This window comes from Pedobacter sp. L105 (assembly GCF_009765875.1).
Lineage (GTDB): Bacteria > Bacteroidota > Bacteroidia > Sphingobacteriales > Sphingobacteriaceae > Pedobacter.
In genome coordinates, this window is sequence record NZ_LMUP01000017.1 from 1 (window position 1) to 45,066 (window position 45,066).

Here is a 45,066-nt window from a genome sequence, read left to right on the forward strand (position 1 = left end):
TAAAGCCAGACGAACATACGCAGGATAAAGTTTTTTATAGCTGCCAATGCACATTGCCCCCTCCAGGGATGGAACGAGCTTTGGTAGTGGAGAGGATTGAGCGGCTCTTTGTATCCCTGAGAGGTTGGGCGGGAGCACTGCCCCGGTTTCAAAGGATGAACACAGTTTCCCCGACCAGTCTTGCACTGCCACTATCAATTAACAATACCATGCTGCCGCAGGCTTTGCCGCTGACCGACTGGAAGGAGACGGCAGAGCGTCGGCCAGGGTCGGCCGGAGCGGCTATTTAACATAATACTATTATCATACCAGCTTTGGTACCGTGGGGGCCTTCGAGCGGCTGTGCTGATAATTCGTATTATGTTATTTAGCATGGGGCCGGCTCTTCACCGGCAGCAAAGGCCGGGCGGAAGGGTAGAAAAACACAGAGGGAAGCCCGTTTCGGGGTGGCTGGTTTTTTCTACCCTGTGGACTGTGCGGGGAGATCATAACCTTAAAAGTATTGATGCATTTCTATTTCTCATGGATTCCAATACCAGGAAAGCTTAAGAGCAATAACATAAAGCCCGATTCAATTGAATCAGGCTTTTGTTGATAATCAAGTTAACAAAGGTGGCAATTCTTCATAATAGTTCTTTTGATAATTCTGGGCATCAACACTACTTAAAGAGACACTATATTCAAATAAACCGAAGTCAAAAGCAAAAGGAATTTCCTTATCAAAGAATTCCTTGTGCTTAATATATAATTCCTCATCTATGAAATATGATAAAGAATCATCAAATAGGAACTTTTCATTTACAACCTGGTCTTTAAATAACTCCATAAACTTAAAATAGGGTATGTGTGAAATATTTATATATCCGAAAACAAACTCAGACGTTGTAAGAGCAACTGTTAAATCAACTTGATAATAATATTTTTTTTCTATATTCATAAACTTTGTTTATTCTAAAGTGAATCATTACTAAATTATGGTATTGGAATAAGGTTTCGTGCAGGGAATAATCTGGATCCTTCTGAAAAAATAACATATATAATTAATGCAGTTCCAGTCAACCCTGTTGCCTTAGAGATCTTTGACATAATTTCATTATTATAAACAGGATTCCCTTGCCCCCCTGAAGGTGAATCAGGTTCTTCTGAACTAAACCGGTCATACGTAGGTCTTCTTGATGTACGCTGTTTACCTTCTATTTCATCACCAGACTCTGGATCCCAGGCGCCTTGATGTTGTCCTTGTTTATTATAGACTTCTATTTCTCCATGTTGAGAATCCCATTCACCCCAAGACCCTTTAGGAAGATTTTTACCTAAATCCCAGCTATCTCTTGCACCGCGTTTTGGTTTTAATCTACTAGACCCAGGAAAACCTGGTAATCCGTTTTTCTTGTAATCTGATGGTACTGGAATATAGTTGCCGTCATGATTATTTTGTCCACCTGATCCATTTTGTCCATTTTGATCAGCTGCTTCACTACTATTATTACCTTCATTTCCGGCATTGCTTTGCCCTATCCCATATTGCTGTTGAACTTGATCCCAAGATATAGTCTTACCTCCATCCTCATAACCACCAGTAGACCAATTATAAGTGGCTTGCATTCCATCAGGATCAATGAAACGTATTGGGTTATTATTTCCATAAGCATAAGGACTGAAACGCCTGCTTTTCTCAGCAAGTGGATCTATCGTATTAAAACGCCCGATTATCGGATCATAGAACCTTGCCCCGTAATCATACTGCCCTAACTCATCCTGCAGTTCCTTTCCATTGTACAAGTATTTATTGGTTAAAGATACGGGACTTCCTGATTTCCGCAAACCAAATGGATAATAATCATCACTTTGCAAACGCTCAGCTAAACCACTTATAGGATTCTGATGAAAACTGTACCTTACATTTCCTAATTGATCCGTCAGATTATACTCATAACTATAACTGCCACCATTATTTCTGGCTAGGCCTGCTTCCGTCTGAATAATATCTATCGCCCCATTGGAATATTGGATACCATCAATATAATCTGTTATATTAGTCCCATTTGTAGTTACTACAGTCTTTTTCAGTTTATCTCCTGTAGCATCATAAACAAATGTATCAGAGAAATTAGCTCCGCTTACACCCATTGGAAGATTCAATAAATTGTAGGTAATAGTGCTTAAAGTTCTTCCATCATAAGTCGTATTCCCGTTTCCGTCGTATTTATAAGTACCAGTACCGGTACTTGAAGTTAATTGGTTGCCGTTATAAGCATTGCTTTTCTTTACGCCATCCCGGGTTAGTGCAAGGATATTTCCCTGATAATTATCATATTGGATCACCTCGCTCATTCCGGTTCCTACCCCACTTACAAGTTTGTTCTGCTGATCATAGGCATATACAAATTTACTTCCTAAACCCGAACCTGCTCCCCAGACCTGCCCAGAGATATTACCATTGTACTGCGGAATACTGTCATCCTGATAGTGCAATTGAAAGCTAAACTGAGGGGATGTACTGGTGCGAAGCCAGCCACGTTCATTATAGGTGTAGGCAGTACTCTGTAATCCATTGTGCAATGTTTTAGCTTTCATTTGCCCGATTTCGTTGTAACTATTTGCAACCAATAAGACTTCTGCATCTGCATTGATCTTTTCATAAGTTGCTATCTTACGATCCACCTGGTCATAGGCATAACGGTTAGCTATAGTCGTAGTTGCACCTGCTACATTATGGTGGATCCGCGTCATCGCTGTATCCAGGTTTTCAAAATTATAACTGTAAGTGATCTCATCATAATTACCTGTATTGACCGCTCCAGACTGGTAATGCTGCTTGTATACTTTTGACAACCTGCCTTTATCATCATAATAATTGATACTCAACAGCATATCACTAGTACCTAAAACAAGAGTTTTAGTTCCGGTAAGAAGGCCCTTGGTATTGACACTCCCGGCAGGATAAGCATAGGTCTTTCCTCCCGGAAAACTATAATCATCGTAATAATTAATTGTATTAACACTATTTAGATAAGGCGCTGCTTCTGGTATTGTACGGGAGGTATAACCCGTGGCCGAACTACTCAACGGCTCTTCCCACTGATAGGGTTCCGCATCTAATAACGCCTGAATATTAGGACGGGTGTAATCACTAACGTCCCCACTCGGGTAAGCATATGTACCAGTCATTATTGTTCTTCCAAATGCATCATACCTGACAAATGAAGCCGCATTTACCGTTGAATTCACTTGATTCGAATCACGTGTCAAAACCACCTGATCCAGTTTGTTATATACCAGATATTCCCAGCCTTTACCAGGTATTTTTTTCTCAATCAATCTATTGCGGCCGTCATAACGGTACTGATAACAGTACAGGTCCAGGTTAAGCTGGTTGATTGATGACGTCGTTAACTGGCTGGCGGCAGGTGGGATCACAAAACTCAGGTTACCTAAATTATCATATACATAATAAGTGCTCTGGGTCGAAACCCCATTAAAAGGACCATTAAAGGTACGCTTCAACACTACATGGCCTTCTTTGTCGGTATACTCTTCTGACGTCCCCGTCTTAAGCTTGCTATTATTAGGATCTACCCAGTTCTCATCTTTAATTGTTTTCACATAGAGCTGACCGGCAGCATAATAACCACTGTAAACCAATGTTTTTTTATATGTAGAGCCACTTGCTGCCATTACATTCCACAGAACAGCATTTAAACCGGTCGTAGTAGAAACGGTGAGTATGTTGTTGGCGCCATAATCCTGCAAAACAGTCCTCCCTGAAGTGATGCTGCGTGAGCTGGCTGGTTGCCATAGCGTACCAGGAGCCCCTTGTTCCAGCACCCGGTTTAAAGGTGAGGCTTCAAATAAAGTCTGGCTGTATGGGGCCGCTGTTTGCACTACCGCCGGATCCCATCCTGAACTACCATAAAATTGTGCCTGCGTAGTTAAAGCTGTTGATTTGTAAGTACCACTTCCACTTTGTTCTGCATAAGGCAGATATTTAACAGCCTCACGCCCATAAGCATCATAAACAAAAGGCTGCACTATATCATTTAATAGTGGAGAACCCTTCACCTGAACGGATTGCGACGGACGTCCGATACCATCGATATATTGTATCGTTTCCTGAATATCGCAGGGCCCATAGTTAGTACCACCGGGAATATAAGCAGGCGCTTTTGGCACAGTGGTCATGATATAATTCTGATCTGCACTTGGAACAGTAGCAAAAGGCTGACAATTCGAAACATTAATCACACTGGGATTACTAGTGACCGTAACGCCATTACTCGTTACAATCAATTGAAAATAAGTTGTTGCCGTAATATTTGAAACCTGGTAACTGATACTGGTACCTGCTGTCGCCACATTGGTATAAGTCTTCCCATCCGGAGAGCTTTGCCACTGGTAAGTATAAGTACCATTACCACCTGATGGAGGCGTAGAAGTCAGCAAAACACTACTACCTGAAACTACGCTTGTTACCGCAGGGCTTACTACACCCGAAACTAAGGGAGTTACTATTTTAATCATCGCTGCATTACTAGTTACAGTAACTCCATTACTAGTGATAATCACGTGGTAGCTGGTGGTTGCAGTAACAATTCCAGGGGTATATGTAAGGGTTGAATCACTGGTGCCAGGTATATTTGTCATCGCTGTTCCTGCAATTGAGCTTTGCCACTGATAAGTATAACTTCCATTACCTCCGGTTGGTGCAGCCAGAGTCATTTGACCGCCTTTACTACCGCTATTAATAGTTTGATTAGGAGTCAACAGGCCGCTTACCAGTTTCGGATAAATGATAACTGTTACAGGGGTACTGGTTACACTTAGACCATTACTGGTTGTAATCAGATGATAGCTACTGTTAGCCGATGAAGTGCCCGGTAGATAAGTTAATCCGGTGGCACCCGAAATATCTGTCCATATACCATTTGAGAGACTTTGCCATTGATAAGTATAGGTTCCATTTCCGCCTGTAGCCGACGTTGCGGTGAGGGTTGTAGGTGCTACACCATTATTAATGTTTTGACTAACCGGGCTCACGCTGCCTGAAACAAGCTGTGCATAAACCTGAATGGAAGCTGAACTGGTTGAGTTGATCCCATTACTGGTGGATATCAATCGGTAATAGGTTGTCAAAGTAAGCGGACCACTGCTATAAGTCAGGCCGGTTGCGCCAACTGTATTATCAAATTTGATCCCATCAGTTGAGCTGGTCCATTGATAGGTATAGATACCATTCCCTCCTGTGGCGGCAGCGGCGGTTAAAATAGCTGGCGTAGTATTGTAATTGATACTCTGTCCGCCAGGAGTAATTGCGCCACTGATTACGTTGTTATACACATTAATCGTTGCCGTATAACTAGTTGCGGTTAGACCATTACTTTGCGCCACTACATGATAATAAAGCGTAGCATTTTGTACGCCTGGGGTATAACTTAAGCCAGTCGCACCGGCTATATTACTCCATGTTGCTTGATCGGGAGAACTTTGCCACTGGTAAGTATATACTCCGTTTCCACCCGTTGTAGCCGCAGCAGTAAGAGTTGTACCACTCGTGTTTGGATTGATATTTTGGAGAGAAGGTGTAATAGTGCTCATTAGCAGTGGCGGATAAATACCAACAGTTGCCACATTACTGGTCACGCTAACTCCATTACTCATTGATATTAACTGATATGAAGTCGTAGCAGCTGGCGCACCCGGCGCATAACTCAAACCATTAGCCCCGGCGATATTCACCCATCCGGCGCCTCCGGTAGAACTTTGCCACTGGTAACTATAACTACCATTTCCTCCTGTAGGGGAAGAAGCAGTTAGCGCGCCTGCTGTTGCACCATTATTGATGCTTTGGCTAACAGGACTTATCCCGCCAGAAATCAATTGTGGGTAAACTTGTACAGATGCAGAAGTAATGTTACTCAATCCATTACTACCAGATACTAAACGATAATAGGTTGTCGCAGTTAAAGGGCCACTTGTATAACTCAGTCCCGTTGCGCCTGCAATATTATTAAAATTAATCCCATCAGTTGAGCTGGTCCATTGATAGGTATAAGTACCATTTCCACCAGTAGCCGCTGCAGCAGTAAGGGTAGCAGGCGCAGTATTGTAATTAATACTCTGTCCATTAGGGCTAATTGCTCCACCTGTTACATATGAATATACAATTATTGTGGCCGTGTAACTCACAGCAGTCAGACCATTACTACTCACAAATACACGATAGTATTGGGTAGAATTTTGAATACTGGGGGTATAACTTAAGCCAGTTGCACCGGATATATTACTCCATGTTGCTTGATCGGGAGAACTCTGCCACTGATAAGCATATACTCCGTTTCCACCCGTTGCAGCCGCGGCAGTAAGGGGTGTACCACTTGTGTTTGGATTGATATTTTGGAGAGAAGGTGTAATAGTGCTCATTAAAAGCGGCGAATAAATAGCAACTGTTACAACATTACTGGTCACGCTAACTCCGCTACTCACCGATATTAATTGATAAGAAGTAGTAACAGATGGTGCACCCGGCGCATAACTTAAACCTGTTGCCCCCGGGATATTTACCCAACCACTTCCCTGAGCAGAACTCTGCCATTGGTAGCTGTAACTTCCGTTTCCGCCTGTAGGAGAAGAAGCCGTTAGCGTGCCCGCAGTTGCACCATTATTGATGCTTTGGCTTACTGGGCTTACACTACCTGAAACCAGGGGAGAAAAAACCTGCACATATGCAGAACTGGTTGTACTAACACCATTACTACTGGACACTAAACGATAGTAAGTTGTCGCAGTTAAAGGGCCACTTGTATAACTCAATCCGGTTGCCCCTGAAATATTCACATAATTAATATCGTCTAAAGAACTGGTCCATTGATAAGTATAAATCCCGCTACCACCTGTTGCAGAAGTTGCCGTAAGGGTTACGGGAGAAGTATTATAATTGATTGCCTGCGCAGCTGGACTAATTGTACCGCCAGCTATATGAGACAATACATTAATCGTTGCTAAGTAGCTGTATACGCTTTCACCATTACAAGTGGTGACCAGGCGATAATACATTGTTGCACTAAGGGGCCCTGCACTGTAGCTTAATCCCGTGGCTCCCGAAATACTGCTCCAATTTGCGTTGTCAGGTGAGCTTTGCCATTGGTAACTGTAGGCGCCGCTACTACCACTAGCAACAGTTGAAACCAGGGTAGTGCTTACTGTATTTTGATTGATGCTTTGATAAGAGGGAGTAATCGTCCCGGGTTCTAATCGTGCATAAATTGTGACCGTAACCGTATTACTCGTTACACTTGTCCCATTACTGGTTGACATTAAACGATAAGAAGTGGTAGCTGCAAGACTTCCCGGCGCATAACTTAAACTGGTAGCACCTGAAATATTAGCCCAGGCTGATCCTCCCGTTGAACTTTGCCATTGATAGCTATAAGTGCTATTACCACCTGTTGCAGAAGCTGCAGACAGCACTCCAGCAGTAGCTCCTAAATTTATATATTGATTGGCTGGACTAATACTTCCAGATACCAATGGTGGTGTTGCGGGGCTCACCACTATAGGCGGACTAAGTGAAGGTGAAGAGGGGCCAAAAGAATTATTTGCAAAACAGCTGATCGTAAAATTGCCGGTAAAAGCGGGGTTCAATGTGACCGTTGCAGTTAATTTTGTGTAGTCAATTCGACCGGCGTTAGTATTAGATATGCTCCAGCTATAATTAATAAGAGTACTGGTTGACGGTTCTGCTGTATATGTATAAGTTCCTGATCCTTGAGTCAACGTAAATGGCCCGGTAACTTCACCGGGTGGATTTGGAGGGCCAGTCGGCGGAGCTACAGCCGGTGCCGGAAGAATAACGGTTTTGTTGGTGTTTGTTGAACTTGAAATCACTGAGGTTGCAGTTCCGTTAGACGCAGGAACTATCACAGAATTCTTTTTAACAGGAATCTGCGTTACAGGAGCCACAGGCTTTACAGTTGCACTATCAGAAGTCTGCGCTTTTAGTGAAATGGTAAATAACATTAAACTAAAGATCATCAGGAAAATACTTCTGAAAAATGAAGTGGTGTTATGCTGTCTGCTTAACGATATTAATAGAGTAGGGCTCATAAAAAGAGTATATAAGAGTGTATTTATTTGATCAGTTTTACTGACCCTGATAATGGTAATCCGTGTGTTTCACAATATTTCTATTATTATCACGGATATTGATCAGTCGCTGAAATGCATCATATTCATAATAAGTGATCTGATTTTTATCATCCGTAGAACTAGTTATGCCAATCAATGGATCATAAGTATAAGATTTCATATGGGCGCCAATTGGATATAATTGTAATTCATCCATCAGGATTCCATTGGTACCACTCACCGTAACCATTCCCTGTGCACTCAACGTTAGTTGATGCTCAAAGTAATGCCAGCCATTACTATCTGTATTTCCGGTAAGCGTTGGACCACCACCATTGACCGTAAGTGCACCACTAGCCCAATAAGAAACAATGTAAGTTCCTGCAGCCATACTGGAGGTAACCGCTCCTGAACCTATGCTATAAAGAGCATTGCCAGCATGTACTTTCAAACCTGAAGTAATAGTTGTATTGTTTACACCGGCACTGGAGAAATTCCAGTTTCCCATGTTTGCAACCCCTTCTTCAAACCCCGTATAGGCAACCTGAGTAGAGGAAGCATTTTTTACTTCTGCAATTGGATATTGCTGATTATAACCCCAAATAAAAGCTCCTTGTGGCTGATCAGTTTGGTGATAAGAAATCAGGCTTCCAGCACTATTGTAACTGTCATAATTCATCTCCCTGCGCAAGTATACATTCGGCTGGCTGGTATAGGTTCCGTATGGTACAACACCGTTAAAAACCCCGGATAATGTTTCTCCAATTTGAGTGGTATTTCCAGCTGTTTTAAAAGCAGCTTTGTTAACAGATGCCATGTACTCAATCCCCGAAGTATGATCAGCCCAGGTGCCATCCAGCTCTACAGGCGTAACCTGATTATTCTGCTGCATAATCATCAATGCCTTTACTGAATCGACTGCGGAGGAAAGCTGCGTATTGTAACAGCTTACATAAGATGATAACCCCTGATTATAAATATTTACTGCATCCCTGACTGAAGCCCGGTAAGCAGTTTTTAATGCGCCATATTGATTGTATAAATTGACAATAGCCGGATCATTTTTGTTATAATTATTTGCCACAAAACAGGCAGTAGCATCACCACCAGTTACACTACCAGCTTTAACTGAACAACCTCCAATGATTCCCCATCTGTTAAATACATAACCAATCCACTGAGTATAAACAGGCAAAGATTGTGTATCAAAATTTGATTTTAAGTTAGCGAGAGTGGACTGTAAGTTTGCCAGATAACTCGCAGGATTGCAATTATTTAAAGCATAATCAGTAGTATATATCGTTCTTTTGATTGCCTTATCAAGATTACTTTTTAATATTTCAGTCCGGGTAGGCATTAAATGATCAGGGTTATCGTAGAAGTAATTCTCCTGTAAACTAACTGCGTTTGTGCCATTTAAATCATAATCCGTCGTTACTGTACCAGTCAAAGCGTTACGGTAATTTATCTGATTGATAAGAGAAACATTATAGGTATTGCCATTGAAAATTTCCTGTCCGTTGATTGTTCCATCAAACTCTCTTCCTGAAAATGCTACGGAACTATAAAGAGGCGTCCCTCCAGCTGTAGGCCGGAAATCATCTATACTGTACAGGCGGTTAACCGTTAAGGTTTGCGTAGTATCCTGTAAAGTTGGAAAGAGATCTGAATACGTATTTTGAACGTCTTTAATCAGCGTGAAAGTACTGCCAGAACCTTTATACATTCTTTGCTCCAGCAACTGATTCCGTCGCCAGGAATTATTGATCCTCACGTAGGAAAACGTGCTGGTAGAATCGTCTTTAACCGGGTTAAAATCATATACCGTTTTTCCGAGAGAATTACCACTCTGATCATCCTGATATTCCTCTACCTCCTGATAAGCAAGGGAGCCGTCGGATGCACCTGCCATAGAAACTGTAAAATTTTCTGTATAATTTTGCAGGTAAGGAATCAAATTAGGAGTATAGTTGGATTGATAATCCGTGTACGCCATTTGTTTTTTCAAAAAGGTATACCCTGTTCCGACAGTTGTAAAATCGCCGGTAAAAATTCCTGATATATAGTATGGTAATTTATAATTATATCGTTTTGTAGTTAAAACAACATTGTTCATATCCCGGTTAATTACCCGCTTTACCCTTAATCCGCCAGTCAGCACGGGATCAGTATGTGAAGTGCTGACTATATTCGAAAAGCCTGCTTTAAGAAGGACTGCTTCCAAATGATAAAGTGGATCTCCGGTGCTATTGCCCCCCGGGAAACTACCAGGGAAATAAAAGTGATAAATGTGGCCTGCAATAAGATTAACTACTGCACTACCTGAATAAGGCAATGTAGGTGTACCAGCAAAACCCAGGAAAGCCAATTGTGTTCCTGTTCCTCCATTAGTAACATCATTAATAAACACTTGCGCCTGGTTTGACAAACATCCATTACCAGCGCATCCACTTGTGACTGAAAACTGAAGCGTAGCCTGAATAGTTTGTCCGGCTGTAAAAGTTTGATCAGTTGAAGTGGTATTGTAGGTTCCTATAGTTGACAAGTGATAGGTTTGAAAAGTAGTATCAAGAGTTGTATAGGTTCGAGTGGTCTGATTGGGTTCAAACTGAAATTCGGTTAACCCGCCTGTCGGATATTTAATAGTCTGAATAGTGCCGGCTATCAATTTTGTTGAATCAGGAACCCTGTCCGCCGAAGTCCCTGTTGGATTGGATATGATTAGGTTCTTATTGGCCTGTCCATTCCAATATCCCCAAAGATCCTGTCCATATTCACCTAAATAGGCAATATTTCCGGTATAATAATTAAACACATAAGGTGGATGTAAAATACTGGTTCCATCTGCATTGACACCTTCTTCTGAAACACCATCAAGGCGGAGCCTGCTACCCAGAAGATTACCGCTAGATCCCGTAGCAGAAATCTGCGAAGTCGCTGGAAAAGCATTGAAGTAGGATTGATTCATATTTAACCGCTTCAATTCGTTAAACTGCCCGCCTTTAGCCTGATAGATCCGTATTTTACTTAGCTTGTAAGTGCCCAGATCTGAACGACTGTTGTATTCAAATACTACCTTTCCATTTTTAAAGTCGATCTCTGATAAATTAATATTATTGGTAGCGACTTGCGATGTTGAAGAATTAATTGTTGGCGTATTTGTTACCCCTCCGACTAAATTTTGAAGGTGGTACATATTAATACTGTTACCCGTATAACTAAGTAAACTGGAGGCATTATACTGACTTGCGTATTTAAAATAAATCGTATCTGTACGATCTGGAGAAATCATTTCTGTTAAATACCAGGCTGTTACATTTTTGCCTGTTGTTGAAGAGGTCCCAGAGGCAACCTGCTGACCTGTGCTACTTAAATAATTATTGACGGAAGAAGTAGTAGTCTGTGAAGTTTCCACTGCAGCTGTATTATCCTTTACGGAACGGCCAAATACATAAGCCATCCCATCAGTATCATGCAAGGTAAAACTGTCCCCACTCCCGGAATTAATCTCCGTATATTGTATTTTAAGCGGAGAGTAAGGAATAGTCGTAAATGCTGCTGCTAATGCAGAGTCAATGGTGTTTTTTAAAATGAACCGTCCACTTTTACCTTTGAAATTAAAGAAAAAATCATCTGGCTGACCATCAAATTTTTGTAAGCCTACCTGATTAGGTGCCATAGAGAGCCTGCCATAATAATAACGCTGCTCATCAGTCATAGGATCAGGATCTATCGGACTGGAGGTTGCAAGATCAGGGCTTGCGTGAACTCCCTTTGGAACTGGTTTATGTTTGTAACCATTCGCATCGAAATCAGGCAGATCATTGATCTGCCTGGTAATGGCACCACCAGCATTCAGCGTCCATCCCAAACCTACACTTGTTGCCTGCTCATTTACCTTTATACCATTTGCGTGATAGCTGATACTGATAGGAAGAGACATTTTTGGCGTTTTAATTTCGTATAGCGGTATGGAAATACTAGGAGTTCCATTAGTGTAAGAAATTGGATAAGTACCATACGTTCCCAGCGCAGTAGCATTAGCCGATGGCAAATTTGGAAAAGGCAATACGACTCCCGGAGACGGCACCCCCTGAGCTATGCCCTTAAAACAAAATCCTGTTAGTAAAAAAAAGATAAAAAATATATTTTTTATCTTTAAATCATAAAATTTAAATAAATTACTCATTGCAATCGCTATCTTTTTATTGTTATAAATTTTTTAAGAAAATAAATAAACCTTAATTGATTATTATTAAGCTGTCACCTATAAGATAATATAAAGAAGATATATGGGACTAAATGATCAAATCAGCTATTTTCTAAGTTTGAATGCTATTTATTATTTTTAAAACACGAATAACAAATAACATAAGGATAGAAATATTGGCTTTCGAACAGAAAGTAAACATATCATCTAAAATAAATTAAAAATTAATTTCTCTATTAGAGAGAAGTAGGTAATACTTAATATCAAGAGGAGACTTGAAAAAGAAAAAATGTAGTTCGATTACTGCCATTAGGCAACAATAAAGCTTTATAAACACGAAAAAACTCAAAAAATATAGATTTAGAGAAAACAGAAAGTTTTTTCATCAGTGAGCCGAGTACATTAATTAAATATTTTTATTGATTTTTTTGTAAAAATATAAAATGAAATTAACAATTTAAAATAAAATAAAAATAAAATTTTCTATATCAGCAAATAATACACCAAATAAAAATATAATATGTTTAATAATAAAATAATTGAAAATCAATACACTTTTTAGGTAATAATTAAATTACATTTAACATGAATTATACTCCCAAAATTTGTAAATATGCATGGTTTAATGTAAAGCCACTTAATTAAATTGCACCATAATATTTTGTAATTTAGCCGAAACATATCTTCAGTAACTTTCTTTATTATTTAGCCCGGATGGATTTAATCAAACTCATAGATAAGTGCAACAGCTTAGGGATTAATGATGTGATGGATTATAACAATTTCAATTACACCACCATAGTCTACCATTCCATACAGATTGAAGGCTCTACTTTAACGGAGCTGGAAACACAGGCGCTGATCAACGAAGGTTTTACTCCTAAAGGCAGGCCTTTAATGGAAACGCTAACGGTCACCGACCATTATGCGGCTCTAAAGTTCGCCTTAAAACAAGCTTTCCTGAAAAGAAAGATCACCCTTGACCTAATTAAAGACATCAATTCGGTGGTGGTGAAGAACACAGGTAATCTCTACAATACCATATACGGCACAACGGATCAAGTAAAGGGCCTATTCAGAAAAGAGGATATTACTGACGGCTTTACTTTCTTTCCTGGTTTTGACAAGGTAGAAAGCCTTAGCGCTGATATGGTTATCAAAATAAACGAGATCATGAAAGACCCTTTAACGGTGTCCGACCAGATCAATCTTTCTTTCGATGCGCATTTTATGTTGTTTGGCATTCATCCATTTTACGATGGAAACGGCCGTACTTCCCGCCTGCTGATGAATTATATACAGGCCTTTTATAACCTGCCGCTATCAGTGGTACATTATAATGCAAAGGCCGCCTATATCCAGGCCATCATCTCTACAAGGGAGAAGAACGACATTACGATCTTCAGGGATTTTATGAGTAACGAGTACGAAATTCTTTTAAAACATGAAATCGATAAGTTTGAGCAGATGAATAAACACTAATCTGCCATTCATCAGGCATTCCAGGTAAATTAGCCAGATGCCCTTAATGTATGGCTATAATTCGATCCTTTAACAGACGCAACAAAACCTCGTTTGCACTCCTATTATGATCCTATTGAAGTCCTATTAACTGTACCCTATCCGTACCTTATATTTACTCGGGTATCTTTAGGATATATATAATAGCGCTTCAATAGGAACATAGCAGAGCTTGTGGAGGGCTTTCTCAGCATCCGTTAACTGGTTAGGCTTTCCCATGTTTGTTACAAGAATATAATTAGAGTAATTTTTGATAGGTACGCCACCATAAATCAGGCATCTCACCGCCCACAGCAATGGTATAATCTTCATACCGGCAGGGCACCAGGTGATAGCGCTCGTTTTTAGAAACCCCTGTTGGATAGGGAACCTGCATCCACCAGCGGTCGGACTTTTTGCTTTTTACAAAAAGCATTTCCCCTGAACCATCGTTCAGGCTGGCGCGATAAATCAGATATTGTGACTTAGGATTCAAAGGAAAATCCTTTTTGCGGTTATAAAAACCGTCTATAAAATACCAGACCATTTGTGCCAGCAGCATTGCCGTCTGGCTGCTGTTGTCAAAGGCCGGGTTAAACTCATAAAAACCAATAGAGCTCAGTTTATCATTCATGCCCGCATAATGCGCGATCTTACAGGCCTGTTCGCCGTAAAACCCATTCGGACTTGCATTGCCATTGGCAGCAGCATCTGAAGAACGGATGGCCGACAAATCAAAGCTCATCATATTGGCATTGCGGATGATCGGTTCTACAGAACTGATATCCGTGATAAACTCCCCTAAGCGGTGTACATCAAAATAAAGTTTATTCATCACCTTCAGGCTATCCTGATTGACAAAATAAGTCTGATAACCTATATTACTGAAGTTAAACAGGTAATTCGGCTGATGCAAAAAAATCTTGCTGAGGTAACTGTCAGACCTGGTTACGATACTGCCTTCATTCTGGTCGTCCTCATCCAGATCAAACTTCCTGTCTACCACTACGAGGTCTACCTTCTGCTCCAGGCTTTCATAAGCCATATACTGCGCATAGGTAAGGTCTTGCCCCCCGCCAATGACCACCGGAACAATATTCAGCTTGATCAGTTCCGTAACCACCATTTTTAAGGCGATATAAGTATCAGCGATCGATGCTCCTGCCTTAATGTTCCCAAGGTCAATGATCCTGCTGGCAAAAGCACCTTCATTTAACAGATAAAACTGTTCCCTGAAGTAATCAGGACCTAAAGCACAGCCATTATTGTTTACCGCAGCACGGTCATCTTCTACTCCTACAATGGCAATATCATACTCGTTTTCTCCAAGTTCAGGAAAATTCTCCGTATAAAAACGAGCCTTTAATCCCAGCTGACTGGTATAAAAGCCCTGTTTAGGAGTGAATTTTTCGGGACTTAAGGGGGAAAAGAAATCGGATAAGGACATAAAGTAATATAAATGTATGGCATCAAATATCTATTTTTGAGACCATATATTAATGAACATCCTAAAAATAATAAAATGATTTTGGTTACTGGCGCTACAGGATTTTTGGGATCTGAACTGGTTTATCAGCTGACGAGCCAGGGAAAAAAAATAAGGGCACTGCAACGGGAAAGTTCTGTAATACCAGCAATGTTAACTGGCAATCCATTGATTGAGTGGTTCACAGTAGATATTAACGATCTCGCTTCGCTGGAAGATGCCTTTGAAGGTATAACCCAGGTATACCATTGTGCAGCAATGGTTTCCTTTGATCCGAAAGATAAAACCCAACTCCTTAAAGTAAATATTGAAGGCACCAGCAATGTGGCTAACTTATGCGTGGAATTTAACGCCAGATTAGTACATGTGAGTTCTGTTGCCGCCTTGGGCGAACCAAAAAAGGGGCTGCAGATCACCGAGAATGACTATTGGGAATACGATCCTAAAGTTCATTCTTACGCCATATCGAAATATGAGGGAGAAATGGAAGTGTGGCGCAGTATCGCCGAAGGCCTTAATGCCGTGATCGTTAACCCCTCTGTGATGATTGGTGTCGGCGCTGGATTTACAGGCAGCGGTGCTATTTTTAAACTGGTAAAAGACGGTCTTTCTTTTTATACCAGCGGCGCTACCGGCATTGTAGATGTGGAAGATGTAGCAAAATGTATGAGCACTCTCATGGACGCTGATATTTCTGGAGAAAGATTTACAATATCTGCAGAAAACTATCATTATAAGCAGTTTTTTTCAGAAATTGCCCAAGGTTTTGGTGTTAAAGCACCAGCCAGAGAAGCAAAACCATGGATGCTGGGCATAGCCTGGCGTGCAGCAAAACTAGCCTCCCTGTTTACAGGAAAAGCGGCTGCCTTAACAAGCGATGCGGCCAGAAGCAGTTTAAATGTCAGCTTATATAATAACGATAAAATTAGAAAATACACGGGTATCACCTTTAAGCCCCTGCACCAAAGTATCCGGGAAGTATGTGCAGGTTTAATAAAAAATTAAGATGAAGCAAAAGAATATCTATATCATTGATTTCGACAGTACCTTTACACAAGTAGAAGCTTTAGACGAGCTTGCCCGTATCTCACTAAAAAAACATCCGGATAAAGAAGCAATCTTCAAAAAGATAGAAGACTTGACCAACCTTGCGATGGAAGGAAAACTGTCTTTCAGTGAGAGCTTAGCACAAAGAGTAAAATTACTGGAAGCTTCTGAAGACCACCTAAAACAATTAATCACCCGTTTAAAGAAGAAAGTTTCCCTTTCTTTTTCCCGCAACGCAGCTTTCTTTAAGAAACATGCCGACCAGGTACTGATCGTTTCAGGAGGATTTAAAGAGTTTATTACGCCCGTGGTTAGCCAGTACCATATCAAAAAAGAAAATATTTACGCCAATACCTTTGTAACTACAGATGGCAGGATCATTGACTACGACCATGCCAACCCATTGAGCGAGGAAGGCGGAAAAGTGAAGTTGATGAAAATGCTGAACCTGGAGGGCGACCTTTACGGAATTGGCGATGGCTATTCCGATTTCCAGCTGCGCGAAAGCGGCATGATCAAAAAATTCTACGCTTTTACGGAAAATATTTCCAGGGAAAGCATTGTGAGCCGTGCAGATCATGTTACACCAAGCTTTGATGAATTTTTATACGTGAATGATCTGCCGAGGGCGATATCTTATCCAAAAAACAGGATTTTATGCCTGGTGATTGGAGAGGTTCCTGAAGAAAGCCTCACCTTATTGAAAAAAGATGGCTTCTCTATTCGTCATAAATCGGCCTTTGAGGATAAATATGTAAAGGATGTCCATATGCTGCTGATGGCTGATGGAGAAAAAATGGACCCTGAAAAACTAAAATTAGCTGTAAAATTGAAGACTGTAGGTTACCTGGGCAATGCGAAAAATTACGTAGATGAACAAGCCTGCACAGCGATGGGGATTGTAATTTTTGAAGATCCTAAACATAACCCGAGGAATGCTAATTTCATCCCTAAGAGGATGATGGATTTTATGAATACAGGCACCACTTACCTGAGCAGTAACTTCCCGAACCTTCAACTACCCCGCTTTGGCCAGTCGCACCGTTTAATCCACGTCCACCATAACGTTCCGGGTATCATGGCGCAGATCAATACTGTATTTGCCAAACACAGCATCAACATTATAGGGCAATTCCTGATGACCAATGCCACCATAGGTTATGCCATTACCGATATCAATGCAGAATACGATAAAGATGTATTCAAGGCTTTAAAGAAAATTGAACAAACAATAAAATTCAGGGTGCTTTATTAAAAAATAACGACTTTTGTAAAAACCAAATGTATCAATAAAATGGAGCTTACACCCGAAATCAAAGATAAGCTGGATAAACTACAGGAAAAATACGCCGCCATGGGACAAGATATGGCGGCTTACCTGGATGGTTTGTTGTATGCTGATTTCCTCACCTACTGGGATTATATCCACCTGGATACGCTGCTTAGCCTGCAAAGTCCTAAAACTCCTTTTCCTGATGAAGAGATATTCATTATGTACCATCAGATCACAGAGCTGTATTTTAAACTCAGTTTGCATGAATGCAAACAAATCTCCGAACATCCGGCACTAACTGTAGAGTTCTTTACCAACAGGGTAAAAAGGATCAACGCATATTTTAATGCACTGGTCACTTCCTTTGAAGTAATGGTAAACGGCATGGAAAAGGAACAATTCCTTAAATTCCGCATGTCGCTTTTACCTGCCAGCGGCTTTCAGTCGGCCCAGTACAGAATGATTGAGATCAGCTCTACAGATTTCAACAGGCTGGTAGATAAAACGAAAAGAGAAGAACTTTTGAATGCTACACTGGAAGAAAAATTTGAGCATATCCACTGGAAGCTTGGGGCAACAGAACTGGCAAGTGGTAAACAAACACTAACCTTAAAGCAGTTTATCGATAAATATGCCGTTCAATTCCTGCAGCTGATCAAAGAACGTGAGCACACTAACTTCTCTGCTTTATATCTTAAACTGGAGCGGGAAGGAAAGGATGTAACACTGCTTGCAGACGAACTGAGAAAGCTTGATCTTTTTGTAAATGTAGAATGGCCGCTGTCTCATTATAAATCTGCAGTCAGGTACCTGGAAAGGGATCCTGTAGATATTGCCGCTACCGGAGGTACCAACTGGCAGAAATATCTGCCTCCGCGTTTCCAGAAAAAGATATTCTATCCTTATTTGTGGACAGAAACACAATTGGAAGAATGGGGCAAATCATGGGTGCTTAGTGTATTGAAAACACTTGTTTAAGAAACCAGTGTTCAGCTAACTACCTATACCATAACCTAATAAAAAATAAGAGACAATAAGCCCTAATAGAAAATAAACTGGGTTTTAACTTGAATTTTGTTTAATTTTGAGCCGATAAAACAAACCGCCGTGATAGATACTCTAACCATAAAAACCACCAAAACCAGTCATTCGCGACTGGCTGAAACAGATATGTCAAACCTGCCTTTCGGACAGGTATTTACAGACCACATGTTCGTAGCCGATTATGAAGATGGAGAATGGAAGAATTTCGAAATCCTTCCTTACGGTCCTATTTCCATGAGCCCCGCTATTTCTGCCATACATTATGGCCAGACCATTTTTGAAGGAATGAAAGCCTACAAACAACAGGATGGTAGCGTAAGTATCTTCAGGGCAGATAAAAACCTTGCCCGTTTTAACAAATCGGCTACACGCCTGGCTATGCCTATCATCCCGGAAGAAGTATTTATTCAGGGACTTGCTGCCTTAATCAATACAGATAAGGACTGGGTACCTGCTAAAGAAAATTATTCACTTTATATCAGACCTGTGATGTTTGCTACCGATCCTTTTCTGGGCGTTAGACCGTCATCCACTTATAAATTCATTGTACTGACCAGCCCAAGCGCCCCTTATTACAGCAATCCTTTAAAGGTGAAAATTGAGATGAAGTACACGCGTTCTGATGAAGGAGGTGTGGGATCAACCAAAACAGCAGGTAATTATTCCAGGTCTATGCTGCCAACTTTGGAAGCACATCAGGATGGTTTCGACCAGCTGATCTGGACAGATTCAAAAGAACATAAGTATGTGGAAGAATCGGGTGCTGCTAACCTGATGTTTGTGGTGAATGGAAAAATAATCACTCCCGAAGTACGTGAAACTATTCTGGAAGGGGTTACCAGGGATACGGTGATCGAAATGGCAAAAAGCATGGGTATTGAAGTGGAAGAAAAAAGGGTTTCCATTCAGGAAGTGCTGGACAACATAGACAACGGAGGTTTAACTGAAGCCTTTGCTGTAGGCACTGCTGCTACAATCACGCAGATCAGCGAGATCAGCTACCAGGGTAAAAACTACGTGCTTACCGATCCTGCTGCGCGTCCCGTTTCTACGGCAATAGGAAAGAAACTTTACGATATCCGTTACGGGATTACAGCCGATCCATTTGGCTGGAACCTGATCGTATAACCAATTACAGATACTATATCAAAAGGCGTTCTTCACAAAGGACGCCTTTTTTATGCATTTTTAGCGGTGAGTTTCTTTGTGTTCCTCTATCTCTTTGCGCTTTTGCCTAACCTCGCGCCGCAAATCCCTGTCGGATTTCATTTTCTCAAACCTGGCCTTTTGTGCACTGATTTCAGCTTGTTTTTCTGGTGTCAAACCAACGGTATATTTTATTCCCTGAAGCAGTGTTTTCCATATAAAAGTAAAAAAAGAATTGGTAGGATCCCGCTCAAAATCTATGTGAGCAGCAACAAACTCCCCTTTGGTATTGGGATTATCGGGATGAATAACCAGTGCATTGGCCAGCATAGAGATCAAACCCTGTTTTACCAGCCGGTCTTTACCTTCCACTTTTTTCAGCAAGCCTATAGATAGGTCATTATAGGCAAAATTCATTTTTCCAGTAGCCCGGTTATCATTGGCCACTATGTTGAAGGCCAACTTTTTGACTTCACCACTTTTTACCTTTACCATACCCAGGGGTTTAGTAATTGCGTTTAAGGCCGAACCATGCATATCGGTTAGCTGCCCGCTATAAGAAAAAGCTCCGTCTCTGGCGTTTAGATCGAACTTAAAATCTACGTGTAATTTCCCTTTACCCATCATATAACTATCCAGCCCGGCTAACATCGTATGGTCTTTTGCCTTTGCCTTAGCTTCATTGGTCACATTTAAAAATGTTCCCGAGGTATTTTCAAAAGTGATCTTTCCCTTTTGCTTACTCTCACTGTCGTATTCAGCATAACTGATATCTACACTGTTCAATTTTAGTTTTTTCACGGTAAGCGGTGCCTTAACGGATTGCAATAACTGATGCGGGAATTTGCCCATTCTCATGGTACCCCTGCCACGCAACTCATTGTTATTAAAAACGGAAACAGATCCGTAATTGATATTCATTTCATTGGCTACCAGCTCCTGTTTTTTCACATATAGCGGAAGATTAATTCCATTCAGGCTGATATCGGTCATTTTGATATTAAACCGCTCCTTCGCATAACCGGCAACATGGCCAAAATCCATTTCTGAGTATCTTGGGGCCAGTGCGAATTTTTTGATATTTAACCTGCCCGTGGATGCTTTAAAAGATAGCTCACTGACCTCAATATGATATAAACTATCAGGAGTAGCGTAATGATAATCATTGAGGTTGATCAGTACATCTTTCAGCAGGTATAACCTGGACGGATCTGTAGCAGAATGCGCGTCAATCAGCCAATCCTTCAGGCTAATATTAATATTTTTCAAGGAATCGGTTTCCGGTACAGGACCATTTTTACTAATGTATTTTAAGCTGACATCTTTAAAATCTATAGAATGCACACTTACTTCCTTAAATATTTTTGAGATATAGTTGTATGGAGACCGGTTTGGCCTGGGTGGTTTATTTTCATTAAATTCCAGCTGCTTGTTGATCATCACTATACTGGGATGTTCAAAAAGCAGCTGATTGATATCCATTTTCTTATCCATGAATAACCGCAAAGGATGAAAACTCCAGAAAGTAAGTTTATCTACTCTTATTTCGTAAATATTATTTGGGGCGCGTTTCAATTTAACGAGCTTATTGTAAATATTGGTATCGGGAAGAATCCTCACATCAAGCAATGAAGCATTACCAAACAGGTAATTGGTATTAACGGTACTCAATTGAAGATGATACAAACTATCTGTACCCACCAACACCAGGTTTTTGAGTTCTTCCATCACAATCGGCCGCCGCTTTGAGCTGAGGTACCAGGATCCTGCATCTGCAGCCATAAACAGCAGGAACACGATTCCGACCGTCCATTTGCATATCGTAAATGTTTTTCGGGTTTGTTCAATCATGCAAAACAGGTGTTACGATTCCAATATACATATATTCCTACCTGGAAAAAACTAATTATTTTCTCTTTTAGCTTTTCTTTCCGCACGTCTTTCCTGCCTTCTCTGTTTCCTGGGCTCATTTTTCTCCTTTCGTTCTTCCATTTTCTTTACCACTGCCTTTCGTCCTTCCTCAGGGCTCTTCATCGGAATAATTCCCAGTCCCACGGTTTCGCGCATACCAATAAACACACTTTTCCATAACAGATTAAAAAAAGAAGCTCCCGGAGGTCGCTGAAAGCTGATTCTTCCTACTCTTAAAGGCTTTCCGGGCACGGGATTTGCATCTTTAATGATCAGCGCATTGGCCAGGAATGACAACAGCCCTTTCTTTTTAGCAGGCTTCCCATCTTCCCCTTCTTTCATCAGCTCCACTTGAAGATGATCATAATACAGGTGCATCAGTCCGGAAGATCCTTTCGCATTGGCACTGACTTCAAAATCCATTTTTTGGATCTCCCCGCTTTTAATTTTTACCAGGCCGAGGGCAACGCTCAGCGGATTGAGTTTCACCATATCCACTTTCCCGATATTACCCTTAAAAGTAAATGCAGCGTCAGCTGATAAAAGATCGAAATCTATCCTGATATTCAGGTGTGCGGCCTTAATCAGGAAAGCACTCAGATCAGCTATGGCATGGTGGTTTTTCACCAATGAAAGAGAATCGTTTGTCACATTGGATATCCTGCCGTTAAGCTGATCAATGTGAACAGCCCCTTTCTGCTGCGAAATGGGATTGTATTCTGTATAAGCCACATTTACGTGCTGCAGCTCCAGTGTGTCTATCGTAGTTTCTATGGGTAACCTCTTCAGCGCCATATGCGGGAAATTTCCTGATTTATCTCCGTGCCCTGGGGGCATTTCCCTGTTCATAAATACTTTGGCCTCCGCCTGTTTAATTTTTAAAGCCCCCGCATGCAAAACGCCATCAGTATTCAGCTTCATAAAATTCACTCCGCTAAAATCTACCTGTTTAAAGCTGAGGTCATACCTGTCTTTTTGTGTCTTCTGTTTCCTGCTGAATTGAAGCTCGGGATACATCGGTACCATTCTAAAGCCTTTTAAATGGATATATCCACCCTTTGCCGAGCCTTTCAGGGAATCTACCTTAGTAGTATAGAATTTATCTTTTGACAGCGAATGGTATCCGGCAAGATCAAAGGAAACATCTTTGGTATAATAAAACCGGGTAGTATCATCTCCGGAATGTGCATCCAGTAAAAAATCCTTCACCTGCAGGTTTAGGTGCTGCACTGTATTGAGAATCAATCCGGTAGCACCACTCACGTAATTAAAATCTGCATCTTCAATTCTGATTCCTTTGATATGAACTGATTTCAGTGTTTTTGATATCCGCTGGTACAGGCTGCGCTGATCTTTAGCTGTATCCGGCTTTTCTGAAACCTTATTGTAGATCATATTGATCGATGGGCTTTCCAGAATGATATCATTCATTTCTATTTTTTTATGGAAATAAATGGTAAGTATACTTACATGGCGTAAGCGTAACCTGGCCAGTTTTACCCGGAATAAATGGGTAGGTGCTATCCCGATTTTTCTATTGGTATTAAACACTGCAGTGTCAGGTGCAAGTAAAATACTGTCTACCGTTACGGTGCCGCTGATTAGGTTTAGCCGGATATCTTTGAAGCTGAGCGTGTATAAATGTTTAGAGCCTTTGTAAACTACTTCTTTGATCTTCGCAGTTAATAAAGGTTTCCATTTGGCATTAAAATACAGGGAAACACCCGCTATGATCACCATCAGCACGATAACAATAAGGGCAATCCATTGCCAGATTTTTCTTTTTCCAGGTGTCATGGGTAGATGAGCTTAGATAGGAAGTACTACAAACAGGGCGCTTACAATGTTTTTATTACTTGATACAAGAATTTTTAAATTCTGCCAATTTGTCATTTATAAATTAAATTTTGTATTTTTGCAGAAGTAATAATGTTACCAATTATGATCGATTTACAGCTAACGGATAAGATACACGATGAAGAGCGCCAGGGTGAAGCCCTGATCATTGATGCACCAAAAACGCTCAATGCAAGGAAGCTATATATTGAAAGTTATGGTTGCCAGATGAACTTTGCTGATAGTGAAATAGTTGCTTCTATCTTGTTAGATCAGGGTTTTGAGACTACAGGAAACTACCAGGAGGCAGACGCGATATTTATCAATACCTGCTCTATCCGGGAAAATGCAGAGCAGCGTGTACGTAATCGTTTATCACAATTCGGCATTGAAAAACGCAAAAACCCTAAGTTGATTGTTGGGGTTTTGGGCTGCATGGCAGAACGTCTAAAATCCAAGTTCCTGGAAGAAGAAAAACTGGTAGACATGGTGGTTGGCCCGGATGCTTACCGCGATCTGCCACAGCTTATTGAACAGGTAGGTGAAGGACAGAAAGCAATTAACGTTTTATTATCAAGAGAAGAAACCTATGCAGATATCAGCCCTGTCCGTTTAAACGGCAATGGGATCACTGCTTTTATTTCTATTATGCGTGGTTGTGATAACATGTGCTCTTTCTGCGTAGTCCCTTTTACACGGGGACGTGAAAGAAGCCGCGATCCGCATTCCATTCTTGCTGAAGCGCGCGACCTGCATGAACGCGGTTATAAAGAAATTACCTTACTAGGCCAGAATGTAGATTCTTACAAATGGAAAGGCAGTGCAGATGCGGAAGATACAGCAGAGATTACGATGAACTTTGCCCAGCTGCTGGAACAGGTAGCCCTGGTAAGCCCTGAGCTGCGTATCCGTTTTTCTACTTCACATCCTAAAGACATTACCGACGAAGTTCTATATACCATTAAAAAACACGATAACATTTGCAATAACATCCACCTTCCGGTACAATCGGGCAGCAGCAGGGTATTAGACCTGATGAACCGTACTTATACACGGGAATGGTACATCAACAGGGTTGACGCCATCAGAAATATTATTCCTGACTGTGCAATTTCTACAGATGTGATTGCCGGTTTCTGTTCGGAAACGGAAGAAGAGCACCAGGAAACGCTGAGCATGATGGATTATGTAGGTTACGACTTTGCCTTCTGCTTTAGCTATTCCGAAAGACCAGGTACCATGGCTGCCAGAAAACTGGCGGATGATATTCCTGAGGATGTAAAAAAACGCCGTTTACAGGAAATATTACTGAAACAGCAGGTTTCTTCCATGAACAGGTTACAGGCTTCAGTAGGTAAAACAGTTAGGATACTGGTAGAAGGATTCTCCAAAAAATCTGACAAAGATCTTTGCGGAAGAAATGACCAGAATGCCATGATCGTATTTCCGGCAGTTGAAAATGTTAAGCCCGGACAATATGTAAATGTGGTTATTGAGCGTTGTACTTCAGCTACCTTACTGGGCCGGATTACAGATTAAACAAACAGACACAAAATATACATACAAATTCAATTATTTTGGACGTACAGGATATTAAAAACCGATTCGGAATTATAGGGGGGTCCCCGCTTTTAAACCGCGCTATAGACATCGCGAGACAGGTGTCGCCTACAGATATGTCGGTATTGATTACCGGGGAAAGTGGTAGCGGAAAAGAGGTATTCTCTCACATTATCCATCAGATGAGCACCCGTAAACACGGTGCTTTTATAGCCGTTAACTGCGGTGCGATACCAGAAGGAACAATAGATTCGGAGTTATTCGGACACGAAAAAGGATCTTTTACAGGTGCTCATGAAGCGCGTAAAGGTTATTTTGAAGTGGCCAATGGCGGAACGATCTTTTTAGATGAGGTAGCTGAGTTACCCCTGGGTACACAGGCCCGGTTATTACGTATTTTAGAAAGCGGCGAATATTTACGCGTAGGTTCTTCTAAAGTGCAAAAAACAGATGTGCGCATTGTCGCGGCCACAAACGTAGACGTATACAACAGGGTAAAATCAGGAAAATTCCGTGAAGATTTATATTACCGTTTAAATACAGTTCCGTTACGCATTCCTGCCCTGCATGAAAGAAAAGAAGATATTTACCTGTTGTTCAGGAAATTCTCAGCTGATTTCAGCGATAAATACCGCAGTCCGGGTATCCAGCTGGAACCAGAGGCGATACAAATGCTGAGCAATTACAGCTGGCCGGGGAACGTAAGACAATTGAAAAATATTGCCGAGCAGATTTGCGTACTGGAAAAAGATCGTAATGTTACACCGGCTGCTTTATTGAACTATATTCCCAATGAGAGCGGCAGCAACCTGCCAATGGCGATCAATGGCAATAACAAAGAGGATTTTTCTGAAAGGGATATTCTTTATAAGGTTCTTTTTGATATGAAGAAGGACATGATGGACCTGAAGAAACTTGTTGCAGAGATCATTCAGAGCGGAGGTAATACTTCACACATTGTAGCAGACAACCCGCATTATATCAATCAGCTCTACCAGGAGGTAGACCAGACGAGTAATAACGATTCCATGCTGACGATTAAAAAACCTTCTCAGAATGCGCCGGTAGATTATAATTATACGCATGATGCGGAAGAAGTAGAAGAATCACTTTCCCTGATTGATAAAGAATCTGACCTGATCAAAAAAGCACTCAAGAAACACAAAGGCAAGCGTAAATTTGCTGCACAGGAACTGGGGATTTCAGAGCGTACTTTATACAGAAAAATTAAAGAACTGAACTTAAATTAGTAATGAAGAAGATATATTTACTGCTGTTATTACCTTTAATAGCCCTTACCAATTCCTGTTCTGTAAAACTGAACGGCGCCTCTATTCCGAAAGGCATGAAAAGTGTTCAGGTAGCCTTTTTTGAAAATAATGCGCCTTTAGTAGTACCAACTTTAGCGCAGGACCTGACAGAAGCATTAAAAACCCGTATCCGTAATACTACCAGTTTAAGTATTGATCCAAACAATGCGGATGCTATATTTGAGTCAAGGATAACGGCTTTTGAATATAAGGTGATTGCCCTACAGAATGTAAATAACCCGACTGCCGGCGGTAACAGGTTAACTATCAGGGTTAGCGTTAAATACACTAATAATTTACTTCCAAAACAAAGTTTCGAGGAGTCATTTGAAAGAACCGCGGATTTTGTACTGGGAAGCCAGACCATTGAATCCGTTCAGCCAGGGTTAATTACAAATATCAATGCTCAGCTTACTGAAGATATTTTCAACAGAGCTTTTGCACAATGGTAGGGAAAACAATTTTCAATGCTTAACTTAGCCACGTGGAGCTGGATAAAAATATAGAACAACAATTGGCAGAACTGCTTGCAGACCCTGCAAAGGTATCTTCAAGCCATGCGCCAATGTTACAGGAATTGCTGCAGGAGTATCCTTATTACCAGCCGCTTCACCTGCTGCTGGCTAAGGCCAACCAGCAGTCCGCAGATAGTAATAGCCTGGCAAAAGCATCGCTTTATACCAATGGACAGCTTCTTCACCAGTTTCTTTTTACAGCAAAAAAAACAGTTGCGGATCTATATCCGGCAACTGAGCCTGAATTAACAGCAGCAGCTTCATTAACAACAGAAGAACCTGTATCAAGAGTAACCCCCGAAGCTGATGAGCAGGAAACTTTTGAAGAAATTTCTGAAGTGATTCCTATGCACCATCTGGATGAAGTACATGACAGCCATGAAACAGATGAATTTACTGAACTCATAGCACCATTGAACGAACCAGAGATTTCAAATGAAAATCCTGAATTAAGTTCTGAACTGAACGAACAGGAGATTCTAAATGAAAATCATGAATCATCTTCTGAACTGAATGAGCAGGAAGCTCCCGGTGAAAATAATGAATCAATCTCTGAACTAAAAGAACAAGCGGCCTCTGATGAGAAGCATGAATCAAGCTCTGAACTGAATAAGCAGGAGCTTATCGGGGGAAATGCCGAACCGGTTACAGAACAGGAAGAATCTGAAGACGAAGTATACGAGGAAATTTACGAACTCGTTCCGGTACATGCCGCTGAATTGCAGGACAAACCGGAAACAGATGAAAGTACTGAACCTCTTACCGAGTTGAACGAACAGGAGATTCTAAATGAAAATCATGAACCAATCTCTGAATCGAATGAACAGGAGGCTCCCCATGAAAATCACGAATCACTGCCTCAACTGAATGAGCAAGGGGCCTCAGAAGACAATCCTGAATCACATCCTGAACTGAATGAGCAGGAAATCACCGGGGAAAATGCTGAACCGGTTACGAAACAGGAAGAACCTGAAGAAGAAGTATATGATGAAATTGCAGAAGTTGACATCAGCAATTACCGTCCTTTCAGAAATTACGATCAGGCCGATGGTGCAGCAAAACAACCACAGCATCAGGAAAACCATATAGAGCGCCGCCATACCGCAGAAGACGACCTGATGCTCGAGAACATCGTTTCTGCCGACTTCTTTGCGTTTGAGCAAAGTATGGGCACTGAAGAAGCAAAAGTTCCGGAAGAAAAAGCTCCGTTTACTGTACCTCTTATTGAAGAACACGACGAAGAAGCAGCAGCCTCGGTAGCAGAGAAAAACAGGATCAGCAATTATCATGATGATAAACTGCCCTATACTTTTTTATGGTGGCTGGCAAAAACGCGCAAAGAACACCAAAGCATTTTTCAGCCTTATGCTACGCCTAAAAAAAACTCTTCCCCGGAATTGCAGCATCAGTACGTAGAGCATATCTTTCATATACAAAGCCACCTGACAGGAAATGAAGAGCTGCTGCCTACTACGGAAGGTCCCGCAAAACCTGCAAGTAAGGACTTCGAGATCATTGAAAGTTTTATCAGGAATGATCCGCAGATCACTCCACCCAATGCAGAGCAGATCGACAATGAAAATAAAGCCAAGAAAAGCGCAGAAGACCAGAACGACCTGGTGTCTGAAACCCTTGCCAATATTTATATCGAACAAATGCTTTATGACAAGGCGATAGAGACTTATGAAAAATTAAGTTTGAAGTTTCCGGAAAAAAGCCGTTACTTTGCCGACCTTATCCAATCTATAGAAAAGAAAATTTAACCATTTAACATACTATGCTTTTTTTAATTATTGTATTAATCATTATTTGTGTTGCATTAGGCCTGTTTGTTTTGATACAAAATCCTAAAGGCGGCGGTCTGGCAACAGGCGGATCGGGCAGCAACATGTTCGGCGTTCAACGTACAGGAGATGTTTTAGAAAAAGGCACCTGGGTATTGTTAACCTTAATCGTGGTAGTTTCACTGGCTATTACAGCTGTTGGAAAATCAGGCGGAAGCACAGCAGGCGCTGTAGATTCTAAAATCCAGGAACAACTGGATAAAACTCCTGCACCTTCTCCGATAGGTGGCGGAATTGCTCCAACTACCGCGGCTCCGGCTACTGCAACACCTGCTACTTCAGCAGCCCCTGCAGCAACGAAAGACGCAACCAAGAAATAGGTTTAAGCCCCTTAAAATATCGCAGCCCGTCAGGATTAATCCTGACGGGCTTTTTTATGTGCCCTGCCAGTCTGACACAAAAAACACAGGCATAGTCTATTAGCTGACAAGCCTGTGGTAAATTTGTCAAGCAATGTGTGCTTGGCATAAAAACTGATGGGTATGTGGTGTTAGTACAATTCATACATTAACCGTTAAATTAAAACAATAATTAAGTTATGGCTTTAAACATTAAACCCATTGCAGATAGAGTAGTTGTTGAAGCTGCTCCTGCCGAAGAAAAAACTGCTTCGGGTATTTATATCCCGGATACAGCTAAAGAAAAACCTCAGCAAGGAACAGTAGTAGCCGTTGGCCCTGGTAAATATGCCGAGGTAACAGGAAACTTAGTACCATTGAGTGTTAAAGTTGGTGATGTAGTTTTATATGGCAAATACGGCGGTACTGAAATTACTTATGAAGGTAAAGAGTATCTTATCATGCGTGAAACTGATCTTTACGCCGTTCTTTAATCGCTGGTATAACCCGGCAAATCCCACCAAATATTTAAAAACAACATTCTAAAATGGCAAAGCAAGTAAAATATAACGTAGAAGCCCGTGACGCCCTGAAAAGAGGCGTTGATACCCTGGCTAATGCAGTAAAAGTAACTTTAGGTCCTAAAGGACGTAATGTAATTATCGATAAAAAATTCGGTTCACCAGCAATCACTAAAGATGGTGTAACTGTAGCAAAAGAAATTGAATTAAAAGACCCAATTGAAAATATGGGTGCACAGATGGTAAAAGAAGTTGCTTCTAAAACTGCAGACATTGCAGGTGATGGAACAACTACTGCAACTGTACTGGCACAGGCAATTGTTACTGCTGGTATTAAAAACGTTGCTGCTGGTGCAAATCCAATGGATTTGAAACGCGGTATCGACAAAGCAGTTACTGCAATTGTTGCTAACTTAAAAGCACAGTCGCAAACTGTTGGTGAAGACAACAAAAAAATCAAACAAGTTGCGTCTATCTCTGCAAACAATGATGAAGTGATCGGTTCACTAATCGCTGAAGCAATGGCTAAAGTAGGTAAAGATGGTGTAATTACTGTTGAAGAAGCAAAAGGTACTGAAACTGAAGTAAAAACAGTAGAAGGTATGCAATTTGACCGTGGTTATTTGTCTCCATACTTCGTTACCAATGCAGATAAAATGGAAGCGGAATTAGAAAACCCTTACATTTTGATCTATGACAAAAAGATCAGCAATATGAAAGAATTATTGCCAATCTTAGAGAAACAAGTTCAAACTGGTAAACCATTATTGATCATCGCTGAAGATCTTGACGGTGAAGCTTTAGCTACTTTAGTAGTGAATAAAATCCGTGGTTCCCTGAAAGTTGTTGCTGTTAAAGCTCCAGGTTTTGGTGACCGCAGAAAAGCAATGCTGGAAGATTTAGCGATCTTAACTGGTGGTACTGTAATTTCTGAAGAAAGAGGTTATAAATTAGAAAATGCTGATCTTACTTATTTAGGTACTGCTGAGAAGATCATTGTTGATAAAGACAATACTACTGTGATCAACGGTGCTGGTCAATCTGAAGATATTAAATCACGTGTTAACCAGATCAAAGCTCAAATCGAGACTACTACATCTGACTACGATAAAGAAAAATTACAAGAGCGTTTAGCTAAATTAGCTGGCGGTGTTGCAGTTCTTTATGTAGGTGCAGCTTCTGAAGTAGAAATGAAAGAGAAAAAAGACCGTGTTGACGATGCTTTACATGCAACCCGTGCTGCGGTTGAAGAAGGTATTGTTGCTGGTGGTGGTGTTGCTTTCATTCGTGCTATTGAAGCTTTAGAAGGCTTAAAAGGTGAGAACGAAGATGAAACTACAGGTATCGCTATCGTTAAACGTGCAGTTGAAGAACCATTACGTCAGATCTGCGAAAATGCAGGTATTGAAGGTTCTATCGTTGTTCAAAAAGTTAAAGAAGGAAAAGGTGATTTCGGTTACAATGCCCGTACTAACGTTTATGAAAACTTAATTAGTGCAGGTGTTATCGATCCAACGAAAGTTAGTCGTGTAGCTCTTGAAAACGCAGCTTCTATTGCAGCCATGTTGTTAACAACAGAAGTTGTATTAGCAGATGATCCTGATGATAATGCAGGTGGTGCTGGTATGCCTCCTATGGGCGGTGGTGGCATGGGTGGAATGATGTAGATCATTTCTCCTGTTACATTAACAGCTGATAAAAAAACCCGTCTTTTTAAGGACGGGTTTTTTTATACACGGTAAATTTCAACACATTGTCAGGCATCTGCTTGAAAGTGTCATACACATACCAAAATTTAAGTATCGCTCTTCCCATGCCGGGATTTTTACACGTTATTATTAGCCGCGCTTCAGTCTAAAGCGCAGGATATGAAAAATACTTGAGGAACAGTTCACGTTGTGGTAGGTTCAATGGATTGGATTGTTACGATTTTCGTTAAATGCCTCAGCGGAAGGAAATTCTTTCCTTATATTTATCCTTTAGATCAGCATGGAACATTTAATAGAAGGCAGCCATTTCATTACCACTATTGAGGCCACTAAATTTTTGCTGGCCATCCTTCTGTGCGGATTAATTGGCACCGAACGGGAAATAAGGGCTAAACAGGCTGGGTTAAAAACCATGATCATGATTGGCCTGGGTTCTACCCTATTCACTATCTTATCCATAAAAATCGGCCCCAGCAACCCCGACCGGATTGCATCCAATATCGTCACGGGAATTGGCTTTCTGGGTGCAGGTGTAATCTTTAAAGAAGAGAACCGTGTTAAAGGACTAACTACCGCCTGTGTGATCTGGATTGTTGCCGCGATTGGTATGGCTGTAGGTTCAGGTTATTTTGAACAAGCCATAGGGGTAACCATCATTGTACTGCTGGCCCTGATTTTCTTTCCTTACCTGGAGTTGCTGATAGAGCGTAAAAATACCACCCGTGAATACAAAATCGTAAAGAAATACGAGGATGAAAACCTGGATGAATACGAACAGTATATTAAAACTTCAGGTTTAAAACTGCACCGTGGGTCGCAGGAAATGACTGAAGGCCGTATCAAAGGCGTTTGGATGGCTGTAGGTAGTCCTCAGAACCACGATAAATTTGTAAACAGCATGTTACAGGATAAAAAAATACTCGAATTTCATTTCTAGCCCCCCTTAATTCTCCTCAAACTATTTAGCTTTGCAGCATGCAAAGAGAACAGATCTCGGTATTTGATATTTTTAAGATTGGTATTGGCCCCTCAAGTTCACATACTTTAGGCCCATGGAGAGCTGCCCAGCAATTTACAGCTTCGCTGATGAACAGCAAACTGCTCTATGAGGTAGAGCAAATAAAAATATTACTGTACGGTTCTCTGGCTAAAACAGGTATCGGTCACGGTACAGACATTGCAATTTTATTGGGTATGTCGGGTGCAGATCCGGTAACGTTCGACGTAAACGCAATTACACCGACAATTGATATCATCAAAACGGAGCAGCGTCTTTTCTTAGGCGGCGCCCACGAAATCACTTTTAGCTATACAGAAGACCTGATCTTTTTATACCAGGAAAGCCTGCCTTTCCATCCCAACGCCGTTACCTTCCAGGCCTTTCTGACCACAGGTGAAGCCTTTTCTGAAACTTATTATTCCGTAGGCGGTGGTTTTGTGGTAAAGGACGGAGAAAACGACAGCGAAAAAGAACAGGTAGAATTGCCTTTCCCTATAGAAAAAGCAGGTGATCTCCTGCACTGGTGCCTCACCACGGGATTAAAAGTATCTGAAGTGGTTATGGAGAATGAACTGGCCTGGCGCACAGAAGCTGAAACCAGGGAACGTATCCTGCAGCACTTTAAAGTGATGAAAGAATGTACTTTCAGGGGTACTCATTCAGGAGGTTTTTTACCTGGCGGATTAAATGTAGGTCGCAGGGCTGCAGCTTTAAATAAAAAACTAATTGGCGGAAGATCGTATACGGATTATGAAAGCTGGATCGAAGCCATCAGGGCCGGTGGAAACAGTTTTAACTATACACTGGATTGGGTAAGCTGCTTCGCCTTAGCGGTAAATGAAGAAAACGCTTCTTTTGGCCGTGTAGTTACCGCACCGACCAATGGTGCCGCGGGTGTAATTCCTGCCGTATTACAATATTACATTGCCTTCTGTGATGGCTTTACAGAAGAAAAGATTATTCAGTTTATTGCCTGCGCTTCTGAAATAGGCTGTATCTTCAAAAAAGGGGCTACCATATCCGCAGCGATGGGTGGCTGTCAGGCAGAGATCGGAGTTTCCTCAGCTATGGCTGCTGCTGCTCTAACCGAATGCCTGGGGGGCTCACAGCGCCAGGTAATGATGGCTGCAGAAATAGCTATGGAACATCATTTGGGCTTAACCTGCGACCCTATTGGGGGATTGGTACAAATTCCATGCATTGAAAGGAATACCATGGGTGCCATCAAAGCAATCACCGCCAGCCAGCTGGCTTTACAGAGCAATCCGGATAAAGCTAAAGTAAGCTTAGGGGCTGTGGTTAATACCATGTGGGAAACTGCTCTGGACATGAACTCCAAATACAAAGAAACATCTGACGGCGGACTGGCAACGAATATTCCGATCAGCTTACCTGAATGTTAAACTGGCGATTTATTTTACCAGAAAAGCGCCAACAACCGAAGGCGACATCAAGCTTACCCATTCCTGGTACATTTTATCTGATGGATGGAGGCCGTCCGAAGCTACCAATGCCAGGTTTGAAGCCGCTGTTCTCGATTCTGCAGTAATATTGACATAATTAACTCCGGCTTTTAGGGCTTCGTCTTGATTAACGGCATTAAAGGCATCTATTGCCATAGAGATATTTTGCTGTCCTCTGCCGCTAGTTAAACCGAAAGGTGTAACACCCCAATCGGGTATAGAGATCACAAATACATGTGTTACATCTCCTCTGGCAAAGCTGATTGCCGTTTGCAATAATGCGCTGAATTCAGTGCGGTAAGTAGCAATGGAAGCTCCCTGATATTGATTATTCACACCAATGAGTAAAGTAACGATATCATAGGTAGAAGTTAAGGCGGCACGCTGAATAGCCTGCTGCAAATCTCCCGTAGTCCATCCTGTTTGTGCAATGATGGTAGGGGTCTGAACATTTAAACCCTGTTTATCCAGTGCAGCAGCAGTAAGCTGATAAGGAAAACTCTGACCCTGGGTTACTGCTTCGCCAATCGTGTAAGAATCTCCCAAAGCAAGATAGGTAAACTGACCTGAAGGCAGGTTCGGATTAACAGTATCCACTTTAACGGTCTCCTGTACCGGACTTTTCTTGCATCCTATACAAAAAATAAAAACAAGACCTGCAAGCATGAACTTCATAATGAAATTTACGGGGGAAAACAACGATCAGATGTTCAATACTTATTTATAAGTTTTTAGTACAGCAGGCGCCAGCAGCGAAGCCCATTCTTTGTACATCTTACCTGAAGGGTGCAAACCATCCGATGCCACCAGCGAAACATCTTTAACAGCTTTCTTCGATCCAGGGGTGATGTCTGTATACTTAACTCCCGCTTTCAGGCTTTCTTCCCTGTTGATCGCATTATAAGCATCAATCTCTTTACCAATATTTTCGGGTCCCCTGCCGCTTTCTGCTCCAAAAGGAGTAGCCCCCCAATCGGGTATAGACAAGACAAACACATGTGCCTTATTTCCACCGGCAAAGTTGACAGCCGTTTTTAACAATTTTTTAAATTCTATACGATAAGTATCAATTGAATAGGCCCGGTATTGGTTATTCACCCCGATCAGCAGAGTAACCAGGTCATATTTAGGAGCTATAGTTGCAGATTGAATAGCCGATATTAATTCATCTGTAGTCCATCCGGTTTTTGCAATCAGGGTTGGATCTGTTACATGAAGCCCGTTAGCATTAAGTAATGCCGTTAACTGGTGCGGAAAATTCTGTTCTTCTGGCACGTCATGTCCAATGGTATAAGAATCGCCCAATGCAAGAAAGGTAAGTTGAACGGGGGCTGAATGCTGAAGTGTATCAATTGTAGTCATACTGTTTGCCGGATTTTTTTCCAATCCAAATATGGTTAATAACAGGAATAATCCAACTGCTAATTTCATAGGAAGACCTACGAGAGAAGTGATTTCTCAGATGTTAAAAGGTAATAATTTAGATACGCTGTTATTAAAACAAGATTAAGACCCCCCTGGAAACGAATTTAACCTCACCAAGGAGGAACTTGAAATTAAATTAATATTAGTTTTTACTTAATTACCTATTTAGCCATATGGTTTCTATTTTATTATTTAAATAATAGACATACTTTTAAAAAGTAAATTTCAAGAACTATACAATAACAAATTAATTACTTTTTTTCAAACACCAATCGAGTCCGCGCTCTTAATTTAACCTCTCATTTATGTATAAACGAGTACTATTTGTTATTAACCTATTTTTCCTTTTTATATCAGTAAGTTTTGCCCAGCAAGACCTTATACATGTTGACCCCGCGACAGGCACAGCGAATGTAACCATTCCATTATACACCTTAAGTGCGGCGCATGTATCTTTACCTATAAGTCTAACTTACAGCGCTAAGGGAGTTGGAGTACTTGACGACGAAGGGACCGCAGGAATGGGCTGGAACTTTAATGCAGGCGGTTCAATAACCCGTCAGGTTCATGGTCTGCCAGACGATGTTGAAAAGGACATGGCAGGGAACAATATATACGGATGGATTTACGGTCTTAGCGGCAGTTCTATTAACAATCTCTCTTTTAAAAACGATAATAATATTACCACCTATACTGATGTTGCTGCTGATATCTCCGTAATTAACAATCAATATGGATTTACGGACACAGAACCAGATATTTTTTACGTCAATGCGCCAGGACTAAATTTCCAATTAGTTTATGATAGCTCAAACTCTACATTCAGAACAATTCCTTATCAGGATATAAAAATAGCTTATACAACAAATACTATCAACGGTCCTGCATTTGGAGAGATCACTTCATTTACGGTCACCAATGACATGGGAATTGTTTATACTTTTTCAGCAACCGAAACAACAACAAAAAAGGTTGTAATTCCTGTGTCCAACCTGAAGTATTTTAAAACAGCATACAATCAATACTTAAACGGGATTAGTTACACCAGTACGTGGAAGCTTAGCAAAATACAAGACACTTATAATAATACAATTAGCCTGACTTATAACCAGGGGACTAAAAAAGGCGCCGTTACACCTATTATCTTAGCTTTTCCGATTCCACCATCACCACAGGCATTAGTACCAACAATAGACTCTCTGCAATATAGTTTTACAGGCGGAACAACCCCTCAGTTACTTTCTAACATCGCTTATAGTGATGGGGTTAATACATCTGCTTTTTCTCTTAGCTGGAATACAAGCACAACTTCCGGCAAGCCTTACATCAACTCTATTCAAGGTTTTGGACATAATTTTAGTTTTACTTACGTTGATGAGTTTGCGTTAAATCCAAGCGATTTTTCAAGGAGTTTCTTAAGAGTTGTGACTGATGGGGACTGTACTTCTCCCTTCAATTACTCATTTGCTTATAATGGGGAAAACCCGGAATTCCCCAATAAAAGTGCATTGCCCGATTCAGCAGATCATATCACATCGGTGGATAATTATGGCTATTTAGCCAGCAATTCGGCAGCAGGAAGTTTATCACAGATAAATTACTCTGACGGAGGACACACTAACCTTGTATATGAACCAAACAATTACTACTCGCCCGACAGTAGCCGGACCATAGCTGGTAGTGGCATTAGAATTAAGCAAATACTACATAATGACGGCATCAACACAGCAAATAACATCAGTATAAATTATAGCTACTTGGATCCCGTATCTGGCATAACGTCTGGTAAACCTATTTCCTTACCTGTATTATCATTCATCAGACCTTATGGAGTGAAAGTTTCTACAGCGGAACTCTTACGGCTTTCGACCATATCTTCATCATCTGATTTATCAGATGATGATCATACTGTCCTTTATCAATATGTTACTGAAAGTCATCCTGGCGCCGGAAGCACATTATATCAATTTGCCATACCCGGAACTAAATGGGATACGGCTATAACTGACCCATTTCCCTGGAGTCCTACAATAATCAATACCGGGTCAACAACAACGACTACCACCGGACTTCTAACGAACACATCTAATACGTACCCTTTCCCCCCTAATCCCAATTACGATTTTGAAAGAGGACTACCTATAAAAACCGTGAACTATGATGGCAATAAAAATGAAGTTAGTGAATCCACCTACAATTATCAAAATTCAGGCACCCCTATTAATATTACCGCGCTAAAATATGATGTAAATGCCTATGGTGTAAGTTATAGCAAATACAACATCAATACAAACGCAGGTCCACTGACCAGTCAGGTAATCAGCAAAGTTTTTGACCTGTCCTCTACATCGCTATTCAGACAAACCATTACCAATTACACTTATAATACTACGCAGCATAAATTAATACAGGAATCAACAACGAACAGCGATGGAAGCATCAAAACTTCAAATTTTGTTTATGCTAAAGATTTTAACACCACGGTCGCAAATGATGGACCTTCGATAGCGATTAAGGCTTTGCAGCAATTAAACATGAATATTCCTGTAGAACACTATACACAAGTTATACCTTTTGGTAGCTCACAGGCAAGAACTGTATCTGCAGAATTAGTTAAATTTAGCAATAGCTGGCCTGTATATGCTACCAACATGGTCTTACCAGCAACAAAGATGCAATTTACAGCAGCTGACGGCGTGACCGATTTTGCAATATCAGATATAAGCAATGGTAATTTCGTGTATGACCCAAGATATTTTACAACAGAAAATGATCTGGGCTATGATTTTTCGGGCAACTTACTTTCTAAGGACAATGGTTTCAAAAATATTCAGACTATCCTCACAGATCATAACTTCTACAAAACTGCGGCAATTTTTTCAAATGCCAGATTTGATGAAATTGCGACGAGCGACTTTGACAGCAGGCTGGTTGATTTCAACTTTAACACAAGCGGCGGGTCAACGACCTCAACAAGCCGTTCCGGACAATATGGATGGGCATTAAGCGCGGGCCAGACATTATCAAAGACCATTAATAAAAATGCTATCGCAACAAATTATGTATTTTCAATCTGGGTTAATGCTGCAACAGCCGGTCAGTTCACGGTATCAATTAATGGAGGAACAACAACTAACACCCGTACGATAAGCTACGGTATTACCAGCAGCAATAAAACCGGCTGGCAATATTGTGAGATTAAAATCCCTCTAACCGGAATATCATCATCTGCCATTACCATTACTGCCAGCAGCAACCAAAATGTAGTTATTGATGATGTCCTGGCCTACCCCGATGTCGCCGGAGCTTCTACCTATGCCTATGATCAGGTCACACGTACCATGACAGCTGAAACAAACACTAATGGTGTAAGCAAATATTATACTTATGATCAGCTTGGAAGACTTCACTACATGTATGATCAGGATAAAAACATTTTACTCAGAAAGCAATATACATCTGGTAATAATGTTCAGGACGTTAGTACCATATTTAATATTTCAGGTCCTACTACCACAGTTATTAATACGCCTGTCACTTTTAATGTAGTTAACCCTACGATCCAATGTGCCGTATCGGATGTAACTTATACCTGGAACTTTGGAGATGGATCACCTACCGTTTCCACTTTCTTTGCAACTCACACTTATGCAGCTAATGGAACTTACACAGTTAGTCTTACCGCAAGCTCAACTGTTTATGGAACCGTCACTAAAACATCAACCATAACTGTATCTAATCCTGTTAAGCCAACTACGACAACGATCAATTATATAAACACAACACAAATTGGTGGTGTTGCCGCTAATAAAACATTATCTATTATTGAATCAGTATCTTTTTTGCAGGGTACAACAGTAGTTTATCAATTTACTACAGCCCAATTAACCAGTGGTGTCAGCATTGTTCCCGGCAATTATACAATTAACGTTAAAGCGATTGGCCCATTGTACAATTCATTCGAGAATAACGGATTTGGGTATGCAGGAATAGAATTTACCGATGGAAATATTGGTCAATGTCAACCTTACGTCACTGCTGGTAATTATACCTTTTCTAAAGACCTTACCAATACTCCACAAATCTACTTTATCATTCAAAATTTAGGCTGCCAGTAAACTAGTCAATAATTCAATTAAAAGATAAAATTAAACAATATAAGCTCTCCAGATATGAATTGCAAAATACATCTCGCAATATTTTTAACCGTGCTTGGACTCTTTTTTAGCCAGACATTATTATCCCAGGAATTAGGCTATATCCAGCAAGACATTATTAAAACGGCAGGTGTAACTACCGACGCACAGATTAATAGTCTCCCAATTAATCAGATAGAGACTACACGTCAGTATATTGATGGATTGGGCAGACCAATTCAAACCATTGCTGTTCAGGGAAGTGCTAATTTAAATAAGGATATTATTCAGATTATTGCCTACAATAATCTGGGGCAAAAGGCAATCAATTACCTTCCTTATGTAGACAATAATGCTTCAAACGCGAATAGCAGTTATAGGTCAACAGCAATAACTGATCAGAGTAATTATTATAACACAAATGGTACAACTGCGAATCCTAATAAAGTAGCTAATGACAACAGTCCATGGAATCAGCAGGTTTTTGAAAACAGCCCTTTACAGCGTGTACTACAATCAGGCATGACAGGTAATGGTTTTCAGCCGGGACAACATTACAAATCAGTAAATTATCGCTCAAATTCTTCAGCAGACAATGTAATTAAATGGGGGCTTGACGGAAGCTACCAAAATAATTATGCTGTTAACACATTGGCGGTAACGGACGAAACAGATGAAGACGGACAAGAAATACAACTGTTTAAAGATATGAATGGGCATATAATTTTGAAACGACAGATCAGTAATGCAGGAAATCTGGATACTTATTATGTATATAATGCCGCAGGTATAATTAGTTATGTAGTACCGCCTTTGGCCTTAGTTAAATCTATCAGTAATGGTTATAATCTTACCTCGCCTACTGTAAGCCCTCTTCTTTTCCATTATATTTATGATAACATGGGGAGAGTGGTTCAAAAGATTGTGCCTGGTGCAGTATCTACGTATATTATTTATGACCCATATAACAGGCCTGTACTATTGCAAGATGGAAATTTACGTAACCTTCACCAATGGAATTACATTAAATATGATGCAGAAGGACGAGCAATCTCTCAAGGTATTTATACCGATGCCACCCCTGCACATACCACTTTAGCAGGTATGCAAGCATATGTATCCTCCCTTGTTTATAGTAACTGGTACGAAAGTCGTAAAAGTATAACTCCATATTATACAAATTCCGTTTTCCCGACTACAAACAATGATGGAACAGCTCTCGAAGATCTTTCATACAGCTATTATGATGATTATGACCTAAATCAGGATGGGACTGCAGATTATAATTATATATCAGCAGGTATTACCGGTGAATCGACTGCAACCGCTTTAACCCGTTCGATGCCCACTATGTTACGCACACGTACTTTATCAGTTGCAAGTCCAATACTTTGGTTACTTAAGGTACAATTTTATGATAAAAATAATCATCTTATACAAAAAAACAGCAATAACGTTCTCAATAATACAACAGATGTACTAACAGACACAAATACAAGTACATTTGATTTTACAGGTAATCTTCTAGTCTCTAAAGTAGTAAAAGTTACCGGAAGTGGCGCGACAAACACAAACAGCATAGAAACTTCATACACCTATGATAATAGAAACAGGGCGACAGCCATAGATCAGCAATATAATAATGGTACAAATATCAGAGTCGCTGCTTACGAGTATAATGAGCTTGGCCAAATGGTAAAAAAAGATCTACAACTAAACACCAGTAACAGCTTGCCAGCAAATGTTACATTAGATGGCACTAACAGCGTAACCCCCGGAGGTCAATTGACGGTAGTGGCAACCAATAGCATTATACTTAGCCCTGGCTTTACCGCTGCTAGTGGCAGTACATTTTCAGCCACTGTAGAAACTAATTATCTTCAGGCCATAGATTACCGCTATAATATTAGGGGACAATTGTTAAGCATGAATAACAGCAAGCTGGCTAATGATAACAACGTGACTAACAGCGATAGCAATGACCTCTTTGGTATGCAATTATTATACGATCAAAAAGATGCCAACATAGGGAATACTGCTTATTTTAATGGAAAAGTATCTGGTGTAAGCTGGATGAGTAAAGATGCCAATGGTACATCTAGCTATGAGCGTAGCTATAAATACACTTACGATAATTTTAATCATTATACTGGTGCTGCTTATGCTGAAAGAGCCCCAACGAGTACAACTGCTTTTAACAGCAACATTGGCGGGTTTGATGAAAGCGGCATTACTTACGATGAAAACGGAAATATAAAAACATTGAATAGAAATGCATCTACTGTAGGATCAAACAGTATTATGCAAATTGACAATTTGGTTTACAATTACAACACCAGTAATCCCAACCAGCTGATTAACATAAGTGATGGTTCTGACGCAAACCATACAGGAGCCGGCTTCAGAAATCTTACAGGTCTAAATAACAATTATACCTATGACAACAATAGCGGAAACCTTACAATAGACCCATATAAGCCTATGGCTTTTAATTATAACGAGCTAAATAAGCCATCTGCAATTTCCGTTTATACTAATTTTAATACTGCTAATGTTAATGTTGGCCTAGCAACATTTTACGATTATGACGCCACAGGTATAGTTATTAAAAAAAGGACCGATAATTTTTCTACTGGTGCGTCAACATCAACTAACTATATAGATGGTTTTGTATATGTAAATGGCGTACTATCTCATGCTTCCATGCCCGAAGGGCGTGTTATAAATGTAGGAGGGGTACTGAAGCCAGAATATATTATTAATGATCAGCAGGGTAATGCCAGGTTAAGTTTTCAAGACAATGGAAGTGGTGTAGCTGTTGTAAAACAGGAAAACAGTTATTATGGATTTGGGCTTATTATGCCTAACAGTCCTGTGCCTTTACCAAGTACGCCAAATACACAACTATACAATGGAGGTTCTGAATGGCAAAATGATTATGGGAATCTACCTGATTATTACCAAACATATTACCGAAATTATGACCCATCAATTGGCAGGTGGATAAGCCCGGATCCCAAAGCTGAGTCTTCGGAAAGTTTAAGTGGCTACCATTATGCAGGTAATAATCCTATCATGATGAATGATCCGATGGGCGACATCTTTTCAAGCTGGGCGGAGGTGAATGAAGCTATTGCAAATATTACATCAAACGGGGGCGGTAGTGGTTCAGCAACTGGTCCGGGTGCAGATGAATTTTCCAACTTTTCTTCTGGTATTGAAGAATTCGGATTGACTGCAGGCGAGATGAGTTTCGACCACACATGGGGAATTTCACCACAATCAGCAAAAAGTTATCAGGAAGCAGCAGCACGATTTAATGCAGCGATGGGCAAGCAGGTTATTGACCCAAATATTGACCCATATGCGTTAAACGAGGTGAGTGTTATCTCCGGGAATTATCAATCTTATCTAAATGCTGATGCTGACATTCAGAAACAAATTAGCGCACATAATACTGGATTAGGATCCGATAATCAAGAAATTAATAATATTAGTGACATACCAGAAAGCTTAAGTAAAGCAGCCGATGCAATAGGTTTAGCAGCTGATTTTCATAGTGTACCATTTACAGCTGTCAAGCTTATAACTGAAGATGGAAGCAAAGCATTAAAAATGCTTACCAGAAGCGGTACGGTAGTGGGGGCTGTTGCAGGTGGAGTACCCGCCGGATATAACATTATCAAAGATTGGCACAATGGTGGAATAAGAAGTACTCATGCCAAAGACTGGGTCAATTTAGGTTTAGCCGCCGGCGGAGTCACTGTTGAATTTTTTGGGGTAGGTGAAACATGGGATCTAATAGGCGCAGGGATCACCGGAGCTACCGCAATTGTCGATATACATAGTGCTTTTAGTGATAAATAATTTAATAAAACTACCTTTACAATCAAATGAAAAAAACTTATAATACTCTGATCTATAACGCACGAAAGGGTTTTGTCTATTTATTCTTGACATTAATATTGTTAATATTGTTGTTGATTCTAACCGCCGTTAAGCTAAATACACCGATAATAGGTGCAATCGGTATAGGATGTTTATTTATTCTACCTTTCCTTCTCGAAAAGAAAATAAAAAAAATATTTACGACACGTGCTTTTTTGACGTTAAATGAAGAAAATTTTTCAATTGTGACGTCTCATCTTACAAACGACATTACGATAAAAGAATTAGATTTTTCATGGGATAAAATAGAGTCGTATAAAGTATACTTTTCTCCATCTAAGAATACACTGCTTACCATTTATTTAAACGACGGGACAAGTCAGATGTGGAATTTCAAAGATAATAAAACATTTGATGAAGCTGCAAGTGAAGAAAGTGTGTTTAGCTTGTTCTATTCTTTCGTTAAGCAATATAATGAAAACGATAAATTGGATAAAAAAATTGTTTTAACGCCCGGTTATTTAACAACCAAATCAGGCACAACCCTCTTATATGGTATATCCATTTTAATTATTGCTGCTGTTATTATACACATTATTAAACAGCCAAACACATCTGTTTTGTCATTATTAGTTGGTTTTAGCATACTTGTTCAGCAGATTGTTAAAAGAAAGCAAGAAAAAGCGCTTTACAATAAGATAACACAATTGGACTAATAGGTCTTATTATATTGAGGATATACTCCGACCTGTGACAAACCTCCGAACAAATCTTATTTGACAAATAAAATTAATTGTACTTGATTTGGTAGGAACACATGGATCTTCGACACTGGTTCCTAATGTCGGTGCGATGTATAGTTAAAATTTTGACCTCTTAACACGTGGTAAAGATGTGGGATTTCATATGAGCCAAAGTCTTTCTGAACGTGTGTGGGAGGAAGCTGGCGTAGGAATTAGTTTAATGAATGGGTGGTACCTAGGACGTAGAAAAGACACAACTTAATTCATTGACTGGTTGAGGTGCGGATCTTAATGGTGCCGTAGGCCCTTTTTAGCGTAGGTGCTGGGGCTCTGTCTATGCTAACACGCAAATCTACCTGACTTTGAACAAGTGTAGGAACGGACTGGGATATAGGGACCCGGGGAGTAAGTTATACTTGTCCTATAAATTAATCAATATGGATAAAAAGAAAATGATAAAATATTTGGCTATTGGATCCTTGTTTTTTATTATTTTATTATCTCTTTACATTAGATCAGATAAAATAGAAAAAAGCTATCAATTTAATGGAACTATTGAGAAAGTTACATATGGTGATAAAAAAACACCTAAGGCTATAATTAACAGTAAACCAAATTTTATCTCATATCCCAACGAGGACTTTAATGATAAAATAGAGGTTTGGAGATGCTATATTTGAGTAGACACAGAGTTAAGAGGATTACTTATCTTAACAGAAATTATGTCACGAGAGAGAAAAGCATACCCGAAGGAGTTCAAGCTGATGAGCGTTGAACTCAGTAACACCCGTACAGATCTGATTGCCCTTGCGAAAGAACTGGATATCAATGTGACTTTGTTATATAGATGGCGGAAGGAATTCTGCAACAAGCAAGGCAGCAGTTTTCCTGGGAATGGGAAAGTTATCCTCAGCGCAGCTGAGCAAGAACTGGCTAATTTGAAAAAAGAATTGCGTGAAACGCAGATGGAGCGGGATATATTAAAATCGTTCTACGGCGCCCAATCTGTGGAATTACCAATACAACATAAATAGGCT

At 40.5% G+C, this 45,066-nt stretch carries 29 protein-coding genes; 21 read left to right on the forward strand and 8 right to left on the reverse strand.

All coding sequences use genetic code 11. The features are described from left to right. The first annotated feature begins 68 nt into the window (after positions 1-68). Both GSQ84_RS27415 and GSQ84_RS27420 read left to right on the forward strand, forming a co-directional pair. Positions 69-290, forward strand: coding sequence for a hypothetical protein (locus GSQ84_RS27415; protein WP_158800587.1), 222 nt, complete (start codon positions 69-71; stop codon positions 288-290). Between the two features lie 70 nt (positions 291-360). Continuing rightward, positions 361-549, forward strand: a complete 189-nt coding sequence (locus GSQ84_RS27420; RefSeq protein WP_158800588.1) for a hypothetical protein — start codon at positions 361-363, stop codon at positions 547-549. A 49-nt stretch (positions 550-598) separates the two neighbouring features. Here GSQ84_RS27420 and GSQ84_RS27425 read toward each other — a convergent pair whose 3' ends face one another. The 3 genes from GSQ84_RS27425 to GSQ84_RS27435 are packed head-to-tail and all read right to left on the reverse strand — an operon-like array spanning position 599 to position 12,313. Beyond that, positions 599-937 (reverse strand): hypothetical protein, encoded by a 339-nt coding sequence (locus GSQ84_RS27425; RefSeq protein ID WP_158800589.1) that lies wholly within the window; start codon positions 935-937, stop codon positions 599-601. A 35-nt stretch (positions 938-972) separates the two neighbouring features. Beyond that, positions 973-8,103 carry a DUF6443 domain-containing protein gene (locus tag GSQ84_RS27430; RefSeq protein WP_158800590.1) on the reverse strand — a complete coding sequence of 2,377 codons (7,131 nt, stop codon included), beginning with the start codon at positions 8,101-8,103 and terminating at the stop codon, positions 973-975. A gap of 37 nt (positions 8,104-8,140) precedes the next feature. After that, on the reverse strand, positions 8,141-12,313 hold the full coding sequence (locus tag GSQ84_RS27435; protein WP_158800591.1) for a hypothetical protein: 4,173 nt from the start codon (positions 12,311-12,313) through the stop codon (positions 8,141-8,143). Positions 12,314-13,048: 735 nt separating this feature from the next. Here GSQ84_RS27435 and GSQ84_RS27440 point away from each other — a divergent pair. Further along, on the forward strand, positions 13,049-13,816 hold the full coding sequence (locus tag GSQ84_RS27440) for a Fic family protein (RefSeq protein ID WP_158800592.1): 768 nt from the start codon (positions 13,049-13,051) through the stop codon (positions 13,814-13,816). Between the two features lie 277 nt (positions 13,817-14,093). Here the strand turns inward: GSQ84_RS27440 and GSQ84_RS27445 are convergent, their stop codons facing one another. After that, complete coding sequence (locus GSQ84_RS27445; RefSeq protein WP_158800593.1) at positions 14,094-15,281, reverse strand: formimidoylglutamase; 1,188 nt, start codon at positions 15,279-15,281, stop codon at positions 14,094-14,096. A 75-nt stretch (positions 15,282-15,356) separates the two neighbouring features. On the opposite strand from GSQ84_RS27445, the gene GSQ84_RS27450 reads away from it, so the two are divergent. The 4 genes from GSQ84_RS27450 to GSQ84_RS27465 all read left to right on the forward strand — a co-directional run bounded on the left by GSQ84_RS27450 (position 15,357) and on the right by GSQ84_RS27465 (position 19,812). Then, a complete protein-coding gene (locus GSQ84_RS27450) occupies positions 15,357-16,325 on the forward strand; it encodes an NAD-dependent epimerase/dehydratase family protein (protein WP_158800594.1) in 969 nt (322 codons plus the stop codon). 1 nt (position 16,326) lies between these two features. Next, positions 16,327-17,622: an HAD-IB family phosphatase gene (locus tag GSQ84_RS27455; protein WP_158800595.1), complete on the forward strand. Its 1,296-nt coding sequence runs from the start codon at positions 16,327-16,329 to the stop codon at positions 17,620-17,622. A gap of 39 nt (positions 17,623-17,661) precedes the next feature. Continuing rightward, a complete protein-coding gene (locus tag GSQ84_RS27460; RefSeq protein ID WP_158800596.1) occupies positions 17,662-18,618 on the forward strand; it encodes a tryptophan 2,3-dioxygenase family protein in 957 nt (318 codons plus the stop codon). Between the two features lie 129 nt (positions 18,619-18,747). Further along, positions 18,748-19,812 (forward strand): branched-chain amino acid aminotransferase, encoded by a 1,065-nt coding sequence (locus tag GSQ84_RS27465; protein WP_158800597.1) that lies wholly within the window; start codon positions 18,748-18,750, stop codon positions 19,810-19,812. Between the two features lie 60 nt (positions 19,813-19,872). On the opposite strand, the gene GSQ84_RS27470 is transcribed toward GSQ84_RS27465, so the two are convergent. Then, positions 19,873-21,681, reverse strand: coding sequence for a hypothetical protein (locus GSQ84_RS27470; protein WP_158800598.1), 1,809 nt, complete (start codon positions 21,679-21,681; stop codon positions 19,873-19,875). A gap of 51 nt (positions 21,682-21,732) precedes the next feature. Further along, positions 21,733-23,538, reverse strand: a complete 1,806-nt coding sequence (locus tag GSQ84_RS27475) for a hypothetical protein (RefSeq protein ID WP_158800599.1) — start codon at positions 23,536-23,538, stop codon at positions 21,733-21,735. A gap of 144 nt (positions 23,539-23,682) precedes the next feature. Between GSQ84_RS27475 and miaB the strand changes: the two genes are divergently transcribed. The 9 genes from miaB to GSQ84_RS27520 all read left to right on the forward strand — a co-directional run bounded on the left by miaB (position 23,683) and on the right by GSQ84_RS27520 (position 33,777). Continuing rightward, positions 23,683-25,116 (forward strand): tRNA (N6-isopentenyl adenosine(37)-C2)-methylthiotransferase MiaB, encoded by a 1,434-nt coding sequence (miaB, locus tag GSQ84_RS27480; protein ID WP_158800600.1) that lies wholly within the window; start codon positions 23,683-23,685, stop codon positions 25,114-25,116. Between the two features lie 38 nt (positions 25,117-25,154). After that, positions 25,155-26,387, forward strand: coding sequence for a sigma-54-dependent Fis family transcriptional regulator (locus GSQ84_RS27485; protein ID WP_158800601.1), 1,233 nt, complete (start codon positions 25,155-25,157; stop codon positions 26,385-26,387). A gap of 2 nt (positions 26,388-26,389) precedes the next feature. Continuing rightward, complete coding sequence (locus GSQ84_RS27490) at positions 26,390-26,899, forward strand: LptE family protein (RefSeq protein WP_158800602.1); 510 nt, start codon at positions 26,390-26,392, stop codon at positions 26,897-26,899. Between the two features lie 32 nt (positions 26,900-26,931). Next, the gene (locus GSQ84_RS27975) at positions 26,932-28,725 is read left to right on the forward strand and encodes a hypothetical protein (RefSeq protein WP_216849055.1); all 1,794 of its coding nucleotides are present in this window, start codon (positions 26,932-26,934) and stop codon (positions 28,723-28,725) included. A gap of 14 nt (positions 28,726-28,739) precedes the next feature. Then, entirely contained in the window at positions 28,740-29,126 is a 387-nt protein-coding gene (gene secG, locus GSQ84_RS27500; protein ID WP_158800603.1) for a preprotein translocase subunit SecG, read from the forward strand. 218 nt (positions 29,127-29,344) lie between these two features. Further along, a complete protein-coding gene (groES, locus tag GSQ84_RS27505; protein WP_158800604.1) occupies positions 29,345-29,638 on the forward strand; it encodes a co-chaperone GroES in 294 nt (97 codons plus the stop codon). 53 nt (positions 29,639-29,691) lie between these two features. Then, positions 29,692-31,332 (forward strand): chaperonin GroEL, encoded by a 1,641-nt coding sequence (groL, locus tag GSQ84_RS27510; protein ID WP_158800605.1) that lies wholly within the window; start codon positions 29,692-29,694, stop codon positions 31,330-31,332. A gap of 322 nt (positions 31,333-31,654) precedes the next feature. Then, complete coding sequence (locus GSQ84_RS27515; protein ID WP_158800606.1) at positions 31,655-32,311, forward strand: MgtC/SapB family protein; 657 nt, start codon at positions 31,655-31,657, stop codon at positions 32,309-32,311. 38 nt (positions 32,312-32,349) lie between these two features. Then, positions 32,350-33,777 (forward strand): L-serine ammonia-lyase, encoded by a 1,428-nt coding sequence (locus tag GSQ84_RS27520; protein ID WP_158800607.1) that lies wholly within the window; start codon positions 32,350-32,352, stop codon positions 33,775-33,777. A 9-nt stretch (positions 33,778-33,786) separates the two neighbouring features. Here GSQ84_RS27520 and GSQ84_RS27525 read toward each other — a convergent pair whose 3' ends face one another. Together GSQ84_RS27525 and GSQ84_RS27530 are read right to left on the reverse strand one after the other, a co-directional pair. Further along, complete coding sequence (locus GSQ84_RS27525) at positions 33,787-34,512, reverse strand: SGNH/GDSL hydrolase family protein (protein WP_158800608.1); 726 nt, start codon at positions 34,510-34,512, stop codon at positions 33,787-33,789. Between the two features lie 42 nt (positions 34,513-34,554). Continuing rightward, the gene (locus GSQ84_RS27530) at positions 34,555-35,268 is read right to left on the reverse strand and encodes an SGNH/GDSL hydrolase family protein (RefSeq protein ID WP_158800609.1); all 714 of its coding nucleotides are present in this window, start codon (positions 35,266-35,268) and stop codon (positions 34,555-34,557) included. Positions 35,269-35,567: 299 nt separating this feature from the next. On the opposite strand from GSQ84_RS27530, the gene GSQ84_RS27535 reads away from it, so the two are divergent. From GSQ84_RS27535 to GSQ84_RS27555, 5 genes are all read left to right on the forward strand, one after another. Then, entirely contained in the window at positions 35,568-39,380 is a 3,813-nt protein-coding gene (locus GSQ84_RS27535) for a PKD domain-containing protein (protein ID WP_158800610.1), read from the forward strand. 54 nt (positions 39,381-39,434) lie between these two features. Beyond that, positions 39,435-43,265, forward strand: a complete 3,831-nt coding sequence (locus tag GSQ84_RS27540) for a DUF6443 domain-containing protein (RefSeq protein WP_158800611.1) — start codon at positions 39,435-39,437, stop codon at positions 43,263-43,265. Between the two features lie 26 nt (positions 43,266-43,291). Next, positions 43,292-44,002 (forward strand): hypothetical protein, encoded by a 711-nt coding sequence (locus GSQ84_RS27545; protein ID WP_158800612.1) that lies wholly within the window; start codon positions 43,292-43,294, stop codon positions 44,000-44,002. A 464-nt stretch (positions 44,003-44,466) separates the two neighbouring features. Then, positions 44,467-44,709, forward strand: coding sequence for a hypothetical protein (locus GSQ84_RS27550; protein ID WP_158800613.1), 243 nt, complete (start codon positions 44,467-44,469; stop codon positions 44,707-44,709). Positions 44,710-44,751: 42 nt separating this feature from the next. Next, entirely contained in the window at positions 44,752-45,063 is a 312-nt protein-coding gene (locus GSQ84_RS27555; RefSeq protein WP_158800614.1) for a transposase, read from the forward strand. Positions 45,064-45,066 lie beyond the last annotated feature (3 nt).

Coding starts and splice junctions, on each gene's coding strand:
- GSQ84_RS27415 (WP_158800587.1), top strand. CDS start 69: ATGGAACGAGCTTTGGTAGTGGAGAGGATTGAGCGGCTCTTTGTATCC.
- GSQ84_RS27420 (WP_158800588.1), top strand. CDS start 361: ATGTTATTTAGCATGGGGCCGGCTCTTCACCGGCAGCAAAGGCCGGGC.
- GSQ84_RS27425 (WP_158800589.1), bottom strand. CDS start 937: ATGAATATAGAAAAAAAATATTATTATCAAGTTGATTTAACAGTTGCT.
- GSQ84_RS27430 (WP_158800590.1), bottom strand. CDS start 8,103: ATGAGCCCTACTCTATTAATATCGTTAAGCAGACAGCATAACACCACT.
- GSQ84_RS27435 (WP_158800591.1), bottom strand. CDS start 12,313: ATGAGTAATTTATTTAAATTTTATGATTTAAAGATAAAAAATATATTT.
- GSQ84_RS27440 (WP_158800592.1), top strand. CDS start 13,049: ATGGATTTAATCAAACTCATAGATAAGTGCAACAGCTTAGGGATTAAT.
- GSQ84_RS27445 (WP_158800593.1), bottom strand. CDS start 15,281: ATGTCCTTATCCGATTTCTTTTCCCCCTTAAGTCCCGAAAAATTCACT.
- GSQ84_RS27450 (WP_158800594.1), top strand. CDS start 15,357: ATGATTTTGGTTACTGGCGCTACAGGATTTTTGGGATCTGAACTGGTT.
- GSQ84_RS27455 (WP_158800595.1), top strand. CDS start 16,327: ATGAAGCAAAAGAATATCTATATCATTGATTTCGACAGTACCTTTACA.
- GSQ84_RS27460 (WP_158800596.1), top strand. CDS start 17,662: ATGGAGCTTACACCCGAAATCAAAGATAAGCTGGATAAACTACAGGAA.
- GSQ84_RS27470 (WP_158800598.1), bottom strand. CDS start 21,681: ATGATTGAACAAACCCGAAAAACATTTACGATATGCAAATGGACGGTC.
- GSQ84_RS27475 (WP_158800599.1), bottom strand. CDS start 23,538: ATGACACCTGGAAAAAGAAAAATCTGGCAATGGATTGCCCTTATTGTT.
- miaB (WP_158800600.1), top strand. CDS start 23,683: ATGATCGATTTACAGCTAACGGATAAGATACACGATGAAGAGCGCCAG.
- GSQ84_RS27490 (WP_158800602.1), top strand. CDS start 26,390: ATGAAGAAGATATATTTACTGCTGTTATTACCTTTAATAGCCCTTACC.
- secG (WP_158800603.1), top strand. CDS start 28,740: ATGCTTTTTTTAATTATTGTATTAATCATTATTTGTGTTGCATTAGGC.
- groES (WP_158800604.1), top strand. CDS start 29,345: ATGGCTTTAAACATTAAACCCATTGCAGATAGAGTAGTTGTTGAAGCT.
- groL (WP_158800605.1), top strand. CDS start 29,692: ATGGCAAAGCAAGTAAAATATAACGTAGAAGCCCGTGACGCCCTGAAA.
- GSQ84_RS27515 (WP_158800606.1), top strand. CDS start 31,655: ATGGAACATTTAATAGAAGGCAGCCATTTCATTACCACTATTGAGGCC.
- GSQ84_RS27520 (WP_158800607.1), top strand. CDS start 32,350: ATGCAAAGAGAACAGATCTCGGTATTTGATATTTTTAAGATTGGTATT.
- GSQ84_RS27525 (WP_158800608.1), bottom strand. CDS start 34,512: ATGAAGTTCATGCTTGCAGGTCTTGTTTTTATTTTTTGTATAGGATGC.
- GSQ84_RS27530 (WP_158800609.1), bottom strand. CDS start 35,268: ATGAAATTAGCAGTTGGATTATTCCTGTTATTAACCATATTTGGATTG.
- GSQ84_RS27535 (WP_158800610.1), top strand. CDS start 35,568: ATGTATAAACGAGTACTATTTGTTATTAACCTATTTTTCCTTTTTATA.
- GSQ84_RS27540 (WP_158800611.1), top strand. CDS start 39,435: ATGAATTGCAAAATACATCTCGCAATATTTTTAACCGTGCTTGGACTC.
- GSQ84_RS27545 (WP_158800612.1), top strand. CDS start 43,292: ATGAAAAAAACTTATAATACTCTGATCTATAACGCACGAAAGGGTTTT.
- GSQ84_RS27550 (WP_158800613.1), top strand. CDS start 44,467: ATGGATAAAAAGAAAATGATAAAATATTTGGCTATTGGATCCTTGTTT.
- GSQ84_RS27555 (WP_158800614.1), top strand. CDS start 44,752: ATGTCACGAGAGAGAAAAGCATACCCGAAGGAGTTCAAGCTGATGAGC.